This is a genomic window from uncultured Algibacter sp. (genome assembly GCF_947495925.1).
In the GTDB taxonomy this organism is placed as follows: Bacteria; Bacteroidota; Bacteroidia; order Flavobacteriales; family Flavobacteriaceae; genus Algibacter_E.
The window spans coordinates 57,672-115,342 of record NZ_CANMAU010000003.1; the positions used below are offsets into that span (position 1 = coordinate 57,672).

Genomic DNA, 57,671 nt, shown 5'->3' on the forward strand with positions numbered 1-57,671 from the left:
TAATTCCACAAGCGCTATCGGTTTCTAAAGAAGAAAGAAAAAAGATGAATAAGCATAATTCTTTTTTGATTCTTTTAACAGGGTTTTCTGGTTCGGGGAAATCGACTATAGCTGATGCTCTTGATGTACATTTTTGTGAACAAGGTATTAGGTCGGTTGTCTTGGATGGTGATAATTTGCGTAACGGTCTCAATAGAGATTTGAATTTTTCTCCTGCAAGTAGATCTGAAAATTTGAGACGTGTTGGTGAAGTATCTAAATTGTTTGTTGATACAGGAATCATTACCATAGCGTCGTTTGTTGCGCCTTATGTTAAAGACAGAGATCATATTAAAAATATTATGGGAAGTGAGAATTACTTCGAAATTTTTGTTTCAACATCGATTGAAGAATGTGAACGTAGAGATGTAAAAGGATTATATGCCAAGGTAAGAAAAGGTGAGATTAAAAATTTTACTGGTATTGATGCGCCTTATGAAAAACCTACGAACCCAGATATGGAAATTAATACGGAGAATAAAGAAATATCTCGCATTGTTGAAGCGATAGTCTTGAAACTTAATGACAAAATTAAGTTGTAAAAATGAACATAAAGCGTATTCTAAATGATTTAATATTATTAACTGAAGAAGCAGGGAAAGCTGTTTTGGAGATTTATAATTCTGATGCCTTAGAGGTTGAAAATAAAGCTGATTTATCACCACTTACAAACGCAGATAAGGATTCTCATCAAATTTTAATGAATGGACTAAGCAAATATGGTTTGCCTGTTTTGTCGGAAGAAGGAAAGGATATTGCCTATGATGAAAGAAAAAATTGGGAGTTATATTGGTGTATTGATCCTATTGATGGTACTAAAGAGTTTATTCGTAAAACAGGTGAGTTTACTATAAATATAGGATTAATTAGTGGTTCAATACCCGTTTTTGGGATTGTTTATGCGCCTGTGTTAAACAAGATGTATATTGGAGGAGATGACGTTAGTCCGTTTTGCTTAAATGGAGATGTGAAAACAGAGTTGAAGCATAAAGTACCTAGGTTGGTTGAAGCCGAAACTGTGGTTGTTGCTTCCAGGTCGCACTCTAATAATGAAACGCAAGAGTATATCAATGCTATTAAAGGACAAATTAAATTGATTTCGATGGGAAGTTCATTGAAATTTATGCTTATGGCGGAAGGTTTGGCAAATATATATCCTAGATTTGTTCCTACAATGGAATGGGATACTGCAGCGTCGCATAGTATATTAAAAGCATTAGGATATTGTATAAAAACAGTGGAAGAAGAAGAATTAGAATATAATAAGGAAGGTTTGTTAAACCCTTCATTTGTCGCTCAATAATATTAAAGGGATTCGCTCATTAACTTATTGATTGGTCGATTTCCCATTTATATCATGAATTTAAAAAGACCAATATTTTTATTAAGACATGGTTTAAAAAAAATAATCTTGTATTTTTTTTTCAAAAACCATGTTATGTCCAATGAGAGTATTATCTCAGATATACACCATACTTATAAAATTCGTGGTTGTAAAACAAAGTATTCAAGTGTTCAAAAAAAATTTGAGCACCTCATGATTCATTACCCTGCATATGCCTTTATTTTCTTTTGGAGGACAAAAAAGAAAACAACCTATTTCAATCGACTATTTACTTCAGGCTACGCATGTAAAATTTTTGGAAGCACTAAAATAGGAGGTGGTTTAGTTTGCTTTCACCCATTTTCAACAGTAATAAATGCAAAGTCAATAGGTCGAAACTTTGAGTTTAGAAATGGACTCACCATAGGTAATAAGTTTAATGATAATAATTATTTGCCGGTTATAGGAAACAATGTTACCGTAGGTGCAAACGTATGTATTATTGGAGATATAAAAATTGGGGATAATGTGATAATTGGAGCGGGTTCAGTAGTTGTGAAGTCTGTGCCTTCAAATACTATAATAGCTGGTAATCCAGCCAAAATAATTAAATCTATAGAACTTTAAATAGGTATGTCTCGCAAGATTAAAATATTATACACCATTCCAAATTTTGATACAGCCGGAAGCGGGAAAGTTGTTTACGACCTGGTAAAGGGTTTGGATAAATCCATTTTTGCACCTGAAATATGTGTTTTTCATTCCAAAGGCGCTTTTTTTAAAGAAATAGAAAAATTAAATATTCCTATTCATGTTTTTCAGTTTACAACAGAATATAAGCCATACAGAACATTTTTTTTTAGAGTTTGGAAGATAAGTCGTTTTTTTAAAAAGCATGAGTTTCATTTAATACATTCATGGCATTGGAGTTCTGATTTTTCTGAACCCATGGCTGCAAAACTAGCAGGAATTCCTTTTGTTTATACGAAAAAGGCTATGAGTTGGGGTAATAAGCCATGGATATGGCGTTCTCAACTAAGTTCAAAAGTTATTTATATAAATAACGATATGGGAACTCAGTTTTTTTCAAAAATGAAAACGAAGGCTTTACAAATAGCTTTAGGTGTAGATACCCAAGAATATAAACCCCGAAACAAAGAAGTTCCAGAAGGTTTAAATATTAAAAAAGGCGATTTTGTTATTGTGTCTATTGCTAATTTAGTCCCAGTAAAGGGAATTGAAGATTTATTATTAGCTGTGAAGCAGCTAAATGATGAAAACATAAAAACCTTTATTGTTGGTAATAATGAGAATGATTATGGTCAAGATCTAATACAGAATTATCAGGATCAAAATATTTGTTTTTTAGGTAAGCGAACAGATATACGCCCATATTTAGCCATGGCTGATTTATTTGTAATACCTACGAAAAATGAAGGAAGAAAAGAGGGTATGCCTGTAGCGCCTTTGGAAGCTATGGCAATGGGAATTCCTGTTATTGGTTCTAGAATATCAGGGATAACCGATATTTTAAGTCATTACCCAAACAACTTGTTTGAAGCTGGAAATAGTGATGAAATAAAATCGAAAATACTTGAAATAAGGAGTTTAAACAGTAATGAGAGGTTATCGTTAAAAAAGAGTATTCGTAAAAATGTGGAAGATCATTTTTCGTTGAATCTATTTATAGCTGCACATGAAAAGTTTTATTTAAACTTAAAAACAAAGCCAAGTGTTGAATAATTTTTTGTTTACGTACTATTTTAAAAATTAATGAGAAATTTTAATAAGCATATTATAATAATGGGTTCTGCAAGAAGTGGCACCAGCTGGCTAAGTGAAAGTATGGCAAAGGCCTTTAGGTATCGCTTGTTGTTTGAACCAGATCATCCCATTCAAGTACCCCAGGCAACAATTTTCGCTGATAAGAAGTTGAACAAAGCAGAAGACGCTCCTAGAATAAATAAATTTCTTAAACGTGTTTTTTCTAATAGAATAGATAGCGACTGGATTGGTCAAAATAGTAATCGCAAATTTAAAATGCATTTATGGCCATTTTTACCAAAGAAGTATATTATTAAATTTATACGGGCTAACCTCGCACTAGCCTATTTAATAGAAAAATTTAATATTCCAATTATTTTTTTGATAAGAAATCCATACGATGTAATAGCTTCCCAAAATCGAGTAAAATTCCCTTGGCTATATGATTTATCAATATTTCAAAACCAAAAGGAACTTGTAGATTTGATTTTTGAAAAAACAGGAATAGATATTTGTACTAATTCGTTTAGTGATATTGAAATTTTGGCGGTTCGATGGTGTATTGAAAATGTGGTGCCTTTAAAGTATCAGAAATTAGAATTAGAAAGACTTAAGATTGTAAAATATGAAGATTTAAAGGGGAATTTTAATCTTTTCGAAGAGATTTGTAATGACTTTTCAATAGATATTGCACCAAATATGGAAGCCTTATATACACGCCCTTCAAGTAAAACACACCCTAAAAGTAGCATAAGAAGTGGTAAATCTTTAGGTAATTTATTATCAGAGAGTGATAGAGCGAAAGCAAAGCGTATTTTAGAACGTTTTAAATTAGATTTTTATACCGCATAAATAATGTACCCCATGATATTATCATTCTTCCAAAAGAGTTCTAGTTTTAAAAAATACCATAGAAAGTTAAAGGTATATTTGGCGGCAAATTTTTATAATAACAAAAAATATTTGCCAAAAGGTATTGATAGGGTGTATCATTTACATATTAGGAAATCTGCAGGTACATCAATTAATAGTGCGTTTTGGGGATTGGACGGTTTTTCATTAAATTCAATAAAAGCAGAACCCATTTTTATTGGAAGAAGACACTCTTATGTTAGAAAAAGTAAAACCTTAATTGATAAAGGCGATTACTTATATGCAAGTTCACACTTTCCACAATGGCAGTTAAATTTAAAGCCTAATACGTTTACATTCACCATGTTTAGAGATCCATATAAAAGGTTAGTGTCCTTATACAAGTATTATTGTTGGGTTACTCAAGTAGATGAGGTTTTGGGGCGCCAACTAGATCCGTCCTACCTTTTACTAAAGAAGCAAGAGCAGTTACTTAATAAATCCTTCAAGGATTTTATTGATAACTTAAGTGATAAATACTTATACAATCAATTATTCACTTTTAGTAAGTCTCTGCAGATTGATGAAGCCGTTCAGAACTTGCAAAAAGTAAATAAAGTTTATTTTCAAGATAATTTTGATGCCTCGGTAACAGATTTAAGTAAGACTTTAAACTTAAATTTAAATGTTAAAAACGAACGTAGCTTTCAAAATGTAGCATTTCAAATAAGTGAAGAGGAAAGGGAATATGCATTGGAGAAATTAAGCCCTGAATTAGAATTTTATAAAGTGGTAAGGGATAATTACTATTCAGAATTATGAAGATAGGTCTTATTCTTACTAATACTCCTAGCTATTCTGAAACTTTTTTTAGGTCAAAAATAGAGGGGCTTCAAGCTCATGGGCACCAAGTAATTCTGGTCACAGCAAAAAAAGATTCACACTTTAGTTTATGTGAACAGTTAGCACATCCAAAGATTTATAAGAATAAAGCACTACAATTGGTAATGATGCTAAAAGTGTTTTTGGGTATGGTTTTTTATTATAAGTCGGTTGCAGCATTTTACCAATTAGAGAAAAAAGAGCAAACACCTGTTAAGCGAATAATTGAGAAAATATATATAAACGCAACACTGCTGAAGCTAAAAGTGAATTGGTTGCACTTCGGCTTTGCAACGGTAACTAAAGATAGAGAATTGGTGGCAAGAGCTATAAACACGAGAATGGCTGTTAGTTTTAGGGGGTACGATATTAATGTCTATCCTTTGAAACACCCAGGATGTTACGAGAAGTTATGGAAATATACGGATGCCGTACATAGTATTTCAAAAGATTTAAGGCAAAAGGCATGTGCGTTAGGTTTGCCTAAATCTACATCTTACCAAATAATACCTCCAGCTGTACATGATAAGATTATCGTTGAACATATTCAGGTTAAAGAAGAAAATATGCCCTTTGAAATTTTAACGATAGCCAGACTACATTACATGAAAGGAATTGATATGTTAATAGACACGGCAAAGTTGTTAAAGGACGAAGGCCTTAATTTTATATGGCGTATTGTGGGGACTGGTGATTCTCAGAGTTTGAAAAGGTATAAGTATCATATTTTTAGTTTGGGTTTGGAGGATGTTGTTATTCTGGAAGGAAAAAAAACACATGAAATGAGTTTAAAACTTTTGGATGAAACGGATTTTTACGTTCAAACCAGTTATACTGAAGGTTTTTGTAATGCCTTATTAGAAGCTCAAGCTAAGGGAAAACTTTGTTTAGCATTTAATTCTGGGGGCATTTCTGAGAATATATTACGAGATCGTACAGGGGTTTTAATAGATGAAGTTTGCAGAAACGCATTAACCAAAGGAATCATAGAGACTCTCAAATTACCAGAAGAAGATAAAATAAATTTAAGGACAGAAGCTATTAAAAGAGTAAAAAAAGAATTTACTTTAGAACAACAACAACAAGCCTTTTTAAAGTTTTATAGAACCTTAAGCTAAACCATATGTTAAAGATATATTTTGATAATTCGCATTATGATAAAAGGTTTAGAACACAATTATTTCCTCTTCTAAGACCATTCATTAAAGGTGAAAATTACACAGATACAGAACGGATTAAAGATTATGGTGTTTCTGAGAAAGATTTTGATTTGGTTGATGATATTGATTATGCCGATGTGACCATACTAACTATGTCTTGGGATTATTACATTAAGCAAGATCAGTTAGATTTGGCAAGAAGTTTTATTTCTGAGACATTAGCAAATAAAAAAATGGTTTGGGCAGTTAGCTTAGGAGACATAGGTTTTAAATTGCCACCGTATAAAAATGTTATAGTGTTTAGGGCTAGTGGGTTTAAATCAAAATTACCACAGATGCATTTAGGAATGCCCGTTTTTAAAAAAGATCCATTATGGGCATATTTTAAAACCAAAACGATAAGCATTCCGGAGTTTACCTTAAGACCTAACATTGGGTTTTGCGGTTATGCAAATGGAAGTGTTTCTGAGATGTTAAAACTGTCATTAAAAGCATTAATTAAGATACCAATTAATGCAATAAAGTCTAATCCTTATGAATTCGATCCAGTTTTTGTAGCTTCTTATGAGCGCTTTCTGTTATTGAAGCGTATAGAGAAAGATACATCTATAGATACAAATTTCATCTACAGGAGTCAATATAGAGCAGGAGCAAATACAGACGTATTAAGACATCAAACTGCATTAGAATATTTTGAAAATATGGAGCATTCGCAATATGTACTTTGTGTTCGAGGGGCTGGGAATTTTTCTGTTCGGTTTTATGAAGCCTTAGCAATGGGGCGTATTCCCGTTTTTGTAAATACAGATTGTCTTTTGCCTCTTTCCGATGTTATTGATTGGAAAAAACATGTTGTTTGGGTAGAAGACCATGAAAAATATTTTTTAGGACAAAAAATTTTAGATTTTCACGAAGGTTTATCAAAACATGAATTTGAAAACCTCTGCAGGAGTAATAGGGAATTATGGAAAGAAAAGTTAAGCTTAGGCGGCTTCTTTAAACTCCAGAAAGCAGAAAAAAATAACTCATAATTACTATGCCTTTTAAATTTTTAAAATATTTACAGCCTACGCACTATTTTAGATTAAAGAATCAATATAATAGAACGACTTTTCCAATAACAAAGCGATTACCAAAGATGATGCTTGACAGGTTGGAGTTAGATAATAATTATAAAAGTAAGCTTGCTAAAGATTACGATTTATCTTGGCAAGCCATTCAAAATGGTTATATAGGTCATGTTGAAACCTATAGTGTGTTTGAGAAGGTACCTGTGATTGATGAATATCGATTTATTCGGAAAAACTTTCATATTTTTTGGGTTATTCATGTACTCGTATTGCGCCTTGTTTCTTTTAAAAACCCTTTTGTTGAATTATCCGCATTTTTTAAAACAACAGAAGTTAAAAGAAAAGGGGTATTAAAAGGCGTATTTCCCTATAAAATGTACGATACATTTCAGTCAAAGTTAATTCAGCAAAACCCCTTAGTTAGTGTCGTGATACCAACATTAAATAGGTATAAATACTTAAAAGATGTTTTAAAAGATTTGGAACAACAAACGTATACCAATTTCGAGGTTCTTGTGGTAGATCAATCTGATGCTTTTGATAGTGCATTTTATAAGTCATTTGATTTGGATATTCAATTAATGCATCAAGAAAAAAAGGCCCTTTGGTTAGCTAGAAATACGGCAGTTAAGAAATCAAAAGGAGATTTGCTCTTACTCTTTGATGATGACTCTCGAGTGGCTCCAAATTGGATAAGCGAACACATAAAAACATTAGATTATTTCCAAAGTGATATGTCTTCAGGGGTTTCTATTTCTAAAGTTGGGGCTAAGGTTCCAGATAATTATTCGTTTTTTAGAATAAGTGATCAATTAGATACTGGTAACGTTTTAATAAAAAAAGATGTTTTTAAACAAATAGGGTTATTTGATAGGCAATTTGAAAAACAACGCATGGGCGACGGGGAGTATGGCTTACGTGCCTATTTATACGGGTATTTAAATATTTCTAATCCAAAGGCAGAACGCTTGCATTTAAAAGTAGGTAGTGGCGGTTTAAGAGAAATGGGGAGCTGGGATGCTTTTAGAACAAAAAATATAACTTCTCCAAGACCCATACCTAGTGTGTTATACTTGTATAGGAAATATTTTGGTACCAAACGATCGATGTATGCTTTGTTAAAAACAGTACCTATTTCGTTGGTGCCCTATAAATTTAAAAATAACCAAAAACTGTTAATTTTAGGGTATGTCATAGTAGTACTGCTAAGTCCTTTGATTTTATTTCAAATTCTAAAGTCATGGCGGTTGTCGTCAATTAAGTTAAGAGAAGGCGCAAAAATTGAAAAGCTATAAGGTTATGATCCAATTAAAGTTTTTATCTCAGGATGTTTTAAGACTAATTGGTAAAAGAAAAGTGAGATATCTTTATTTTGTCTTTACTCGAGGTTTTGCTGGTGTTTTATTATACCGCATGGAGCGACTATGTTATCTGATTTTTAAAGATTTGTATCCAGGAATTAGATTATTGTTTCTTCCGCTTATTTTATTATTACAGTCCTATTCAAATATCGATATACATTATAAAGCTAATATTGCCGGAGGATTGTTAGTTTTACACCCTTCGGTTGGGTGCGTTATTTCTGGTCAAGTCAAAATAGGAAGTAATTTGACTATTACAGGAGGAAATGTTATTGGGGTCAACAAGACAAAAAAAGGCGTTTATAGTATAGGGAATCATTGTACGTTAGGGGCAAATGCCACCATAATTGGTCCATTAAGTATTGAGGATAGAGTAACTGTCGGAGCAAATGCTTGCGTGACTAAAAGTTTTAACCAGAGTCATATTATTTTGGCGGGGGTACCAGCTAAAGAATTAAAAAGTTAATGAATACTAAAGACTTAAAGATTTTACACGTTATAGACACCCTAGGGATTGGAGGTGCCGAAAAAATGGCGATTTTAGGTATAAATACCCTATGTAAAAAACATATAAAGGTTGCACTTCTTTTGCTTATTGATAGAGGCGAGCTGTTTACTGAACTGCATCATGAGGTAAAACTTTTTGAACTGAACAGGCCTAAGGTGCTATCATATCAGCATATGAAAAAATGTAGTGAAATCATAAAAACTTATAATATTGTTCATGTACATATGCGCTATAACTATAAATATATTAGATTGGTTAAAGTGCTATTTAATCTTAAAACAAAAATTATACTCCATGATCATTACGGTAGTATAGATAAAGATATTAGTGTTCCTGTTTTTTTTAAAGTGTTTAAACCCAAGTACTACATTGGTGTTAGTGAAAGTTTAACATCTTGGGCAAGCAATAATTTGAATATGTCCCATAAAGCGGTCTTTTTATTAAAGAACTGTATCTTAAAAGAAAAGGTTGGTACTTTAACTCATCACAATAAAAAAGGATTGGTTATTGTTGGAAATATTAAGCCTATAAAGAATCAATTATTTGCCATTCAACTAGCACAGGCATTAAATGAGGAGATAACTATTTATGGCAAGGTTCAAGATGCCGCTTACTTTAAAGTCTTAAAAAATGAAATAAACTTATTAGAGTATGATAATTGCGTTCATTTTAATGATCATACCACGAATATCCAAGGTGAATTATCTAAATATAAGTTAGCACTGCATACGGCAAAATCTGAAAGTGGTCCATTAGTGCTCATTGAATACCTTGCTCAAAATTTAAGATTCATAAGCTTTAGTACAGGTGAGGTGTTTAAGACGATAGGAGAAAAATATTCTGATTTGTTTATGGATAATTTTGATCTATTGGCATGGAAGAAACAAGCTTTAAAAAAAACAATCTCTTATGATTTAAATGAGATATATAATAAGAATTTTAGTGAAGAGAAATATGCGCAAGATTGTATTCATATTTATACAAAAATGATGAAACTATGAAGTTATTAATTATATCGCATACAGAACATTATACAGATGATAATGGTGTTATAGTGGGTTGGGGTCCAACGTTAACTGAAATAAATTATTTAGCTACTATTTTTGACGAAGTATATCATATCGCAACGCACCTTGATAGTATACCTCCTCCAAGTTCATTGCCATACACGTCCAATAATATTCACTTTATTCCAATACCTTATACCGGTGGTAAACGATTAATAGATAAGTTTGATATAGTATGGAACGCGCCATCTACTGTTTTAAAAGTTTTTAAAACTCTAAAAAAGGTTGATGTATTTCAGCTAAGAGCGCCTACGGGTATAGGAGTTTATTTAATTCCCATATTAATGCTTTTTTCTAACAAGAAAGGTTGGTTTAAATATGCAGGCAATTGGAATCAGGATAAACCTCCGTTTGGTTATGCCATTCAGAGGTGGTTTTTAAAACGACAAAAAAGAAAAGTAACCATTAATGGCAAATGGCCAAACCAACCTGAGCAATGTTTAACCTTTGAGAATCCGTGCATAACAGAAAAATATGAAGATGAAGGTATAAAAGTACTGGTTAAAAAAGAATTTAAACCACCCTTTATTTATTGTTTTGCGGGGCGGTTAGAAGATGAGAAAGGGGTGAGGCGAATAATAGAAGCCTTCACTTTGCTTGAGGATAAGACAATGGTTAAAGAAGTTCACTTAATAGGAAATGGTGAAAAAATAGAGGCGTATAAGGACTTAGCAAAAAAAACGGAGATCCCATTTGTTTTTCATGGGTTCTTAAATTTTAATGATGTTTTTAAAATCTTCAAAAAAGCACATTTTTTCTTATTACCCTCCTCGGCATCTGAGGGATTTCCTAAGGTCATTGCGGAAGCCTTGAATTTTGGTTGCGTACCTATAGTATCGAATGTCTCATCTATTGGACAATATATAGAAAATGGTAAAAATGGATTTGTTTTAGACCCAAATACCGTAAATAATTTAAAGGAGGTCCTTGAAGAGATTCACAGATTTAAACCACATGAACTAAAAGAATTGCAAAGTGAACAGGACTTAATTAAGCTATTTACATATCAGTACTACCTTCACAGAATTAAAACTGATATTATCTAATTGCCCGAAATTTTAAAGTTAAGTTATACTAAATAGATAAACCATATTATTAAATATCAAGCATTATATTTGCTCAATAATTTAGTGTTTTAATATTAATTTGAAAAATAAATTCAGTTATACAGCTTTAGTTGGTTTTCACCTTTTTTTAGGAACGCTCATTTTTATCAATAAAGGTTTAGGTAAAATCTATTTTATTGCAGTCTTGATTTATTTTATGCGAAAGATAATTTTAGCATCAAAAAGAGATAAGGATAGATATATCCTCATGGGCTGTGCTTATTTTGTTGGTGCTGAGGTGTTTTTTAGAATGACCAAAAGTGCGCTATCATACGAGGCCTGTAAGTATATTGTTATGTTGTTCTGTTTTATGGGCATTATTTATAAAGGTGCTTCTGGTAGGGCTTACTCATATTTTATATACCTTATTTGTCTCGTGCCTGCCATTTTTGTCGCTTCCATGACCTTGAGTTTTGAGGCTGATTTCAGAAAGAATGTTTTATTTGTTTTGAGTGGACCTATTTGTTTAGGTATTGCGAGTATTTTTTGTTTTGACAGGAAAATTTCAAGACGGCAATTAGAAGATATACTGTTGTATGCTCTGTTACCATTAATTTCCCTAACAACCTATGTTTTCTTGTATAATCCTAGCGTAAAAGATGTGCTTTCAGGAACAAGTTCGAACGCTGCTACGTCTGGTGGTTTTGGAGCAAATCAAGTATCAACAGTTTTGGGTTTAGGTATGTTTATTATTGGGTCTAGAATAATTTCGGGATCTTCAAAATTGTGGGTCACTATACTGAATGTATTAATTTTTGTGGCTATTTCTTTTCGTGCAGTTGTTACTTTTAGTAGGGGTGGGGTAATTGTAGGTGTGCTGTGTATTGTATTTTTTTTACTTACGTATTTTGTAAGCTCGCCAGGACGTATTAAGGGTGCTTTATTAAAAAGATTGGTCTTTTTTTTAAGTATTATTCTAATAACATGGGGTATTAGTTCAAATCAAACCGAAGGCTTGATTGATAAAAGATATGCTAATGAAAATGCTCTTGGTGTAGAAAAGGAAGACGTGACTACGGGTCGTTTTACCCTGTTTATGGATGAGATAGATGGATTTGTGAAAAATCCTTTTTTTGGTCTTGGTGCGAGCAGAACAAAAGATAAAAGAATTGAAGAGCAACGAGAGGCACTGCCTACTCATAATGAAGTGGGACGGGTTTTGGGAGAACATGGTTTTCTAGGTATTGTTATTCTTTTGATATTAATATTTACACCATTAATATATAGGTCTCAAAATAGAAGAAACTATTATTTCTATGCTTTTTTATGCTTTTGGTTTGCTACAATTAATCATTCGTCTATGAGAATTGCAGCGCCAGGATTTATTTATGCTTTAGCTTTATTAAATATTACCAATGAAAAACCTGCTTTACATAGGAAATAATTTATCCGCTGAAAATAAAACACCAACGACGGTGGAAACTTTAGGTCGGCTATTAACTTTAGAAGGTTTTAATGTAAAAGTGGCATCTAGTAAACCCAATAAATTAATGCGATTACTAGACATGTTTGCAGCAGTGTATAAGTCAAGAAAAAATGTAGACTATGTACTTATTGATACGTATAGTACAGTGAATTTTTATTATGCTTTTCTAGTAAGTCAGTTATGCAGAATCCTAAGGTTAAAATATATACCAATTTTACATGGGGGAAAGTTACCTGAAAGGTTAAGTTCTTCCGTAAAATTATCTCAGCTTATTTTTAATAATGCCTATAAAAATGTTGCCCCTTCATTATATACAAAATCAAGATTTGAAGGATTTGGATATACAAATGTAATTTGTATACCAAATTCCATAGAACTAAAAGATTATAGCTTTAAGGCAAGAGTTTTCGATACCGTAAATCTACTATGGGTCCGTTCTTTTTCTAGGCTTTATAATCCGTTATTGGCTATTGATATTTTAAAGTTTCTTAAAGATGAAGGTATAGATTCAAGGCTTTGTATGATTGGTCCTGATAATGATGGAAGTCTGGAGGAGGCAAAAAATCATGCTAGAAAATTAAGTCTAGAGGTTGAATTTACAGGTATTTTAACCAAAAAACAGTGGCATAAAAAAGCAAAAGATTTTAATATATTCATTAACACAACTAATATTGACAATACTCCAGTAAGTGTTATTGAGGCTATGGCCTTAGGCTTACCAGTTGTTTCTACAAATGTTGGAGGACTGCCTTTTTTGATAAGGAATGGAGTTGATGGTGTTTTAGTTGAACCTAATGATATCAATACATTTACAGAGGCAATTAAATATTTGATAGGAAACAGTGAGAATATTCTAAGGATTACAGAAGCCGCCAGACTTAAAGTGGAGGAGTTTGATTGGGAGGTTGTTAAAGGAAAATGGATTTCTCTATTGTCTTAACATATGTTATCTGAATTAACTTACTATCTTTGCAGAAAAAAAGAAAGATATTTTTGCTTAGATGTCCAAACAAGGAATACATTTTAATATATCTGAACGTAAGGTACTACTTCGAGTTTTTGATGTATTAGTGGTTTTACTAATTCTCTATTTATTAGGGAATTCATTTCACTTTGACTATTTTACAATAACTAAGGAGAATTGGACTTGGATATTTGTTTTAGTTCTATACCTATGGATATTTGGAACTATTTTTGAACTTTATGATCTCCAGAAATCTAGTAGGATTGAAAAGATTGCAACGAGTATTGTGTTTACTGTTTCTGTTACAGTACTTTTTTATTTATTAACACCATTTTTTACTCCCTTACTTCCAGAAAATCGATTACAGATTTTGTTTTTTTATTTAGGAATATTGATTGCCTTGTTCTCCTGGAGGTTAGTATATGTTAATTTTATTGTATCGGCTAGGTTTTTTAAAAATGTCTTAGTCATTGGAGAAACGTCAAATATGGAATCCATGATTGATGCTTTGGTCGATTCTGACCCTAATTATAAAATTGTTGGTTTCGTAAATTGTGAAAAAACTAAATTAGGAGAAGTGAAATTCAATACGATTCCCGAGTACGACCCAAAACTTATTGAGGAGGTTATTGAAAAGGAAAATATTTCAGAAATTGTTGTAGCAAGTTTTAATTTGGACTGTATAACATCTGAAATATATTATAAGCTTTTAAAATTATTAGAAAGGGGATTTCCGATAAATGAGTATACTCAGGTTTATGAGGATATGACGCAACGTGTCCCAGTACAGTTTATTGGAAAAGATTTTTATCGTCATTTCCCGTTTAGCAGGAACAATCAAAATAAGTTGTATTTATTTTTTCATAGACTTTTTGATATTATCATTGCATTGGTTGGATTACTAGTGGGAACACTTTTTTTGCCCCTTATATTATTAGGGAATAGTGTTGCAAATAGAGGACCACTTTTTTATACTCAGGAGCGTGTTGGAAAAAATGGTAATTTGTTTAAGATCATAAAGTACCGCACCATGATTAAAAATGCCGAAAAGGATGGAGCTGTTTGGGCGCAAAAGGGAGATGCAAGAATAACTGTATTTGGAAAGTTTATGCGGAATACCAGGCTTGATGAATTTCCTCAGTTCATTAATATTTTAAAAGGAGAAATGAGTTTGATTGGTCCAAGACCAGAACGTGCTGTTTTTGTTAAGGAGTTAGCTCAAATGTTACCGTTTTATGAAACGAGGCATATGGTTAAACCTGGATTAACTGGTTGGGCACAAGTTAAAACAAAGTATGCCGCTTCTATAGATGATACTTTAACCAAACTTCAGTATGATTTATATTACATTAAGCATAGAGGGTTTTTATTAGATATAAATATTATAATAAAAACTTTAAGTACTGTGATTTTCTTCCGAGGACAGTAATTATTTTGAATAAAAAGAGACCAGATATATATATCTTATAAGTAGAGCTAGTAGTAATGGGATTAATCCAATAGCGAATACTTGTACACCAATTATCCAGTGCAGTGTCAGAAGACAAAGCATAATAATTAAAAGCTTCATATATTTTATAAACCAAGAGTTAACTTTAGTTTTAAAGAATTGACCAGTAACAAATAGATTCAAAGCGAAAGCCCATAATAAATTATAGTTTTGGTGTGTACCTTTATGGTTAGTGGCAAACCAAAGTAACAGAATTAAGACACCTACGGCACCTGTTATAGAAAATAAAATAATGTCTAGCCATTTACTTTGCTTGTTTAGTTTATAATCTCTATAAGTTATATAAATAATTAATAACCCAATGATACTCAGCAGGAATAACGGGCTTGTCAAAAAAGAACTTGTTATTACCTTTTCTTTCTGAGAATACAAAACTTGGCTTTGTTGCACTAAAGGAGCACCCTCATTAGATTTATTGGCAACTGCAAAGAATTTGTAAATGTTCTCTGGTAAAAACATATGGTCTTCGGTTGTGGCTTGTCTATCAATTACAGAGCCTAAAGCCATATCAATACCTAAACTCCCCCAAGAATTTCTGTTTAAATTATTCTGAATAAGTGTTCTAAAAGTTGCATCTTCAAAATCTCGTGGTTTATTAAACTGAATAGAGTTGTTTAGAGAAATATTGGTAACATCTTTAATTTTAGTAGCGCAATTATCAAAGAAGAAATCGTATAAATACCGTCTATTTTCAGGTTTGTAATTGTCTGTTAAATAGTTGTATAGCTTTTGTTTTTCTGAGATGGATAGATTTAAAACTTGCTCATTAATAGATCTATTATAATAAGCATAGATTTGATAAAACCTATTAAATTCTGTCTTACTAATTAAATAGTTTAGCTTACCCTGAGCAAATTTCAAATAGAAATTGGGTGCATCAAAGTCATACTCGCCGTAACCATAAACAACATCAATCTTTTTCTGACGGTCTTTTACTCTAAAACCACTATGTCCGAAAGCATCATTCAGAGATTCTCCGGGGCCGACTGTTAGCACACTAATCTCTGCTGTCTCAGAGAGTGTTAATTGCTGTGCATGACTTAATTTTATTGAAAATAAAAGGAGTAGAAAGAGTAACGTTTTTTGCATTATCTAAAGATACTAAAATCAAGTTTTAAAGAAAACACGTTTGAATATAAGGCGACGCTTTGGTCTCCAATATCTGTAAAAGCATAATCAATTTGAATTCCATTATACTTAAAGCCCAAACCGAAACTAGGTTGAAATGTTAATTGGTCTGTATTATCAATTTGAAGTTCATTTTGAAAATTTCCCATTCCACCTCTTAGATAAACCATGTCAATATAGCCAAACTCAAACCCCACTGCCGGATTTATACTTGCAAACGAGGTAGAAATAACATCATTGGTTTCGGCAAAGCGCATATTTAAATTTACAGAAGTAAGAAGTGTGTAATCGTAATTGAAATCTACTAATTTTGATACACCAATTTGCAATTTAGGAATAGTTATTTCTGTCGTTTGAGGTAATTCCTGATTCTGACCTGCTACGGCATTTTGAATTTTAGAAAACTCCTCCTCATCAATTGCCCAAGCATTAAATGTGGTAGTTATATCTCTTGCCATAACTCCAAACTTCCAATTATTTTCCGTTTGAAATTGAAGCCCAAAATCTAGACCAAAACCCCAAGAAGATGCAAAATCGCCAATAATGCGCCTTATCACTTTAGCATTAACACCATAGTTAAGACCTTGAACTGGTAATTTTCTGGCGTAAGAGAAGGTTAACCCATAATCGGCAGTAGAAAATAGACTTATTCTGTCGTAGTTAATATTACCTTGTTCATCAATAAGTTGTGTCGTGTTTAAAATATCATCAACAGCAAAACGAATTAGAGAAAATCCTACGGCACTTCTGTCATCTAGCGGCATTGCAAAAGCCGCATAGTCGTAGTTCGCTATATTGGCAAAATAGCTGGAATGCATTAATGCTAGCTGATTATCTTCCAAATTAACTAGACCAGCGGGGTTCCAATAACCTGAGTTCACATCGTCAGAATGTGCTGTTACAGCATTACTCATACCCAATGCAGCGGCATCTACACCAATATTCATGAACTCGTTAGAATACTTTCTAACAGTTTGACTAAATAAGGACATAGATAAAACACAAAATAATGTGGTTATGTAGGGTCTCAATCGCAATTTTTTTACAAAGATGCACATAATTTATAAACCTATAAACTTCAATTTATAACAGATATTGTTTAATACTTGTAATAGACGCTAATAGTTTGTTATTTTTACAAAAATTAATTTTGAAGAATGTCTTAATGAAGAAACATATTCCGAATATTTTAACACTTTTAAATCTTTTATGTGGTAGTATAGCTGTTCTTTTTGCTGTAAATTCTAATTTTATTAGTGCGGCATTATTTGTTTTTCTGGGTATTTTCTTTGATTTTTTTGATGGTTTTGCAGCGAGAAAATTAGAAGTTCAAAGTGAATTAGGTTTGCAATTAGATTCTCTAGCCGATATGGTAACAAGTGGTCTCGTGCCTGGGATTGTCATGTTTAAACTATTAGAGCTAGTTGTTTCAGACTGGGGCGTGGTAAATTTATCAAGTGGTTATCATTTGCCTTTTGTTCCTGCATTCGGACTTATAATTACACTTGCATCGGCATACAGATTAGCTAAGTTTAATGTAGACAACGAACAGCAAACCTTTTTTAAAGGTCTTCCAACACCTGCAAATGCCTTATTCATACTTTCGCTGCCATTAATACTAGAATTTCAAAATAACGATTTGATTAATAGCATTATTCTTAACAGGTGGTTTTTAATTGGGGTTGCTATTTTAAGCGCTTATTTATTGAATTCAAACATTAAATTGTTTGCTTTAAAGTTTAAAGATTATGGTTTTAAAGGCAATAGCACAAGGTATATTTTTCTCCTGCTTTGCGCGGTATTACTAATTGTTTTAAAATTTGCTGCAATACCGGTAATTATAGTATTATATATTTTAATGTCTGTTTTAGACAATTCAATTTCAAAATAGATGGCATCAGGTTTTTTCGCGCTCTTTGATGATATTGCTGCCCTAATGGATGATGTGGTAGTAATGAGTAAAATTTCTACCAAAAAAACAGCGGGTATTTTAGGCGATGATTTAGCTGTAAATGCAGAAAAGGCCACTGGTTTTGTGGCTTCAAGGGAGCTGCCAGTTCTATGGGCTATTACTAAAGGCTCTGCACTTAATAAATTAATTATACTACCTATAGCATTTTTACTAAGTGCTTTTGCGCCTTGGGGGGTTACCCTTGCTCTAATTCTTGGTGGTGTATATTTGGCTTTTGAAGGCGTAGAAAAAGTATATCATTTCATTTTTCATAGGAGTAGTCATGAACAAGATAGTATTGAGTTAAAGTCTAAAAATGAGTTGAATTTATCAAAAGAAGAACTACTAAGTGTTGAAAAAAAGAAAGTTAAATCCGCTATTTTTACAGACTTTATTTTATCTGTTGAAATAGTCATTATTGCTTTAGGAACGGTAATTGGTAGGCCTATTTTGTTTCAAATCTTGGTCGTTTCGATAGTGGCAATAATTGCTACAATTGGAGTTTATGGTATCGTGGCATTAATTGTTAGAATGGACGACTTTGGCTTAAAATTGGTTAAATTGAATGATAACAAAAAGAGCTTCTCATATATTATTGGAAACGTGCTAATTAATACACTGCCATGGGTGATAAGGAGTTTATCGGTTATTGGGACTATTGCCTTACTGTTAGTTGCAGGAGGAATATTTGTTCATAATATTGAGTTTTTTCATCATTTTTTGGAAACTTTTCCAGGTTTTCTAAGAGACTTTATTGTGGGCATATTGGTAGGTATTGTTGCATTATTAGCTGTAAAACTATTTCAATTTATTAGGAGGCTGTTTTAGTTTTTAATGATTAGCAGTTTTTCAGATGCAGAACTCATATTTTTTTAAGTTTTGCGATTATTTAGATGTTTAAGTTGGCGCATTTTAAGATGTGGAAATTACTGTTTTAATTAGTGTGGCAGTTTCCCCTTTTTATAACTACTTTTTTGATAATTATCCGTAGTTTACAATGGTACTTCTCAAAGAAAAGAGGTTAGTTACGACAAATATTTATGAAGAATATAAGTGAATATCATTATAAACCTATTTTGGATGGGCTGGAATTTTTAAGGGCAAAATCGCATACCATAGATTTTCCTTTTCATACACATGATACGTTTAATATTGCTTTAATTTTAGATACTACATTCAATATAAAACTCACTGATAAATTTTTAAAAGTACCAAGAGGTGTGCTTTCTATTGTAAACCCAGATGAGGTTCATGCTACACCATGCGATAGGGATCAAGGAAATTCATTTTTTACATTTTATGTTTCACCAGATGTTATTAAATCTTTTAATAATAATAGAAACGTTTTTTTTCGGAATAAAGTAATTTATAACACTCAGCTATTCAATGAATTCTATTTCTTATCTGAAAACTTAGAAAATGCATCTGTTAATTTTGAATTTAGATTAACAAAGGCATTAAAACAGTTAGTTGTAAATTATGCCGAAGATGAGATGTTTAGTTATAAAACAACTAAATTATTTCAGACCTTTATAAATGAATCTTCGTTCGAAACATTTTCTTTAGATAAAACAGCTTCCCAATTCGGTATAGATAAGTTTAAGTTTATACGCTTATTCAAACAAGAAACAGGTTTAACACCGAATAATTTTGTACTATTAAAAAAAATAGAAAAAAGTAAACAACTACTTAAAAAAGGTGTCCCAATTTTAAATGTAGCAGTTGATGCTGGTTTTTATGATGCTCCTCACTTTTATAAAAATTTTAAACGCTTTACAGGTGTTACTCCCTTAGTTTTTCAGGATTCTTATTTTGTACAATAAGTGCAATAATGTACAACAGATTCATGATTTATAGTCTTACATTTGATGGTACATAGCCATTATATATATCAAACTAAATATGATTAAACAGTCTATATTCGTATTAATTTATCTGACATTATTAATTAATACAAACCTTATTGCTCAAAATCAGGATTCAAGTAATTTTTGTTCAGTTGAAAAATTAAAAGAAGATTTTAGACTTCTAAGACATAATATGGAAACCATCCAGACAGGGTTGTATACTTATACCAATAAGACTAAAATGGATAGAGCTTTTGATAGTCTAGAAATGACGATAAAACAGCCCTTATCTTCAGTTGAATTTTATAGAAAAGTTATTTTATTAAATCAATTTATTAAAAATGGGCATACAAGTATAAAACCCAGTGTTACATATGAAAAACAAAGAAATGAGTTATTTACACTATTTCCTTTTGAGGTGTATTTGGATAATGATATTTTGTATGTGTTAAAAAATAATTCTTCAAATGATGATATTCAAGATGGGAGTATAATTAAAAGTATTAATGGTGAAGATGCAGTTACACTTTATAAAGAGTTTCGTGCTAAACTACCTCGAGATGGTTTTAATACTACTTTTCCTGATAAGGTACTTAGCTCTTCTTTTAATGATATTTATGCCAACTTAAGAGGTGATTATGAAATTTATAATATTGAATTGATAAGCTTAAAAGGAGAAACTTTAAATATTGAAGTTAATGGATTAACAAAACAAAATATAAAGAAAAATAAGTGGAATAAATATCAAGATGATAGTAAGTGGTGGGGAGAGACTCAGGAGCCTGTTTTAAATCTTAGAACAGATGATAATGTTGCCATTATGGAAATCAAAGTTTTTTCTATTTACTATGCTAAAAGAGTAAAACAGAATTTTAAAGATTTTTTTAATGAGTCATTTTCACAATTAATAAAAGAAGATATAGAACATCTTGTAATAGATTTAAGAAATAATGGTGGTGGAGATGAAAAACCAACATTAGAATTGCTTTCCCATTTAAACGAAACCCCATTTGTTTTTTATGAGGATATGTATGTGAAAACTAATAAAACTCCTAATCCAAAATTTTATAATCAAAGTGGGTTTAGTATTAATTTTTTGTATCCATTATTTAAATTGAAAAAGAAAGGAGAAGTTTATGGTATAAAAGGAATACCTGGTTTGAAAGAATTTAAACCCGCAAAGTCAGTTTTTAAAGGAGACGTGTATGTGTTAACAAATGGATTTTCATTTTCTGCCACGGGAGAAATAGCTTCTCATATTAAAAATATAAATAAAGCTTTGTTTGTAGGAGAAGAGGTTGGTGGTAATACAAACCAACATGTAAGTGGAACTAGTAGACTTTTAACATTACCAAATTCTAAGATTAGAGTAAGAATCCCAATAGAGTTGTTTAAATTAAATGTGAAATCTGAAAATACTGGACATGGCGTTATTCCAGATTATTATGTAAGACCAACTATTACGGATAAATTATTAGATAAAGACCCAGAAATGGAGTTTGTGTTTAAGTTAATAGAAGACAAATAGGGGTTACTCTGATTTTTTTTTAGGAGCCCGTTTAGCCTTTTTTATACTTTCATTAAGCATCCACTCAATCTGGCCGTTGGTACTGCGAAACTCATCTGCAGCCCACTTTTCAATAGCCTTGAGCATATCCTCGTTAATGCGTAGCGCAAAAGCCTTTTTCTTTGCCATAATTAAATTTCATATAAATATCTCTCTATAACACTATCAGCATCATGTTTCTTTTGAGTACCAATTAATACTTTTTTGCCATTTTTTAATTCTAATTGAATACCAATATTGCCTTTAACGTTAATAGCGATTCCATTATTCTTTTTCCAAAGCCAACCACCTTTTAATCCCCATCCTCCAAATTCAGAAATGGCATCATATTTTCTAGTTTTAGCTTTTTTTATATGTTTCCAAAGTATGGTTTTCATCTTCAAATGAAAAGGAAAAAATTGATAATGTATACCACTTTCGTCTATTCTGGTTTTTAGTTTAAAAATGAATATAAGTCCCATGGATATTAAAACGATAGTCATGGTACCAATATATTGATTTAAACTCATTTGATTTTCATAAAAAAGCTTTGTAATTAGAAATATGGGAATCATACTTGAGATACTCAATAATATAATTAGCCAAGTTTGAGTAAACCGTTGTTCTTCTTTAAAGACTCTCATTATTTATTGGTTCAATGTCCCCGTGTTTAATACCGGTGATGCATCTTTATCACCACAAAGAATAACCATTAGGTTACTTACCATGGCAGCTTTACGTTCTTCATCCAGTTCAACTATTTCTTTTTTTCCAAGTTCCTCAAGAGCCATTTCTACCATACTTACGGCACCTTGAACAATTTTATGTCGCGCCGCAACAATTGCTGTTGCTTGTTGTCTTTTTAACATGGCATTGGCTATTTCTTGAGCGTAAGCTAAGTAACCTATTCTTGCCTCTAAAACTTCAATACCGGCAATAGACAGGCGTTCATGAATTTCTTTTTCTAAGGCTTCGCTTACTTCGTTCACACTAGACCTTAATGTGATATCTTCGGTATGGCCCTCATCTGCAAAATTATCATAAGGGTACATACTAGCCAATTTACGTACAGCGGCATCGGTTTGAACTCGAACAAAATTTTCATAATTATCCACATCAAAAGCGGCTTTGTAAGTGTCCAGTACTCGCCAAACAAGAATCGTGCTAATCATAATTGGGTTGCCCAGTTTATCATTTACTTTTAGTCTTTCGCTATCAAAATTACGGGCACGAAGGGAAATTTTCTTTCTAGTATAAAAAGGAATGACCCAATAAAAACCATTCGTGTTAATAGTTCCAACATATTTTCCAAATAAAAGAAGGACTCTTGAGTTGTTAGGTTGGACCATAATGAATCCTTTAAAAATGAAAATGGCTATGATGAAAGGTATTATAAATAACAAACTTCTTGATAGAATGACTATGGAAATACTTCCGAAAAGTATAATTAAAAAAATGAACAGCATTGAATAGCCATTTGTGGGTGTGATTATTTTTTCTTCTCTCATAATATGTAGGATTATTTAAAATGATATTAAAATGATATCATAAAGATATGAATAAATTTTTAATGTTTCCTAAATAATTACAATATTTGTTTTGCTCTTGACAGATTGTAAGTTTTGGATGCGTTAATTAAATTGGAGTATGAAAATAGATATTGACTGTTGAGAGTAAATCTATTTAGAAGATCCTAAAATTTGGGTTGGCGCAAAAAAAAAGATATAAGGCGGTAGAAAGTCATAACATTCCTTTTTTTAAAGGAAGACAAAGAAATGAGACAAGTAAAAAAGTTTAGCTTTTAGTTCCGTATTTTCTTTTTACGAAGTTCGAAGTTTTGGCCTAGATACACTTTTCTAACCATTTCATCGTCAGCTAGTTCTTCTGGTTTACCTGCTTTAAGAATACTACCTTCAAACATTAAATAAGTTCTGTCGGTAATAGCTAAGGTTTCTTGAACGTTATGATCGGTTATCAGAATACCAATGTTCTTTTTGGTAAGTTGTGCTACAATACGCTGAATGTCTTCAACAGCTACAGGGTCGACACCAGCAAAAGGTTCGTCTAAAAGTATAAAGTTAGGGTCTGTGGCTAAGGCTCTTGCAATTTCAGTTCGTCTGCGTTCCCCTCCAGATAATAAATCGCCCCGATTTTTTCTAATATGTCCTAAGCTGAATTCATCAATAAGAGATTCCATTTTATATTCCTGTTCCTTCTTACTTAGTTTAGTAAGTTGTAAAACACTTAAAATGTTATCTTCAATACTTAATTTTCTGAATACTGAGGCCTCTTGTGCTAAATACCCAATGCCATTTTGAGCACGTTTATACATGGGATATTTAGTGATTTCAGTGTTGTCTAAATAAATATGACCGCCATTCGGTTTTATTAAGCCAACAATCATATAAAATGATGTAGTTTTTCCAGCTCCATTTGGGCCTAAAAGCCCTACAATTTCCCCCTGATGTACCTCTAGAGATACATCTTTTACTACTTTTCGTCCGCTGTAGGACTTCATTAAATTGTCTGCCTTTAAAATCATAATTGCAATAACGTAAAAAAAAATTAATTATTGGGCTTCTAGAGCATCCCAATATTCATAGGCACGGCGTAAATGTGGAATAACAATCGTGCCACCAACCAAAGTAGCAATGCTTAAAGCTTCAACAACTTCTTCCTTTTTTAAACCAATTTTATAACTGGTTTCTAAATGGTATTTCACACAATCATCACAACGCAAAACCGCAGAAGCGACTAAGCCAAGAAGTTCTTTTGTTTTAGTGTCTAAAGCGCCTTGAGTATAAGCGTTGGTGTCTAAATTAAAAATACGCTTTATAATTTTGTTGTTGTCTCCTAAGATTTTATCGTTCATTTTAGAGCGATAATCATTGAATTCTTTAATACTATCAGACATTTTTGTTTTCTTCTCTTTTTTGATTTCTAACTACAATTTTAGAAATGTAAATACTTACTTGATATAATATTAAAATAGGTATCGCAACAATAACTTGGCTTGCTATATCTGGCGGTGTAATAATAGCAGACAAAATAAGAACAATTACCAAGGCGTATTTTCTGTATTTTCTCAATATTTCTGGCGTAACCAAACCTATTTTGGTTAAGAAATAAATTATAATTGGTAATTCAAAAATTAAACCTGAAGCCAAGGCTGAAGATCTTACAAGGGCTATGTAGGAGCTGATATCGATTTGATTATCCACTTGTGTAGAGATACTATAATTAGCCAAGAAGTTTAATGATAAAGGTGTTACAATATAATATCCAAATAATACACCAATGAAAAATAAAATGGACGAAATAATAATAAAGCCTCGAGAGTGTTTACGTTCATTACTATGTAAGCCAGGGCTTATAAACTTCCATAATTGATAAATCACATAAGGAAATGAAATAATAAAGCCGCCTAAAATGGCTGTCCAAATATCAGCAGAAAACTGACCTGCCATAGTTCTATTTTGTAATATCATAGGCATTTCTTCAGCACAGAATGTAGTGTCTAAGCCTATTAAATTGGCCGTTTTACACAACATGTCATAAGTTGGGAAACTCATATCTAGTGGTGCAAAAATTATTTGGTCAAAAATAAATCTACTAAAAATAAAGGCGAAAGTAGCAACGATTACTACGGCTAAGCAAATTCGAATTAGATGCCAGCGCAAATCTTCCAGATGGTCTAAAAAAGACATCTCATTAATATCTTTTTTTGTCATTATAGTATACCTTCTTTAATTAAATGATGTAAATGAACAACTCCGGTATATTTGCCATTATCCTCTACTAATAATTGGGAAATATCATTATTTTCCATAGTCTCTAAAGCATCTACAGCCATGGCATCTGCATGAATACAATGTGGATTTTTGCCCATAATATCTTTGGCTGTTAGTTTTGAAAAATCGTCAACAGAACTAAGCATTCTTCTCAGGTCACCATCCGTAATAATCCCAACAATCTGGTCATTATCAACAACCGCTGTAACACCCAACATTTTTTTTGATATTTCAACTATAACATCTTTAATACTAGCAGTAGGGTGTACACTTGGTTTTTCATTTGCTGAAGACATATCTTGAACCCTTAAGTATAGTTTTTTACCTAAAGCCCCCCCTGGATGATATTTAGCGAAATCTTTACTTGAGAAACCTCTCAAGTTTAGGAGGCAGACTGCCAAAGCATCACCAATCACCAATTGAGCCGTTGTACTTGTGGTTGGTGCTAGATTATTTGGGCAAGCTTCTTTCTCGACAAAAGCATTTAAAACGAAATCTGCATTTTTGCCTAAAAATGATTCTGTATTTCCAGTAATAGCAATCATGCTATTTTTGGCACTCTTTATTAATGGAACAAGTACCTTAATTTCAGGTGTATTACCACTTTTAGAAATGCATATAACAACATCATCTTCAAGGATAAGCCCTAAATCACCATGAATAGCGTCAGCCGCATGCATAAAAACCGAGGGAGTTCCAGTTGAGTTTAAGGTGGCTACAATTTTGCTAGCAATAATAGCACTTTTACCAATACCTGTAATAATAACGCGCCCTTTTGAATTGAATATGAGTTTTACAGATTCTGCAAAATCATTGGTTACCAAATTGGATAAATTTAAAATGGTTTTACTTTCCATTTTAATAGTGTCCCTTGCCATTTCAATAATAGAATTATTGTCTCTCAAAATTTACTATTTTTGGTTTAATATTTAAAGAATTTCTTATCTTTAGAGATAATGAAATTGAATTATGTTGTAATTTCGTTACAAAACTAACGAAAAAAAAATGAGGGGTCTTTAAATACGTTGTTAATTTGACTCATGTGTTAACAATGGTATTTGGGAGTTTTAAATAAGTAATTAATTTTCTTAAAATTGATGACAATAGCAAAAAGCGAATTACATGCAGCTCTTAAAAAATATTTTGGTTTTAATAAATTCAAAGGACTTCAAGAAGCAGTTGTAGAAAGTATATTAGCAGGAAAACATACGTTTGTAATTATGCCAACTGGAGGAGGGAAATCTCTTTGTTACCAGCTACCTGCATTAATGCAAGAAGGGACGGCCATAGTCGTATCTCCGTTAATAGCATTAATGAAGAATCAAGTAGATGCTATTCGAGGAGTTTCGAAAGAAGATGGTGTTGCGCATGTACTAAATTCTTCGCTAAATAAAACAGAAATAAAACAGGTTAAAGAAGATATTGTTAATGGTGTTACCAAGCTACTCTATGTGGCTCCAGAATCGTTAACTAAAGAAGAAAATGTTGAGTTTTTAAGAACGGTAAAAATTTCATTTTTAGCCATTGATGAAGCGCACTGTATTAGTGAATGGGGGCATGATTTTAGACCGGAATATCGAAATTTAAGACATATTATTAAGCGAATAGGGGATAATATTCCCATTATTGGTTTAACAGCTACGGCGACACCAAAAGTTCAGGAAGACATTATTAAAAATTTGGGAATTGGAGATGCTATGACATTTAAAGCTTCATTCAACAGACCTAATTTATACTATGAGGTAAGACCAAAGACTAAAAATGTAGATGCTGATATTATTAGGTTTATAAAACAGAACGAAGGGAAATCGGGTATTGTGTATTGCTTAAGTCGAAAACGTGTTGAAGAATTGGCTCAGGTCCTACAGGTAAATGGTATAAATGCCGTACCATACCACGCTGGTCTAGATGCCAAAACCAGATCCAGTCATCAAGATAAATTTTTGATGGAAGATGTGGATGTGGTTGTAGCTACTATTGCCTTTGGAATGGGTATAGATAAACCAGATGTTAGGTATGTTATTCATCATGACATACCAAAAAGCATAGAAAGTTATTATCAAGAAACAGGGCGAGCGGGACGAGATGGAGGAGAAGGACATTGTTTAGCCTATTATACCTACAAGGACATTGAAAAGCTAGAAAAATTCATGTCTGGTAAACCTGTTGCAGAGCAAGAAATAGGGCAAGCTTTGTTGCAAGAAGTTGTGGCTTTTGCTGAAACGTCTATTTCAAGAAGGAAATTCATTTTGCACTATTTCGGGGAAGATTTTGATAATGAAACAGGGGAAGGTGGAGACATGGATGATAATGTTAAGCACCCTAAAAAGAAAACGGAAGCAAAGGATAATGTAAAAATATTGTTAGAAACCATTCGAGATACCAACGAGAAATATAAGTCTAAGGATCTTGTAAATGTTATTATAGGAAAAGAAAATGCTTTAATCAATTCGCATAAGACGAATGAACAGCCATTCTTTGGGAATGGAAAAGGAAAAGATAATAAGTATTGGATGGCCTTATTAAGACAAGTTTTAGTAGCTGGTTATTTAAGAAAGGATATAGAAACCTATGGTGTGATAAAATTGACAAATTCTGGTAAGGATTTCATTAAGAAACCGGAGTCTTTTATGATGACAGAGGATCATATTTTTGAAGGTGAGCAAGAAGATGGAAGTATTATAACAGCTGCGAAATCTGGACCTGCAGTTGCCGATAGTGTTTTAATGGCAATGCTAAAAGATTTGCGAAAAAAGAATGCTAAGAAATTAGGGGTGCCTCCATTTGTGATTTTTCAAGACCCCTCGTTGGAGGATATGGCGCTTAAATATCCTATAAATTTAACCGAACTTGGTAATGTTCATGGTGTTGGAGATGGAAAAGCAAAAAAGTACGGAAAAGATTTTGTTAATCTTATTGCAGCCTATGTGGAAGAGCATGATATTATGCGTCCAGACGATTTGGTAGTAAAATCGACTGGGAGTAACTCTGCAAATAAATTATATATCATTCAGAATGTAGATAGAAAATTACCACTTGATGATATCGCTTCTTCTAAAGGTATGACTATGGAAGAATTCATAAAGGAAATGGAGGTTATCGTTTATTCGGGTACAAAATTAAATATTGATTATTGGCTTCATGATATTTTAGACGAGGATCAACAAGAAGAGATTCATGATTATTTTATGGAATCAGAATCTGACGATATTGATGCAGCCATTGATGAGTTTGATGGAGACTACGATGACGAAGAACTACGTTTATATCGTATTAAATTTATTAGTGAGGTCGCCAATTAATTTAATACGATATAAATAAATCAAAGGTTAATATTTGTTTTCCTTCAAGAGTAATAAATCATTACCTGATAGATGATATGCCTCTTTTTTAATATAAATACTTCTATTCCAGTCTTATATAGTTTTCAGCAAAAATAGGGTGACCTTCCTCATCAATTTGTATTTGGCTGTATTTATCTTTGGAAATTGTAAATTTAAAAACGAATTCGGGGTTTTGGCTAATAAAAGCGGTCATTGTTTTTGAACCATATTCTAATGTTTCACTTAAAAGATCGTCATGTATATTATAAGTGCCATAGCCAAACCATTCGGTTGAATCCGATGCCACATTTCTACACCACATTACTTTAGAGTCAGTATAAATTTTTATATGTCTATTCGCAGAAGATGAAGAAAAACTATCTGTCACTTTTCCATTTTCATCATAATTATAATAGCTCACACGCTCCCAAGTACCCTTAAAGTTTTTCTTGGTATTTTCAATTGAATTGTCGTAAGGTTCTTTCTCTCCATTTACTGCGGTAAAAGCAACTAGGATAATGAAAAGCACCATAAATAAGGTAAGTTTAGTTTTCATGGTTTTAGTTTTATGATTCACTACAATTTACAAAAAAAAACAACAACTATTTACATGGTTATTAGATTATTATAGAATATCTTCTATTGCATTATGAGTTAAAAAAAGAACTGTTTAATGTCGAAGCTTTAACTGAAACAGTGAAAGTGAAATGACGGGCGGAGTAATAAAGTCTAAAAAACATCTAAATTTTAAAAGAAATGCTCAAAGACTTTGTAAACTCCTGTTCGAGATAATACCTGTTGATTTAACATGGTTGTGTGTGGCTCTCCTACTTTATAAATTCTTATGTTTAAAGATATTTACTTTTTAAGAAATACTTGACAAATCAATAATTGTACTTATAACTTGATTTCCTATCTTTGCACTTTCTTAAAAATTAGAACAATGAAAGACGGATTATACGCAAAATTTAATACGACAAAAGGAGACATTCTTGTTGCTTTAGAATATAAAAAAACACCAGGAACTGTAGGTAACTTTGTGGCCTTAGCCGAGGGAAATTTGGAAAACAATGTAAAACCGCAAGGAACACCTTATTATGATGGTTTAAAATTTCATCGAGTAATTCCTGATTTTATGATTCAAGGAGGTTGCCCACAAGGTTCTGGAGCAGGTAACCCTGGTTATCAGTTTGATGACGAATTTCATTCAGATTTAAAACACGACGGCCCAGGGGTTTTGTCTATGGCAAATGCGGGACCAGGAACAAATGGCAGTCAGTTTTTTATAACTCATATTGAAACACCGTGGTTAGATAATAAGCATACGGTATTCGGTAAAGTTGAACAGGGGCAAGAAGTTGTTGACGCTATAGCTCAAGGCGATGAAATTGAAAGTTTAGAGATTATAAGAGTAGGTGAAGATGCGGAAGCTTATAGCGCTATTGAAGCGTTTAGAACTTTTGAAGGTTCTAGAGAAAAAAGATTAGCCGAAGCAAAAGCGACTGCAGATGCAGAACTAGATAAAATTGCTACTGGATTTAATAAAACAGAAAGTGGATTACGTTACCAGATTCTTCAAGAAGGAAATGGAGCGAAAGCTGAAAAGGGGCAAACAGTTTCAGTACATTATAAAGGTCAGCTTTCTGATGGAACTGTTTTTGATTCATCGTATAAAAGAAACGAACCAATTGATTTCCCTATAGGTGTTGGACAAGTAATTCCTGGTTGGGATGAAGGTATTCAACTATTAAGTGTTGGTGATAAAGCTCGTTTGGTAATACCAAGTCATTTAGGTTATGGTAGTGCGGGAGCTGGAGGCGTTATTCCTCCTGATGCCACTTTGGTTTTTGATGTTGAGTTAATGGATATAAAATAATTTCAGATTACATAGATTTAAAAAGCACCTTTTATAGGTGCTTTTTGTTTTACAGACCATTTTATTGCTTTTTGTACATCTAAATGAGTTAATCAGCTTAAATCTTTGTTATAGCTTTTTTCATATTATAATTTTAACCAAAATATAAGTTTATGGTTTTAAGATATAATGTATTAGTGCTTTTTTTTCTTGTTTCTTTTTTAGGAAACGCGCAAGTTTGGAAAACGTATCCTTATAACCCAACCACAAATCCTACCAGCGAAATAGCTTTTCCTTTAGATGAGGGAAGACATTCAAGTGAAGAGCTTGAATGGTGGTACGTTTCTGGTCATATTACCACGAATTCCGATAAGGAATACAGTTTTATGCTTACTTATTTTTTTAGACCTACCTCAGTTTCAATTTTTAATTTTGATGGTTTTAGAATTTTAAATATTACCGATGAGTCTGACGGAACATTTTATCAAGACACAAAAGCTCTGAATTATACAACTCTATCTGAGACGGGTTTGAATATTGAGGCAAGTATATTTCCTAGTGGATCTGAGTTTTGGAGAAATAAGAAAGATAATGGAGACATGTCTATTCCTTTTGAATATGAGATAAGTGCCTCTAGTGCCGAAGTAAGTATAGCTTTTGATTTGGAAACCGTAAAGCGCCCATTGATTGTTGGGGGAGATGGTAAATTTAATCAAGGCGCATCTTCTTATACATACTATTATTCTCAAACAGAAAATAATGTTACTGGAAGTCTAACTTTGAATGGCTTAACTGAAACCATAACAGGAAAAGCTTGGATAGATAGACAATATGGAGATTTTAACCCTTTTACAGGTGAAGATTACGAATGGTTTAGTATAAAATTAGATAACGGAACAGATTTGAATTTGTGGAATATTTTTAATGCCAATAGAGAAATTCCAAACAATCTTAATTATAAAATATTGTCTGCCTATGTTGATGAAAATCAAAATACCCAGTATACAGTTTCTGATTTTGAAATTGAAAGGTTAGAATACTTTTTCACTCCTGATAATTTGAAGAGTTACTCCAAAAAATGGAGGTTAACATCAACTTCAAAGAATATTGATTTGTTGATTACAAGTAATTATGAAGCTTCAGAAGTAAATATTTCAGAACTGTCGTTTCGTTTCTTTGAAGGTGCAACAACAGTTACCGGTACTATTAATGGCGCATCTGTTAATGGTGTGGGATTCGCTGAATTATTACATAATTATGAACATCCAGATGTTAGTTTAGTTGAACCTTCAGAAGGTGTTTATGATACAACAGCACCAATTACATGGACATTAAATAATCCAGACGACGGAAGACCTATAAAATATGATTTAGAATACAGCATTGACAATAAAGCAACATTTTTGCCTATAAGTACTGGATTAACAAATACGTCGTATACATGGGATGGAGCGGCACTAAGCAATGGAGACAAAGTTTGGTTTAAAGTAAAAGCTTATTCTATTGATAATACTTTTAACAGTGAAATAGTGAGCTCATCTTCTTTTGATACCACTCTAGGTTTAGCTAAATCGGTCCATTCTAATTTTAAAGTTTATCCAAACCCTGTAAAAAACAGGTTTACTCTAAGTTTTAACCAGCCAATTAATAATCGGGTTATGGAGATAATTTCATTAACAGGGCGAAAAGTTTATACGGAGGTATTGTCAAATTCACTTAAACAGGATGTTGATATTAATTTTCTGTCTAATGGTATTTATTTCTTAAGATTAAATGGTCAAGGAATCAGTCAGACCATAAAATTAATAAAAGAGTAAATATTGAATTTTATTTGACCTGAAAATACGTTAATTAATAATGGTTTAGATTAAAAATATATTTAATTTAGAGGAATAACTTTAAATTAAAATATGTGAATACTGTTAATTTAGAACAACTAAAGTACCCCATAGGGCAATTTGAATGTCCTACTACTATTACTAAGCAACATATTGAAGAATGGATTACAGTTTTAGAACAGTTTCCCATCCGTTTTGAAGCTTTGGTTAAACATCTTGGTAAAGAGCAATTGGATACGCCTTACAGACCAGGCGGTTGGACCATACGTCAAGTAGTGCATCATGTTTCAGATAGTCATCATCATAGTTATACTAGATTTAAGTGGGCATTAACCGAGGATAATCCACTTATTAAAGCTTATGACGAAAAACTGTGGGCAGAATTAAGTGATAGTAAATCGGCTCCAATTCAAATGTCAATAGAGCATTTAAAAGCTATTCACTATAAATTGGTTAATTTACTAAAGACCTTGTCTGCTGAAGATTTGAAAAAAAGTTTTATTCATCCCGAAACCAATAATGAGGTATTATTAAGTTACAATGTTGGAAATTACGCTTGGCATAGTAATCATCACTACGCACATATTGAAAATTTAATGAAAAGAAAAGGTTGGCTCTAAATGATTAGATTGGTAGAAGTAAATGATGCCGAGGCTTTATTAGATATTTATAATTATTATGTACTATATACTACAGCTACTTTTGATATTGAAGCACTATCCATTGAAACCTTTAAGAATAAATTAAATCGGATAAATAAAGATTACCCTTTTATAGTATTTGAAGAAGATAATGAGATTTTAGGGTATGCTTACGGGAGTCGATTTAGACCAAAACCGGCATACAATTATGTTGCCGAATCCACAGTTTATGTAAAGCATAATGCTCACGGTAAAGGTATAGGATCTAAACTATATGTTGAATTGATACGACTTCTAAAAAAGACTGATTTGCATACGGTATTGGGGGTATTAACCATTCCTAACGATGCTAGTATTAGACTGCATGAAAAATTGGGTTTTGAGCAGGTGGCTAATCTAAAAGAAGTGGGAATGAAGTTTGGTAAATGGCAAAATGTTGGCATTTGGCAACTGAAACTTCATTAGTTTTTCCATTTTATGTTACAACCTATACTTGGTTTTTGAGTGTTTTTATTAGTTCTTTCTTCAACCAAACAATCTAAAGCGTGTCTTAAATCTGATCCACTTAGAGGTATACTATTTCCAGGTCGGGAATCATCAAGCTGTCCTCGGTAAGTTAATTTCAAATTTTTATCGAATACATAAAAATCTGGTGTACATGCCGCGTCATATGCCACTGCCACGTCTTGATTTTTATCAAATAAATAGGGAAAAGGATATCCTTCCTTTTTGGCATGAATTTTCATGTTTCCTGGTGAATCTTGTGGATAATTTATTTCGTCATTACTAGAAATCGCAATGAAGGAAATTCCTTTTTTCTTGTAGGTATTGCCAATTGAAATAATTTCGGAATTTACATGAATTACAAACGGACAGTGATTACAAATAAACATGATAACAGTACCTATCTCGCCTTTCAAATTAGTCAAGGTTAATAAATTATCACTTACCGTGTCTTTTAATTCAAAATAAGAAGCTTTTGTTCCTAGCGGAAGCATATTTGAAGGTGTTCTAGCCATAATTGATTGTTTCCTCAAAGTTCGTGATAATTTGTATTTTTAGAAAATGAAAGATATAATTACTTTTGATGATTTTGTTAAGGTTGATCTGAGAGTGGGAACAATCATTGCCGTAGATGATTTTCCTGAAGCTAGAAGACCTGCTTATCAACTAACCATTGACTTCGGAGATTTAGGAGTTAGGAAATCATCAGCACAAATTACAACATTATACAAGAAAGGAGATTTACTGGAAAGGCAGATCATAGCGGTAGTAAATTTTCCTAAAAAACAAATCGCAAAGTATATGAGTGAATGCTTAATTTTAGGAGCTGTTCATGGAAACGATGTTGTGCTTTTAAATCTGGACAATAAGGTGATTAATGGAACTCCTGTAAATTAATTTATGCAAGAACTAGATAGAGTTAAAATTAACTTTGATAGTAATGGTCTGTGGGTTTTAAACATTGCACTTGCGGTGGTTATGTTTGGAGTTGCACTGGGGATTACTCTTGATGACTTTAAGGTCTTGGTTAAACAACCTAAACTTTTATTAATAGGAGTTTTAAGTCAGTTTATTTTACTGCCCTTAGTTACTTTTGTATTCGTTATTTTGGTTAATCCTCAACCCAGTATAGCTTTAGGTATGTTTATGGTGGCTGCATGTCCTGGAGGAAATATTTCTAATTTCATGTCGCATTTAGCCAAGGGAAATACGGCATTATCTGTGAGTTTAACTGCCTTTGCTACATTTTTAGCTATATTTATGACACCTTTTAACTTTCGTTTGTATAGCGGTCTATATCAGCCAACAAATCAAATTTTAAAAGCTGTAGAGTTAGATTCCTTGGCTTTAATTAAGCTCGTAATTTTAATATTAGGTGTGCCATTGGTATTAGGGATGTTATTTAGGTTTAAATTCCCGGAGTTAGCACAAAGGCTATCCAAGGTATTAAAGCCGCTATCAATTTTGGTGTTTGCCATTATTATAGTTATTGCGTTTTCAAAGAATATAGACGTTTTTAATAATTATATTCATCATGTCCTATTTTTAGGAGTATCTCATAATATTATAGCGATTTTGCTAGGTCTCTTTATTGCAAAACTCTTTCGATTATCTTTTATAAATCAAAAGACATTGGCTTTGGAGACTGGTATTCAGAATTCTGGATTAGGTCTTCTGCTTATATTTACTTTTTTTAATGGTTTAGGAGGTATGGCTTTATTGGCCGCTTTTTGGGGTATCTGGCATATTATATCAGGCTTATTGCTAGCTCTGTTTTGGTCTAAACAAAAATCGACTCAAGTTTGAAAATTATTTGGTTAACATTTATGCGTTTGTATTTAAATACAGGTCTATTTTTTTACTTTAAAAAGATTCAGGTTCATAATTTTGAGAATATTCCAAAGAACAAACCTTTATTGTTTTTAAGCAACCACCAAAACGCTCTGTTGGATGCGTTGGTAATAGCCACTAAATGTGGACGGTTTTCATATTTTTTAACTAGAGCTGCTGTTTTTAATAAAAATATAATTGCTCGGTTTTTAAGGAGTATGCAAATGCTACCTGTCTATAGAATTCGTGATGGCTATAGCAATTTAAGTAATAATACTGCCATTTTTAATGAGTGTGCAAAATTGTTACATAATAATAACGCTATAGTCATATTTCCCGAAGGAAATCATAATTTGAAACGAACTGTAAGACCTTTAAGCAAAGGATTTACCCGAATTATTTTTCAAACATTAGAAGAGCAACCTAAAACAGATTTACAACTACAACCAGTGGGTTTAAATTTTGCAAATGCTACCAATTTTCCAGACTCTGCTGCAATTTATTTTGGTACTCCATTTTCTGCCAAAGATTTAGTTTTAAAAGATAAAAACGAAAGTGTTGTTGGCTTGAAAACTAAAGTACAGTCTGAAATTTCGATGCTAACAGCGGATGTACCATCATTGAATTATGATGACAATATTGAAAAGTTAAAGAATCTCAATGCTGATTTTTTAAATCCAAAGGCGGTAAATTCATGTATAGCTTCTAATTATACGCATTGTTCTTCACAGAAGAAACCAAAAAAGAATGGGATACAAAAGGTTTTTAAAGCTCTGTTTTTTTTTAATATGATACTACCTTATGTCGTTTGGAAATTTATACTTGCGCCTAAAGTTAAGGAGTTAGAGTTTTTGTCAACTTTTAGGTTTGCCGTGGCTATAACCTTATTTCCTCTTTATTTAGGAATATTAAGCACTATAATCATGTTATTTATCAGTCTTAAATTTGCGATGTTATATGTTCTGTTTGTTTCATTACTGGCGTTGGGGACCACCAAATTTTAGGAAATTTTTCCGGTTTATTATTAAGAGTTTATTTGCATTAACAAGATATAGTTTCTAAATCGGGATAATTTGAAATAAAAAAACCGCTACATCTTAATGCAGCGGCCTTTATATAAAATACAGTTTTATTTAAATATCATCAAAATCAATATCAGTAAAACTTTCTGGAGTTTTTATTTCTTCTTCTGTATTTTCAGAAGGTTTATCATTGTATTCCTTTTTAAAATCTTTTTGGTGACGCTCGCTAATCACTTCATCTCCTTTTTCGCGAATAATATAGTCTGTCATTTCAGCTAAAATTTCTCTAAATTCAGAAAAATCTTCTTTATAAATGTAAATTTTATGTTTTTTGTAATGAAATGAACCATCATCATTCGTGAATTTTTTACTCTCAGTAATGGTTAAGTAATAATCTTCCGCTTTAGTTGCTCTAACATCAAAAAAATAAGTGCGTCGTCCTGCTCTTAACACTTTTGAAAAAATTTCCTCTTTCTCCATCATACCGTTATTGTTCATAGTTCAGTTTAGATTTATACAATTTGATTTGTGTACCAAAAATCCAAAAAAAACCGTAACTAAACAACAATTTACAAGGTTTCTTTTTGAAATATTGAGTTTTATTTAATCTTTAGCTTTCTAAAGCGGTATTTTGTAGAATGTTATATCTATACCTCGCCAGAAGTAGATGCGCTTAATTGTTTTAAGTAAAGATGTTTGTAATAACCTTCAACATTAATCAAGCTGTCATGCGTCCCTTCTTGAACAATTTTACCGTCATCAAGAACAATTATTCTGTCTGCGTTTTTAGCAGAAGAGACTCTGTGACTTACAATAATGGATGTTCGTCCTGCAGAAAGCTTATTGAGGTTTTTTAGTATTTTTTCCTCAGTTTCAGTGTCTACTGCAGATAAGCAGTCATCAAAAAGGAGGATTTTTGGAGATTTAATAATGGCTCGAGCAATAGATACACGTTGCTTTTGTCCACCAGAAAGTGTTATGCCCCGTTCTCCTAAAACCGTATCGTAGCCTTTATTAAACTTCATAATGTTTTTATGTACCTGGGCGTTCTTCGCAGCATTAATCACATCTTCATCCGTAGCATCTTGATTCCCAAATTTGATATTTGTTTTTATGGAGTCAGAAAACAAAAAAGCATCTTGCGGTACGTAACCAATACTGTTTCTTAGTTCGGATAAATTAAGTTGATTGATTTCCGTGTTGTTTACTAGAATGGAGCCTTTATCAATATCATAAAGTCTGCCTATTAAGTCTAAAATCGTTGATTTTCCTGATCCCGTTTTACCTAAAATGGCTAAAGTTTCTCCTTGTTTAATTTGAAAACTAACGCCATGCAGCGCTTGAATATTGGTGTCATCATAAGTAAAGTAGACATCTTTAAAGGTAATATCGCCAGTTATTTCAGTATGCGTATTTACATTGTTTTTAATTTCGGGTTCAATTTTTAAAAACTCATTAATGCGTTTTTGTGAAGCTTCTGCTTGCTGTACAATAGACGTAACCCAACCAACTGTCGCTACAGGCCATGTTAGCATATTTACATAAATAATAAACTCTGCAATGGTTCCAATACTTTCAATTTCACCATTTATATACTGCATACCACCTACATAAATAACTAATAGATTACTAGCTCCAATAAGTAATATCATCATTGGAAAAAACCATGCTTGTACTTTTGTAAGGTCTATTTGTTTCTCTTTACTTTCTGCAGCTAGGGTTTTAAAGTTAGCAGAGGTTTGAGGTTCAATACCATAGGCTTTTATAACTGAAATACCACTAAAAGATTCTTGCGTAAAGGTAGAAAGTTTAGATAAGTACTCCTGCACAATAGTACTGCGCTTATGTATTTCTTTACTTAATTTATAAATGATTACTGATAAAATGGGTAAAGGTAAAATAGTATAAAGGGTTAACTTAGGCGAAGCATTAATCATGTAGATAATAACAATAACAAAAAGGGCAATTGTATTAATACTATACATTATAGCCGGACCTGCATACATTCGAACTCTACCCACATCTTCTGTGATTCTATTCATCAAATCACCGGTTCTATTTTTCTTATAGAAATTTAAACTAAGTTGTTGGTATTGCTCGTAAATCTCATTCTTTAAATCGAACTCTATGTAGCGCGAAACGTTAATGATAGTTTGGCGCATAAAAAAGGTTAAAATACCTCCAATTACCGCAGCGCCTATAATATATAAAATAACCTCTGTAAGTTCAGATTTAATAACAGCCTCAGAAACACCTCCTTTTAAATACTTTTCAATAACAACAAATATTTGTTTCACATATCTTGGCGTGTAAAGCAAAAAAATTCTAGCAACAATCGTAATGATTATACCTAGGATAAGATGTGTTTTATACTTAAAGAAATATTTATTTAAATGTTGTAATTCTTTCATTAATAGGCTTACAAATAGAAGAGCAAATATAGGGTTTAAATGATAATAATATGAACCGAGATCTACAGCTATTTGTTAAATATAGCTTAAAAAAATAGTGGATAATAAATTGTAATAATACTGCATGTTATTTTAAATATAGTATTATTTTTGCGCCAATAAAAACATTGAAAATCTTCAATTTTTAATTAAAGTTCTTTGTAATGATGTTAAGCAGACGACATATTCGCGTAAAAGTAATGCAAACTTTGTACGCTTTTAAAGGCAGTGAAAGTGATGATTTGGGTAAGGATCAAAAGTTTTTACTTTTTAGTATTGATAATATGTATAATTTGTATCTTTTATTAATTTCTTTATTGATAGAGGTTCAGAAAAGAGCTGAAAACGATTTACAAAAAAAACAAAAGAAACATCTTGCCACTAAAGAAGATAAAGATCCAAACAGAAAGTTTGTAAGTAATCAATTATTAAAACTTTTAAAGGAAAACATTCAGTTACAAGATCAATTTAAATCTCATAATATTGCGAATTGGGAATTAGATAGTGAGTACGTTGATGTTATTTTTAAGGCCATCATATCAAGTGATTTGTATAAGGATTACATGAATACTCGAGTGTCTGATTTCAAGGAGGATAAAGATTTTATAGTTGATATTTTTAAGGAAATTATAGCTCCAAATGATAAGCTTTATGATTATTTGGAAGATAAGAACTTAACTTGGTTAGACGATTTACCAACAGTTAATACAACCATTTTAAAGTTACTAAGAAAAGTAAAAACCACATCGCCAGAAAATTATTTTACTCCAAAATTATACAAGGATTCTGAAGATAAACAGTTCGCTATTGATTTATTTAGAAAAACGCTTTTAAATAGAACAGCGATAAATAGAGAGATAGAAGAAAAGACTAAAAATTGGGATGCAGATCGAATCGCTAATGTAGATTATGTGCTTTTACAAATGGCTATTTGTGAAGTTAAAAACTTCTCGTCAATTCCTGTTAAGGTAACAATTAATGAGTATTTAGAAATATCTAAAGAGTACTCAACACCTAAGAGTAGCATTTTTATCAATGGAATATTGGATAAATTGGTTAAGGAATATGAAGCATCAGGTGAACTAAATAAGATTGGACGCGGGTTAATGTAAATTTCTGTTAAGAACAACACAAAAATTTTAAGTACACTAAATAATTGTTATTTTTACGAACCAAAAAATAAAATTTACTATCATGAAAAAAATAGTTTTAGGATTAAGTGCATTGTGTCTAGTAGCTTTTACTTCTTGCAAAGAGGAGAATGCTGCTAAAAAAATTGAAGAGAGTAATGTAGCAGCGGCAGCAGAAAGAGATGCCACTGCTTCTAAATTTCCTGTTATTGAGTTTGATAAAAAAGAACATGATTTTGGAGAAATAGAATCTAGAGCGGCAGTTGAAACTACTTTTAGTTATAAAAACACAGGCGATGCACCTTTAGTAATTACAGATATTAAAAGTTCGTGCGGTTGTACAGTACCTCAGGATTGGAGCAGAGAACCTTTAGCTCCTGGAGATTCTGGAGACTTTACGGTAAAATTTAATGGTAGTGGATCTAATAAAATTACCAAAACGATAACTGTAACGGCAAATACCGAAAAAGGATCAGAGGTTGTTAAAATCACTGCATTTGTAAAGCCAGATCCAAACAAAGTAAAACCAACAGCTAAAAGCTAAATTTATATAAAATGGGAGAAGGAGGAATTGCTAGTTTATTGCCATTCGTATTAATGTTCGTAGTTGTGTATTTCTTTATGATTGCACCTCAAATGAAACGAGCAAAAAAAGAAAAGAAATTTGCGGCAGAGTTAAAACGTGGTGATAAAATAGTTACTAAAAGTGGCTTGCATGGTAAGGTAGCCGAGTTAAATGATAAGGATAATAGTTGTGTGATTGAAACTATGGCTGGAAAGCTTAAATTTGACAGGTCTTCAATTTCAATGGAGTTGAGTGCCAAACTTAATGCATCTGCAAAATAAAGTTTAAATTATTTTAAGAACAAAAAAGGCTTGTAAATATTTGCAAGCCTTTTTGTTTGAATAGATTTAAGATAGTAAGCCGTCTATAGAAATATAGCGTTCGCCAGTATCATAGTTCATGGTGAGTACAATATCACTAGAATTTATGTCTTTTAGTTGTTTCCTAACCGCAGCTAATGAAGCACCAGAGGAAATACCTACTAAAATCCCTTCTAATTTGGCAATATTTTTAACTTCAGCAAATGCCTCTTCTTTGGTTATTCTAATAGCACCATCTAATATATTTCTATTTAGAACATCTGGAAAAAAACCTGGACCAATACCCTGTAGAGGATGGGGGCCCGGTTCTCCTCCCGAAAGTACAGGAGAATCGTCAGGCTCCACGGCAAAAACTTTAAGGTTACTAAATTTTTCTTTTAAAACCTCAGACATTCCTGTAATGTGCCCACCAGTACCAACTCCTGTAATTAAAAAATCAATACCATTTGGAAAGTCTTGAATTATTTCTAGGGCAGTAGTTTGTCTGTGAATTTCGGGGTTCGCGGGATTCTTAAACTGAGAGGGCATCCAAGCATTTTTATTGTTTGCAACTAACTCATCTGCTTTCGAAATAGTGCCACCAAGTCCTAATTCTTTTGGTGTTAGAACCAGATTAGCACCATAGGCTGCCATTAAAGCACGTCGTTCAACAGACATAGATTCTGGCATTACTAATGTGAGTTTGTAGCCTTTTATAGCACATACCATAGCAAGCCCTATTCCCGTATTTCCAGATGTAGGCTCTACAATATCTGTATCTTTTGTAATAAGTCCTTTGCTTTCGGCATCTTCTATCATCGATAAGGCAATACGGTCTTTAATACTTCCTCCTGGGTTGGCTTTTTCAAGCTTCATCCATACGTTGGCATTAGGGAAGAGATTACTTAGTTTAACAACTGGAGTATTACCAATGCCTTCTAATATATTATTAATCTTCATAATTAAGTGGTTGTTATTATTTAACAGTTTCGATATTTATCGTTTAAACCCATACCTTCTAAAATCATAGGTATTATTGTATCTAATCTTGTTTGCTTAGTTACTTCTCTTTTTGCAGAATTAATATGCTCGCAATACTCACGCTGTTTTGAGTTAGATAGTTTATTAAATGCTAACTTCGAGGTGTTGTTCGAGTTTAGTACTTTTTTTAGTTCTTCAGGAATAATAACTATTTTTTTTGACCGATCAGCCTTGATTTCTATTCCTTGTTTTTGATTCTCAATGGCCTCTTTTACATAGGCTAAAACAACATGGCTATTAATATCGTTAATATTTTTAAAACGCATTTGCCGCATGGCCTTGGTTTTTCCTTCTTGTGCGTTTTGTAATACGTTTAGATGATCTTTCAGAAACACACCATTAAAAAACCAAATACAAAAATGGTTCTTGAATGCTCCAAGGCTTAGTACATTTTTATTTTTTAGTGTATAAACAGGATAATTCCATTTGATAGTTTCTTCAAGTTCTGTTGAAAGTATTATAGCTCGCAATATCTTTAGTGCTTCATTAAATTGAAGATTTTCTTCTATATACTCATCAACCGAAAGCACTTTTTTCATTTTGAATGAATTAAATAATGAATAATAAAAATAGCCAATAAATTAAGATTTATTGGCTATTACATGAGTTTTTTAGCTAGGTTCCTTAGTCTAGCTAATTTTTACCTTACCAGAGCATAATATTTACGTTAGCACCAAATGAATAAGAATCGTAGTTCGTGGTCTTACTCTCTTTAGGAAAATAAGTAGGAGCACCATTATTGAAATCGTCCATATAGGTTACATCATATTTTAAATCGGCCCAGTTATAATCAAAGAAAGCACCTAAAGATAAATTTTTGCTTATAACCCTTTTGTAGTATAAGCCAGAAGTCCAGCTAAAGGATGTTTTAGGATCGTAATCGGCATAAACAAACTCTTGAGGCGGATCTTCCTTTAAATCAAATGAATTTTGTTTTTCTCTAACAAAAATCTTTGTGTTTGGACCAGAAATAACCCCTGCTTGCAATTTAGCTCCTAAAATATTTTTACCAAAAGGCATTTGATAGTGAGGTCCAAAATAATACAAGCGATTACCTGCAGATTGCGCTAGTACCTCAAATCCTTCAGCATCAAATTCAGCCTTTAAGGCATCGCTTATAGTATTGGGAAAACTTTGAAATCCTATTTCGCCACCTAACCCTAAGTTTCTGTTAAAAAAGTAAGCGCCTTCAAAGGAAATTTTAAATCCTTCTTTCGCTTCTAGACCTGGTTCATTTCCGTCTGTAGAATTAACCAAACTTGCATACCCGACTTTAACTCCAAGAAAAGATGGTTTTGATTCATTAATCTTTCGTTCAGTAATTTCAATTTCATTAATTCCTTTTTCTTTCCACCAACCGTCATTTAAAAAATAGGCGAGTTCTGTAGTTCCAATACCAATACCGGCACCAGCAAATACGTCAGAAATCCAGTGTCTATCATTTAACTGTCTCATAACGCCAGTAAAAGTTGCTAATGTATAAGCTGCTATACTATAAAAAGGACTTCTATGCTTATATTCTTTATGAAAGATATGTGCCCCCATAAAGGCCGTAGCGGTATGTCCTGACGGGAAAGAATTATTACTTGACCCATCGGGTCTTGGTTCTGCAATGCTATATTTTAAGCCTTGAACCACAATCAAGTTTATTCCAATGGCTGTACCGATGGTTGATATTTTTCTGTATGTACTATGTTTACTTTTTATGCCTGCTGCGTCTAATGCAAATACTGCAGCATAAGGAACATACTGCGTATAATCATCAATGTCATCATGAAAATTAGGTAGATACCTATTAATTTCATCTTTAACTCCAACTTTAAAATCGGTATTAAAATGCATAATTGTTCCTGCCGTAATTAAACCTCCCGCAACAAGCAAAGAAACACCTGTATCTGTTTTGTACCATTTTTCTTTAACTACTGTAGAATCTTGGAAAAAACTATAGCTGAGTTTTGATTGATTAATACTAATGGAAGACGATGAACCAAGGTTATTTTCTAGATAATCACCATTTTCGTTAAGATATAATTGAGAAAAATTTAAGGTTTTAATGGGTTGTAATCTATTACTAGATTTATTAAAATTTGATGCGTAGCTGTTAGTCCTGCTCTGGCTTACTGAATATTGAGCAAACCCCATGTTTATGGTTAAAACAAATAAAAAAGTTAATGAAATTTTCATAGTTTGAGTTTATTGATTTCGTTATCTGTACAAAAAATTGGTCTAAACATTTAAAATAAATTAAAAAGAATAGCCTAATGTGATACCATATCTAAAAGATGGTAAAATTAAACTATCGCTTTTTTTGTCAGGAGAAAAATCAAAATCAGCATTGATTAAGTCAAAAATTGAAATAAGCTCCAGAGCGTCATTAAGATCAAACCAAAATTCTTCGGGTGCAGCCACAATTTCTGTAAATTTGAAATTATAGTTTCCAGCTCCTGGTCCGGCAATTGTGAAATCTAAATAAAACCGTTTTCCTAGCAAGAGCTTGTAACCTACCATTAACCCAATACTATTGGTGTTTATTTTTACATCATATTGAAAAGGGAATTCACCATTTTCGTTTGTATATAAACCTTTGAATTCAGATGTCATATTTACAAAAGTGATATAGGCTCCAAAATAAAATCCATGGAGCATGTTTTTATTATGTTCATTAAGATAGTATCTAAACTCTGGTACTACCCTGAAGCCGCTATAAGTCAAATCTCCCGTTTTAAATTGATCGGTATCCAACCCTGAAAGCCTTAATAAGCCTTCTTTAGATTTATAGCCAAAGCTTGTGGAAATACCAATATGATTTCCTACGGCACGTTCATAACCAAAAGTATATCTCCCATTTAGCAAATCAGTTAGATGAAGTTTAGCCTCGTTTTTATGAAGAGGTATCTCCGAATCTACCTGACCAAAAATGGGGAAATAGGTGATTAAGAAAATAAGCATTATTATATGTGATTTCATTTTTATCTAAGAATACGTTAATTATTACTTATGCTTGAAAATTTCCCTACCAAAATGGCAACAATAACCGCCACATAAAACTGTCCTGTTACAGCTATAAGCATTGATAATGATTGAGAAATAGGTGATTGCGGGGTGATATCGCCATATCCAGCAGTGGTTAGCGTTATCATGGTATAATACACTAATTCCATAGGAGATTCGCTTGTTGAATTATACGACCCAGGAATATACAAATCAACAAACGCTACAAGACTACAAAACATTAATCCTAATAATAAATAGCCATTAATAGCATCTATTAAAGCATATATATCAACAATTTTTCGTTTCAATAAACCTTTTATAACATGGCTCACGATATAAATAAAAAATAAATTAGAAATAATTTCAGCGAGATAGTTTAAGTAAATAAAATCAGTAGCTCTTGTTATTAGTTCAACAAGGATTGCTCCAATGCCGAAAAGCGTAACTTTTGTACTTATTGAGTAACCCGCTAAAAGTATAATTGTAGAAAGTAAGATGAATGATACAATATTACCTTCAAAATCAATAAGAGGGAGAATAAATATAAAAACTAAAGATGCTACGAGAAGTAGCACCGATGACACCGGTTTATTGTTTAAAATATGTTCTACTTTTTTTCTCATTTTGAATAACTATTAAAACTTTTCACTATAAATATCACATTGAAATTATTTTTTTCTTTTTTTAAGAATCCACATAAAGAATGGCGGTAAAACAAACCACGCTAGGGTCCAAACCATAGGTCCTACAAAGGCTAAGCCAATATTAACGACCGCTGTTGCCGGTTCCATAAAATTACTACGTGTTATTTGGTTGATATCATCCTCAGATAAAGAGGCGTTTATCATATTGTTTTTTGAGGCATAAACCCAAGACCAAACACTTAGAAATCCAGCTAATGCTAAACTTCCTGCTTGCAGTGCGGGCGATGATTTAGTTACCAAGCCGGGATCTGCAATGGCAAAAAACACGTATAGACAAACTAAAAAAAGTTGAATTAGAGACATGGCTACATGGGCGCCGTTAGTTTTAATTAAATTTTTAAATAATCCATTGTTTTGATTCCAATACATGAGTGTTAATCCCGCCCCAATAAATATTCTGAGGAGTTCATCTTTACTGTCAATCATATGGCTTAAAAGCCCATATGGTTTGTGGGACCATTCCATATCCTCAATTAGGGGGAGGTAATTATTAACGAGATGAAAAAAAATTAGTGCATAAACAATATCAATAAATCGTCTTAATCGATTTAAGTAAATGCTGTCTGGTAATTCTTGTAGCTGGTTAACCATAATATTTATTATTATAATTTCTATTCTATATATCTAAAACACAAATTCCACTAAAAAGCGCAGATCGTAAACCGTTCCTTTTGTTGGTCTTATCACATTCTTAAAAAATTGGACGCCCGTATTAAGGGTAGTTGTTTTTCCTAAAGGAAATTGGTACTGACCACCACCACCTAGAGGTAGATAAACAGCTTCACTGGAAGGTTTGTTCCAATACACAGAAACCCCGTAAGGCATATAAATCAAGTCAAATCGTTTCGCTATGTTATAAACTATAAAAGGTTTAATCATGAGCATATTAACGTCTTTGCGCTCTGAGGAGCCTGCAATAGACCATAGTTGTAGTGCAATGGCACCAGCAAATAATCGCCCATTTTCATATTCGTAATCAAAGCTAGGCCCAATAGACCATTGCCCACTTCCAAGTGATGGGTCGGCAGCGGTTGGTAATTGTGCTGCAAAACCTAAGGTTAAATGGTGCTTGCCATGATGAGCGCTGCGTTTAGCAAACCAAAATCCCATCAATAAATCATTAATACCATCAACAGCTTTAATATTGCCGCCTTCAATAGGGTTACCAACAGGTTGCCCAGGAATGGGTCTTGGGTATTGGTTTACCTCAAAGTAAGAAATGTTTTTAATATTATATTGACCTAGTTTAATGGTACTTTCAAATTCTAAGCCTAATGTACTTGCATCATCACCGGGGTCATTTAAAAAGCTAAAAAATGGCCAGGTTCTTTGAGAATCTAATTTATAGATTGGTCTATTACTTTCATGGGCTTCATGTGCTGCCTCATGTGCTTCTTCTTGCGCGTGTAAAAAGGAACTTGATAACAGTAGCAAAAAAAAGAGTCTGAGAGCTGTTTTGAATAGTTTCATTTGTGTTCGGTTTTTATAATGCTTTAATTTATAATTGGGATTTATGATTTAAAGCTTAGTTCTTCCCACTATTAAATGGCATGGTGTAAGTAAAGTTTAAACGAAATGAGTTTTGAACCGCAGGACCTTCCCAACTATTATATATGGCACTTGTTTGATATTCAGCATAGGCATTAATAGAGCCTTTATCTAAAACCCAAACCTTACCAAAACGTAACCCTATGGGTAAATAGAAGCTTTTGCTACTCCAGTCATATTGGGCTACCATATCTCCGTTTCCAGCATACAACCCAGAATCTCCAATTCTATAGTTCAAAAAGGGCGCTATGCCTAAAGGATTGGTAGTAGACGAGCCTGCTGGTAAAGTACGTGGATCAATAGACCGCCATGATTGTGTTAATAATACCCCGTAAAACCAACGTCCAGAACTATTAACCAAGGCACCTGAAAGCCCATATCCCCATTCATCTCTGGCAACTTTTTTATTACCAGGTAAGGTAACCATGGGACCAATACCGGTACGTCCTGTGCCCCAATCAAAGCTTTTTGGTATGATTAAAGCAAATATTTCTGTGTTTCCAAAACCATTATCACCCGTGTTTACATTTTCATAATGTCTTAGCGTCACTCGAGGTAAAATGGTAAGATTTTTTAATGGAATTGGTGCTACAATACGCAATTGGACATAATTATCTAAGCCCGCTGTTCTAGGAGCACCATTTACTATATCACTATGATAATCGGGCATGGATTGGTAAGCAAATTGAAAGCTCCATTGTGTGGCGGTAGCATCTAAAGCTTTGGTCGTGTCATCTTGTCCAGCTTCTTCGGTATTTTCTTCCTGCGAAAATGATACTAGAGATGAACAAAGTAGGAAAGTTAGTAAAAAATGTTTCATAATTATAAGCGTTAATTTTTAAGTTGTTTTGTAGATTTATTCCATCGGTATTGATAGGTTAGTGTCAAGGCGTCAAAATCACTGCCTCTTTCAAATCGTATTCCAGATACATAACCTATTTTAAAGGCATGCTGATTAAATGGTACAGCATAGTGTAAGCCAAAGCGCATGGCTGATATTTTTGAATCGCGATCTATATCGTTTACTATAACACGCCCGCCTATACCATAACCTATATTCGCCGATATCCACATATTATTGGGTAGGTCTCTAATGAGGTGAAATTTAAATGTGTATAATGGTTTTTGTCCTAATTTGTTCCCATTTACATAGTTGTTATTGTTGGTAAATAGCCATATGCTGGCATAGGTTTCTATATTCCATTGGTCAAGTGATTTTGCAAAACCCCACTGTGGTTTAAAGGCAAATCTATTGGAGCCTAAGTTTACCAATTCATTAGGGTTATATTTTCCTGTTGGTATAATCACTTGTACACTAAACCCAGAAACCGCGTTAGGTTTATAATTCGCAAATTCTTTTACTGACATGGCTGGCGAATTCAAAAAGTTAAAGGATAAACGAATTCTTAAATCACCAAAGCCGTCTTGAGAAAACCGATCTGGTAATCCAACCACTTCACCATTCCAATCCCCAAATACATAGGGCAGTACAGCATCAATTTTAGCCGATTGACCAAAAAACTTAATAGATCTTATATAGGCAAAAACAAAGCTGTTTAGCCTAGCGTCTAAGCCATCAATGGGTAGGGAAGGGTCTAATAGGATATTACCGCTCGTGTATGCATAACTACCTAAAAGAAAATTAGTCCCTACAGGTAAATTAGTAATCGCTCGGGGTTCTAAATCTTGCCCAAGCAGTGGTGTCCAAACAAAAAGGAAACAGAAAACAGAAATAAATAACTTAAAGCCTTTCATAACTTCTGTATTTTTAATGCTATAAAATTTTGTTTCTACACCGTTGTTATTGAAACAAAAACCGAATAAGAGAATATCCGGTTTTTGTTATATTCTTGATTAGAATTCTAGCAATGTGACTTATTTATCTCCTGCGCCTCTTGATACGGCTTCCATCACCTTGTCTAGACTAAAACTTCCAGGTTTTTGCCGAGGTGGATATTCTTTGAAACTTTGAAGCCACTGTCCCACATAAGCAGCCGATGGTGCAATCATAAACATATGATCTACCCACCATTGCTCATAGCCAATAGATTCTTCATGTGCTTTTTCAAAAGGATCCATTCTTAAATTGGCTACCATTGGTGCTCTAAGTGCCGTATAAGGGTTTCTCCAAACATCAATACCATCAGCATCTTGTTGTAAGAATGTAATTTTCCAGTTATTGTATCTAAATGCAGCACAGCTACCATCATCTGTCCAATATAAGAACTCTTTTCGTGGCCATTCAGCTTCACCTTTAAATGCAGGTAATAAGTTATAGCCGTCTAAGTGTACTTTATAGTTTCTTCCATTCACTGTTCTACCTTTTAAAAGGTCTTCTTTCACAGTAGTATCTCCAGCAGCCGCTAATAATGTAGCCAGCATATCTTCATGTGCTCCAATCTCATTAATTACTGTGCCAGGTTCAATCACCCCAGGCCAACGAATAACCGTTGGTACACGGAAACCACCTTCCCATTGTGTTGCTTTTTCACTTTTAAACATGGTTGTTCCTCCATCAGGCCATGTAAAAACTTCAGCACCATTATCTGTAGAATACATCACAATCGTGTTATCCTCAACACCTAATTCTTTCAGTTTGTCCAATAATTGACCAACCATACCGTCATGTTCTACCATACCATCAGCATAGACACCTAAGCCCGTTTTTCCTTCAGATTCTGGTCTTAAATGCGTGTTTACGTGCATACGTGTACTGTTCCACCACACAAAAAATGGTTTGTCAGCTTTTGCCGCGTCATCCATAAAACGCAAAGCAGCATCAGTAACTTCCGTATCCACAGTTTCCATACGCTTTTTAGTTAATGGTCCTGTATCTTCTATTTTACCATCAGCGTAAGAGTGAATAACACCTCGTGGTCCAAATTTTTCTTTAAATGGTGTGCCATCAGGAAAAACAAAATCATTAGGGTAATCTGGGTGTTCTGGCTCCTCTTCAGCATTTAAATGGTAAAGGTTTCCAAAAAACTCGTCAAAACCGTGATTGGTTGGAAGCATTTCATCTAGATCACCTAAATGATTTTTTCCAAATTGCCCAGTTGTATACCCTCTAGCTTTTAATAATGTGGCAATAGTAGGGTCTTCTTTTTGCATCCCTTCTGGCGCTCCTGGTAAACCTACCTTGGTAAGTCCTGTTCTAATAGGAGATTGCCCTGTAATAAAAGCAGCACGACCAGCGGTACAACTCTGTTGGCCATACCAATCGGTAAATACAGCGCCTTCTTTTCCTATGCGGTCAATATTAGGCGTTCTATAGCCCATCATACCCATATTATAGGCACTTACATTAAACTGCCCAATATCATCACCCCATATCACTAAGATATTAGGTTTTTTGTTTTTTTGAGCAAAAGATCCAAAAACCATACAAAGGAGTATGGCCATAGATAAACTAGTTTTTTTCATAAAATTGATTTTTAATTGTTAATGTAATTCAAGATAAATTATTAAAGTGATTTGTTGCTATTAATCTTAATATTTTTTGATGAAATAATAAATTTTAACCACCATGCTGAAGCATATGCTTGAGTAGCTCTTGTGATGGCCTGCCCGTTTCTAGTAAGCTGTACTTATTTTCATAGAGGCGTATGGCATTTTCTGTGGCGGGTTGCATTTTACCATTAATGTCGCCAGGATCAAACCCCATGCGCATTAATGATTTTTGTATTTCTAGTACCGTGCCAGATTCGAAATTTTCTTGCTGTTCTTCTTGTTTTTTTAAACGTTCCATTTCGGCTTTTTGCTGGACTTTTTGGAGTCTTTCACGTTCAGCTTGTTGTCGCGCATAAGCCGCCTGTTGTGCTTCACGTTGTTTTTTCTCTTTAGCACCTTGTGCAAGCCCCACCACGCCACCAATAATAGCGCCGGTTTGAGCACCATCACGCCCTCCAACTAGTGAGCCAAGTGCGGCACCACCTAAGGCGCCTCCAAAAGCTCTACCTAATGCCTGAGCTTGTACTGCTGATTGAAATATAACCCCACAAAGCAGGAAGGTTAATGTAACAATGATTCTTTTTTGTTTTGTTTTCATGGTGCTACCTTTTTACCGTTTTTCCATGTTTCTTCTTTTGTTTTTCCATTCTTAAGATTAAAAACAATGATGCCGTCTGGCTCTCCGTTAACAAACTGACCTGTAGCAACGTCACCATCAAATGCAGTAAAAACACCTTTTCCATTAGGTTTTCCGGCCTTAAATGCACCTTCATATTGATCACCTTGAACAGTTTTTAACGTTCCAATACCTTCCGCCAGTTCATTTTTAAATTGGCCTATATAAGTATCGCCATTAGGAACTAACAGTGTGCCTTTTCCTTGACGCTTGCCATTTTGAAAATCACCATAGTACTCTTCGCCTTCAGGCGTTATTTGATGACCTTCGCCATGAGGCAGGTTGTTTTTTACTTCGCCTTCATAGCTACTACTATCGGCAAGGGTTGCTTTAATATAGCCATTCATATGGTCGTTTTTGAAGTCGCCTTCAGTACGACTCCCGTCAGGGAAAATGAGTAATCCGCGACCATGCATTTCACTATTTTTAAAATCACCGTTGTATTGAGCAAAACCATCTTCTACTTCAAAATAAAGTTTACCCATACCTTCTGCTTTGCCATTAGCCATAGTTCCTGTAAAGCGTCCTACTATTTTGCCGTTTTCAAGCCAAACAAGTACACCGTTCCCAGAAGCTTTTCCTTTGTCATCGCAGGTTCCAGACCAGCTGATGCTTTCGTTTTCTGTTGGTGAAGAATTCCAAATACTACAGCCGGTAATGGGGTCTTTAAGCCAGACACCTTCTTCACTAGATTTGTCCTTTTCCTGAGCATCAATTTTGCTAAAAATTAAAAGCCCAGTAATAAGAAGAAATAGTTTAAATGATTTCATACTTTAGTTGTTTATTGTTTGATTTTAATAGCTTGTTCCTGTTTTAAGTGTTTAGGGTGTCTAATGGTTTGGTTTCATAAATAACAGCCTCATTTAAATGGCCTAATACTTCTACAGCCCCAATGAGATTCTCATAAATAGGACTTTCTAGGTCTTGCTGCATGTCGGTTTTATTAGACCACTGCTTGACGAACTCAAAAGATTTGGTGGGTGATTCTATGCGCGAACCGTAAAGTGTAAACATGGGCCATTTAACCAACCTGCCCATGGCAATATCAAACTCATAAAGTTTGTCTTTGTGGATTTCGAACTGTAATAACAGCATGTACATCTTGGTTGATTATTTGGTTGTGCCCATTTTAAGGCAAGTTGTATGCCAAGACGAAATGTTAAAGAATGTTAATTTTTAATTGATTGATAATCAGTGTGTAAAATTTGAAATTTATTTTTTTATCTATTTCAGTGACTTGTTGCATACCGTTTAGCACGAAATATCGCGACTTTATATCGTGTTATTTCGATGATAATGGTATTGAACACTAAGGCGAATTATTTTTAGTATTGAAGCACTAAATGGACCTAAAAAGCAGGATAATAGATGAATTGGTATTTGATAAAAGCGGATTAACTTTGTTTCATAATCTCTAACTTTTTCATTTTAGATCGCAATGTACTGGCTGGAAGATTTAGTATTTGAGCAGCGCCATTTTTACCTGCAATTTGCCAATTGCAGTGTTCTAAGACATGAATGATATGCTTGCGTTCGCAATCTGCTAGAGTTTCCAGCGTTGCATTTTCATTAGAGCTGCTGTTGGCAACATGGTCCTTATGTTTTGGCAGGGCTTCTGCTAGCTTTAACTTGCTGCCATCGGAAGTGATAATTGCGCGTTCAATAATGTTTTTTAATTGCCTGATGTTCCCCGGCCAACTATGGTTGGTCAAGTCGTCCATTAATGTTTGTGATATTTGTTTAACCTGCCTTGTATATTTTCTATTAAACAAATTAATAAACGCGTCAATGAGCAATGGAATATCTGCTTTTCTATTTCTTAGTGGCGGAATAGTAACAGGGAATACATTAATACGATAGTATAAATCTGATCTAAATTGTCCTTTTTCAACAAGCGCTGTTAAATTCAAATTAGTGGCGGCAATGATACGGGTATCAATTTTAATAATTTTCTCGGCGCCTAGACGTTGTATTTCACCTTCTTGTAAAACCCTTAAAAGCTTGGGCTGAAGTGCCAGTGGTAATTCTCCAAATTCATCCAGAAATAAGGTGCCTGTATCAGCCAGCTCAAACATGCCGCGTTTTAATTTGTCTGCCCCAGTGAATGCGCCTTTCTCATAGCCAAATAATTCACTTTCAATTAAATCTTTGGGAATGGCAGAACAATTTATTTTTATAAAGGGTTTGTCACTACGTTTACTTTTTTTATGAATTTCATTGGCAAAGAGTTCTTTTCCAACACCAGTTTCGCCCTCCAGAAGTACAGGGACATCTAATGGAGCGACATCTTCTATACGGTTCATGACATAATTAAAATTGGGGCTTTCTCCAATAAGTTGATTTGAATCGTTTAAGAAGGTTGACTCATTTTTGAGTTGAATGTTTTCCTCTTGTATTTTGTTTTTAAGTAATTCTAATTCCTTGTAGGCCATTCGAAGATTATTCTCTGACTCTACTAAGGTTGTTATATTATGTCCAAATAAATAGATGAAATCATATTGTTTTGAAGTTTCCGAGGCCTTTACTTTTACAAACGACCAGGCTATTGAAATATCTTCATTTTTAAACTTAAATTTTGAGATCACATTGCCCTTATCGTTATCTTCATTAAAAACAACATCTTTAAACTCTGGTAGAGTATCGCTTGATAATAATTCACAAAAAGTTGAGGTTAATGCGCGCTCATTCGTAAATAAGGAACTTTTAAAAAAACTATTTGAATATAGTATTTTGCCATCTAAATCGATGGACGCCACTAACGTGTTTTTATGATTTAATATAGCTTTTAGGTTGTTTTTATAAAAGCTAATGGATTGCGCTAGTTTTACTTTTTCTAATCGGTCCGAAACTAAGATGATAAGTTGAGTGCCAATAATAATAATGGGAAACAAATCTAAATACGTTAAGCTAAAGAGTCGTCGCCATGGTAAAGTGTTGCCAAAATAGTTAAAAGCAATCTCCTCGGTAACAAACAGGGTGTAGTATATGGTCACAAAGGTTAGCGGTCGCCTCACAATATTTTTTGTTTTTGATAGACCTTTTAACCCTTTGATACAGAAAAGAACGGTGAGAAAATAGGCTGTATAGCTAAATATATATTGCAACCTAAACCAATGGTATCTAATATTGAAAAATGTAGAAATATAGTAGGCTATACCAAGACCTACAATGGTCCATAAAACAGGTTTGTTTATATACTTTGATTCATAGCCAAAATACCATGGAAAGAGCACAAACATCCCTACCGCAAAGAACAGCGCTAATTTAAACGACTCAAGCTGGATAGATGACAGAATGAAGTATATTCCAGATGCAATCGCAAAAAGCCCGAAGAAAAGTGTAGATCTATAGTTACGTTCAATAATACCTAACCAAACATATGCAATCCCTGTTGTAACAGCAATCCCCGCAAAAAAGATAAAAAGTTGGTCTGAAAACATGATTAAATTACAAATTATTCATTTTTAGTTAAAAAGGTGTTGTTAATTCAAATTAGAAATACCATATGTTTTCCGCTTTCCTAAATACTTAAAAAAGTAGGTGAGTGGAATAATTACCAAAAATGAAATGGTCCAAACGGTTGGACTTATAGAAGCAAAAGGTAAAGAAATTAAGGCAGCGGTTGGTTCTGGTAATGATGAAAGTAAGAAGGCTTTCTCTTCGTTTTCGTCAATTTGATTAGATGTTAATTCTTTCTTTGTAGCATATAACCAGTTGTACGCTCCCAGAAAGCCAGCTAATGCTAGAAATACACTTTGCATTTGTAAGGCTAATTTTAGACCATCCATTTCCATATCAATTCTAACAAAATAAAGGTAAATCATCAAGCAAAACATTTGAAGAATGGTAAGTGTAGCATGCATTGGTGTGCTTCTTACTAGATTACCTAACTGTCTGTTAAATTGTATCCAATATATAATAATCATAATAAGCCCTATAACAATTACAATTAAGGAAGATACATGTTCTTCATAAATCTGGGTAAGTGTGCTAAATTTTAATGCAGGATCATCAGGACGCGGAAGGATTAGAAACGTTTGAAATATCATTAAAGCATATAATACGTTAATGACAAGAGTTAAACTCTTTAGTGTACCTATTCCACGCTCTATTTGTGCTTTAGTTCGCAGTTTTTTCATGGTTGGTTGGTTGGTTGGTATTAATAGCAATTTACAAAATTGAAACGTTTTAAAGTTATTGATTGCTTATATTTTAATAAAGCAAAAGGAGCATAAATCAAATTATGCTCCTTTAATTATTAGGTTGATGTTTGTAAATTTTTTACTGACTCATCATAATACGTTTAGCTTCGGCTTCTAAATCTATATAGGGTTTACCTTCAACAGTAACTCCTACTCCTTGAATAGTACCACCTTCAAACTCTCCTGGAGATTGGTATAATTCACTTACAGCATCACCGCTATCATAACCTACGCATAAACCATCGCCTGACAATGTGAACTTAGCAGGTTGTGTTTTCATAGGGCCTTCTGCAACTACGGTTTCATTAATATATAGTTTAGTATTTCCCATCGATTCTCCGTATTCGCCGGCCGAAACTCTGTTAAATTCCATGCCTAAAGTGTATTTACCAGGTTTAAGTTTTGTGTTTGAGACAAATACTTGTTCTGGTTTTATCCCTAAGAAGTTATAAACATAATGCAATTTTTGATCTTTGATAAAAAGCGAATGACCTCCAAAACGAGAACCATGTGCAAAAATAACTCCTTCAGCTTTTGTGTCATCAATTTCAACATTAGCTAAAATTTTATAGTTTCTACCGCGTACATTTACAGCAACCCCTTCAGGTACAGGAGCTGTGTTTGGATAATACACATAGCGATCTTTTTTAACTTCTTGTGATGGTCGTTCAGTTCCTAAAATTTCAGCAGCACTTCTATCATCTAAAGGTAACACTTTATTAATCTCAGCTTGTTTAAACCATTCATCAATTAGTTCTTTTAGTTTTTCTGGGTATTGTTCAGCTAGATTATTGTTTTCAGAACGATCTTCTGCAACATGATACAATTCCCAAACATCTTCGTCAAATCCACTTTTTCCAGATAATGGCGAGTGGACAGCGGCCGCTTTCCAACCATCTTTCCAAATGCCTCTAGTACCTAACATACAGTAATATTGTACCTCTTTTTGCGTTTTTGCATTTGGATCTGCATCAAAAGAATATTTCATAGATACTCCTGAAAGTGGTGTTTGTTTTACTCCATTATACACTTCTGGCATCTCTACGCCACAAGCTTCCAAAAGGGTAGGAACTATATCTGTCGAGTGATGGTACTGATGTCTTATTTCACCTTTAGCTTTAATTCCTTTTGGCCAAGAAATAACTAGTGGGTCATTAGTTCCTCCAGCATATTGAGAGTAGCGTTTAAACATTTTAAAGGGTGCAGAAAATGCTGCAGCCCAACCTGTGGGGAAGTGGTTGTACGTATCTGGTCCACCTAAAACATCAATATATTTTAAGTTCTCTTCTAGACTATCTGGGTAACCGTTAAAAAATTTATTTTCATTAACAGATCCATTTGGACTTCCTTCTCCAGATGCACCATTATCGGCTGCATATAGTACGATAGTGTTTTCAAGCTGTCCTGTTTTTTCAAGATAGTCAATAATACGACCTACTTGAGCATCGGTATACTCAGAAAAACCTGCGTAAACTTCAGCCATTCTTGAAAACAGACGTTTTTCATCTTTATTCAATTCATCCCATGGACGAACGTAATCTGCAGGGTTAGCCATATTCTCTGGCATAGGGTTAAAGTCTGCCATTCCCGTATCTTCTGGTAAAATACCTTTTGATTTCATGTTATTAACAACCCAATCTCTGTAGGCATCATAACCATCATCAAATTTACCTTTATACTTGGCAGTATATTCTGCAGGCGAATGGTGAGGTGCATGATTTGCACCTGGATTAAACCACATGTAGAATGGTTTAGAAGGGTTTGTTGCATTTTTATTTCTAAGCATAGAAATAGCTTTATCTGCTAAATCTTTAGATAGATGATAACCTTCTTCGGGTGTGGCTGGTGCTTCAATAAAATGATTGTCTTCTACTAAGTCGGGATACCAGTTATTAGTTTCACCTCCTAAAAAGCCATAAAAGCGATCAAAACCAATTTGTGTTGGCCACTCGCTTCTGCTACCTCCCGGAGCTACATCTTGTTCAGGTACATTATGATTCTTTCCAATCCAAAATGTACTCCACCCATTGTCACGCAAAATTTGTGCAAATGGAGCACAATCATCAGGCACACGGCCGTTTGACCCTGGATAGCCATCGGCTGTTTCAGTTATGGAAGCCATACCATTTAAATGGTGATTTCTGCCTGTTAAAATAGTAGATCTTGTTGGTGAACATAACGCTGTTGTATGCCATTGCGTATAGGTTAATCCGTTTTCTGCTAACCTTTCCATAGTTGGCATATTAATACGACCACCGTATGGAGACCAAGCACCTAAACCTGTATCGTCATAAAGTACGAAA

59 protein-coding genes (2 of these 59 cut by a window edge) are annotated in these 57,671 nt (G+C 33.2%); 30 read left to right on the forward strand and 29 right to left on the reverse strand.

The genetic code is table 11. From position 1 onward, the window contains the following. The 15 genes from cysC to Q0857_RS06600 all read left to right on the forward strand — a co-directional run. Nucleotides 1-581 carry the 3' portion of an adenylyl-sulfate kinase gene (gene cysC, locus Q0857_RS06530; RefSeq protein ID WP_298533198.1) on the forward strand. 13 nt of this gene lie to the left of the window's left edge, so 581 of the gene's 594 nt are visible here — the last part of the coding sequence; its start codon lies off the left edge, out of view; it ends in the stop codon at nt 579-581. 2 nt (nt 582-583) lie between these two features. Further along, nucleotides 584-1,342: a 3'(2'),5'-bisphosphate nucleotidase CysQ gene (gene cysQ, locus Q0857_RS06535; protein WP_298533199.1), complete on the forward strand. Its 759-nt coding sequence runs from the start codon at nt 584-586 to the stop codon at nt 1,340-1,342. 135 nt (nt 1,343-1,477) lie between these two features. Beyond that, entirely contained in the window at nt 1,478-1,990 is a 513-nt protein-coding gene (locus Q0857_RS06540) for a serine acetyltransferase (protein WP_298533201.1), read from the forward strand. A gap of 6 nt (nt 1,991-1,996) precedes the next feature. After that, entirely contained in the window at nt 1,997-3,106 is a 1,110-nt protein-coding gene (locus Q0857_RS06545) for a glycosyltransferase (RefSeq protein ID WP_298533202.1), read from the forward strand. Between the two features lie 30 nt (nt 3,107-3,136). Beyond that, complete coding sequence (locus tag Q0857_RS06550) at nt 3,137-3,979, forward strand: sulfotransferase domain-containing protein (protein ID WP_298533203.1); 843 nt, start codon at nt 3,137-3,139, stop codon at nt 3,977-3,979. Nucleotides 3,980-3,991: 12 nt separating this feature from the next. After that, complete coding sequence (locus Q0857_RS06555) at nt 3,992-4,801, forward strand: sulfotransferase family 2 domain-containing protein (RefSeq protein ID WP_298533205.1); 810 nt, start codon at nt 3,992-3,994, stop codon at nt 4,799-4,801. After that, nucleotides 4,798-5,979: a glycosyltransferase family 4 protein gene (locus tag Q0857_RS06560; RefSeq protein ID WP_298533206.1), complete on the forward strand. Its 1,182-nt coding sequence runs from the start codon at nt 4,798-4,800 to the stop codon at nt 5,977-5,979. Before Q0857_RS06555 ends, Q0857_RS06560 begins: the two co-directional genes overlap by 4 nt. A gap of 5 nt (nt 5,980-5,984) precedes the next feature. Beyond that, nucleotides 5,985-7,052: an exostosin family protein gene (locus Q0857_RS06565; protein ID WP_298533207.1), complete on the forward strand. Its 1,068-nt coding sequence runs from the start codon at nt 5,985-5,987 to the stop codon at nt 7,050-7,052. Between the two features lie 5 nt (nt 7,053-7,057). Next, nucleotides 7,058-8,386 carry a glycosyltransferase family 2 protein gene (locus Q0857_RS06570; RefSeq protein ID WP_298533208.1) on the forward strand — a complete coding sequence of 443 codons (1,329 nt, stop codon included), beginning with the start codon at nt 7,058-7,060 and terminating at the stop codon, nt 8,384-8,386. A gap of 4 nt (nt 8,387-8,390) precedes the next feature. Next, nucleotides 8,391-8,918: a DapH/DapD/GlmU-related protein gene (locus Q0857_RS06575; protein WP_298533210.1), complete on the forward strand. Its 528-nt coding sequence runs from the start codon at nt 8,391-8,393 to the stop codon at nt 8,916-8,918. Beyond that, nucleotides 8,918-9,961 carry a glycosyltransferase gene (locus Q0857_RS06580; RefSeq protein ID WP_298533211.1) on the forward strand — a complete coding sequence of 348 codons (1,044 nt, stop codon included), beginning with the start codon at nt 8,918-8,920 and terminating at the stop codon, nt 9,959-9,961. The genes Q0857_RS06575 and Q0857_RS06580 overlap by 1 nt, the downstream gene beginning before the upstream one ends. After that, complete coding sequence (locus Q0857_RS06585) at nt 9,958-11,073, forward strand: glycosyltransferase (protein ID WP_298533212.1); 1,116 nt, start codon at nt 9,958-9,960, stop codon at nt 11,071-11,073. The genes Q0857_RS06580 and Q0857_RS06585 overlap by 4 nt, the downstream gene beginning before the upstream one ends. A gap of 217 nt (nt 11,074-11,290) precedes the next feature. Further along, entirely contained in the window at nt 11,291-12,517 is a 1,227-nt protein-coding gene (locus Q0857_RS06590; protein WP_298533213.1) for an O-antigen ligase family protein, read from the forward strand. Next, nucleotides 12,489-13,499 carry a glycosyltransferase family 4 protein gene (locus tag Q0857_RS06595; RefSeq protein ID WP_298533214.1) on the forward strand — a complete coding sequence of 337 codons (1,011 nt, stop codon included), beginning with the start codon at nt 12,489-12,491 and terminating at the stop codon, nt 13,497-13,499. Before Q0857_RS06590 ends, Q0857_RS06595 begins: the two co-directional genes overlap by 29 nt. 61 nt (nt 13,500-13,560) lie before the next feature. Further along, nucleotides 13,561-14,952 carry a sugar transferase gene (locus tag Q0857_RS06600; RefSeq protein WP_298533215.1) on the forward strand — a complete coding sequence of 464 codons (1,392 nt, stop codon included), beginning with the start codon at nt 13,561-13,563 and terminating at the stop codon, nt 14,950-14,952. On the opposite strand, the gene Q0857_RS06605 is transcribed toward Q0857_RS06600, so the two are convergent. Together Q0857_RS06605 and Q0857_RS06610 are read right to left on the reverse strand one after the other, a co-directional pair. Next, nucleotides 14,953-16,122: a DUF4105 domain-containing protein gene (locus Q0857_RS06605; RefSeq protein WP_298533217.1), complete on the reverse strand. Its 1,170-nt coding sequence runs from the start codon at nt 16,120-16,122 to the stop codon at nt 14,953-14,955. Next, a complete protein-coding gene (locus tag Q0857_RS06610) occupies nt 16,122-17,153 on the reverse strand; it encodes a PorV/PorQ family protein (protein WP_298534085.1) in 1,032 nt (343 codons plus the stop codon). Before Q0857_RS06610 ends, Q0857_RS06605 begins: the two co-directional genes overlap by 1 nt. Before the next feature lie 173 nt (nt 17,154-17,326). On the opposite strand from Q0857_RS06610, the gene Q0857_RS06615 reads away from it, so the two are divergent. The 4 genes from Q0857_RS06615 (at nt 17,327) to Q0857_RS06630 (ending at nt 21,487) form a co-directional block, all read left to right on the forward strand. Then, entirely contained in the window at nt 17,327-18,052 is a 726-nt protein-coding gene (locus tag Q0857_RS06615; protein WP_298533218.1) for a CDP-alcohol phosphatidyltransferase family protein, read from the forward strand. Beyond that, nucleotides 18,053-18,940 carry a DUF808 domain-containing protein gene (locus Q0857_RS06620; RefSeq protein WP_298533220.1) on the forward strand — a complete coding sequence of 296 codons (888 nt, stop codon included), beginning with the start codon at nt 18,053-18,055 and terminating at the stop codon, nt 18,938-18,940. 212 nt (nt 18,941-19,152) lie between these two features. Continuing rightward, nucleotides 19,153-19,935 carry an AraC family transcriptional regulator gene (locus Q0857_RS06625; protein ID WP_298533222.1) on the forward strand — a complete coding sequence of 261 codons (783 nt, stop codon included), beginning with the start codon at nt 19,153-19,155 and terminating at the stop codon, nt 19,933-19,935. 79 nt (nt 19,936-20,014) lie between these two features. Beyond that, the gene (locus Q0857_RS06630) at nt 20,015-21,487 is read left to right on the forward strand and encodes a S41 family peptidase (RefSeq protein WP_298533223.1); all 1,473 of its coding nucleotides are present in this window, start codon (nt 20,015-20,017) and stop codon (nt 21,485-21,487) included. 3 nt (nt 21,488-21,490) lie between these two features. Here Q0857_RS06630 and Q0857_RS06635 read toward each other — a convergent pair whose 3' ends face one another. The 7 genes from Q0857_RS06635 to Q0857_RS06665 form a co-directional block, all read right to left on the reverse strand. After that, nucleotides 21,491-21,655 (reverse strand): Arc family DNA binding domain-containing protein, encoded by a 165-nt coding sequence (locus Q0857_RS06635; RefSeq protein WP_298533225.1) that lies wholly within the window; start codon nt 21,653-21,655, stop codon nt 21,491-21,493. A gap of 2 nt (nt 21,656-21,657) precedes the next feature. After that, the gene (locus Q0857_RS06640; protein WP_298533227.1) at nt 21,658-22,149 is read right to left on the reverse strand and encodes a hypothetical protein; all 492 of its coding nucleotides are present in this window, start codon (nt 22,147-22,149) and stop codon (nt 21,658-21,660) included. Between the two features lie 3 nt (nt 22,150-22,152). Beyond that, nucleotides 22,153-23,013 (reverse strand): SPFH domain-containing protein, encoded by an 861-nt coding sequence (locus Q0857_RS06645; protein ID WP_298533229.1) that lies wholly within the window; start codon nt 23,011-23,013, stop codon nt 22,153-22,155. Between the two features lie 293 nt (nt 23,014-23,306). Beyond that, complete coding sequence (lptB, locus tag Q0857_RS06650; RefSeq protein WP_298533231.1) at nt 23,307-24,047, reverse strand: LPS export ABC transporter ATP-binding protein; 741 nt, start codon at nt 24,045-24,047, stop codon at nt 23,307-23,309. 27 nt (nt 24,048-24,074) lie between these two features. Continuing rightward, nucleotides 24,075-24,419 carry a carboxymuconolactone decarboxylase family protein gene (locus tag Q0857_RS06655; protein ID WP_298533232.1) on the reverse strand — a complete coding sequence of 115 codons (345 nt, stop codon included), beginning with the start codon at nt 24,417-24,419 and terminating at the stop codon, nt 24,075-24,077. After that, nucleotides 24,412-25,236, reverse strand: a complete 825-nt coding sequence (gene tatC / locus Q0857_RS06660) for a twin-arginine translocase subunit TatC (RefSeq protein ID WP_298533233.1) — start codon at nt 25,234-25,236, stop codon at nt 24,412-24,414. The genes Q0857_RS06655 and tatC overlap by 8 nt, the downstream gene beginning before the upstream one ends. After that, nucleotides 25,236-26,153 (reverse strand): SIS domain-containing protein, encoded by a 918-nt coding sequence (locus Q0857_RS06665; RefSeq protein WP_298534087.1) that lies wholly within the window; start codon nt 26,151-26,153, stop codon nt 25,236-25,238. Before Q0857_RS06665 ends, tatC begins: the two co-directional genes overlap by 1 nt. Nucleotides 26,154-26,393: 240 nt before the next feature. On the opposite strand from Q0857_RS06665, the gene Q0857_RS06670 reads away from it, so the two are divergent. Next, nucleotides 26,394-28,598 (forward strand): ATP-dependent DNA helicase RecQ, encoded by a 2,205-nt coding sequence (locus Q0857_RS06670; RefSeq protein WP_298533234.1) that lies wholly within the window; start codon nt 26,394-26,396, stop codon nt 28,596-28,598. Nucleotides 28,599-28,701: 103 nt separating this feature from the next. Here the strand turns inward: Q0857_RS06670 and Q0857_RS06675 are convergent, their stop codons facing one another. Beyond that, nucleotides 28,702-29,175: a hypothetical protein gene (locus tag Q0857_RS06675; protein ID WP_298533235.1), complete on the reverse strand. Its 474-nt coding sequence runs from the start codon at nt 29,173-29,175 to the stop codon at nt 28,702-28,704. A gap of 387 nt (nt 29,176-29,562) precedes the next feature. On the opposite strand from Q0857_RS06675, the gene Q0857_RS06680 reads away from it, so the two are divergent. The 4 genes from Q0857_RS06680 to Q0857_RS06695 all read left to right on the forward strand — a co-directional run bounded on the left by Q0857_RS06680 (nt 29,563) and on the right by Q0857_RS06695 (nt 33,418). Next, nucleotides 29,563-30,495 carry a peptidylprolyl isomerase gene (locus Q0857_RS06680; RefSeq protein ID WP_298533237.1) on the forward strand — a complete coding sequence of 311 codons (933 nt, stop codon included), beginning with the start codon at nt 29,563-29,565 and terminating at the stop codon, nt 30,493-30,495. A gap of 152 nt (nt 30,496-30,647) precedes the next feature. Continuing rightward, a complete protein-coding gene (locus Q0857_RS06685; RefSeq protein WP_298533238.1) occupies nt 30,648-32,291 on the forward strand; it encodes a lipocalin-like domain-containing protein in 1,644 nt (547 codons plus the stop codon). Nucleotides 32,292-32,386: 95 nt separating this feature from the next. Further along, complete coding sequence (locus Q0857_RS06690; RefSeq protein ID WP_298533240.1) at nt 32,387-32,932, forward strand: YfiT family bacillithiol transferase; 546 nt, start codon at nt 32,387-32,389, stop codon at nt 32,930-32,932. Continuing rightward, the gene (locus tag Q0857_RS06695; RefSeq protein WP_298533241.1) at nt 32,933-33,418 is read left to right on the forward strand and encodes a GNAT family N-acetyltransferase; all 486 of its coding nucleotides are present in this window, start codon (nt 32,933-32,935) and stop codon (nt 33,416-33,418) included. Here Q0857_RS06695 and Q0857_RS06700 read toward each other — a convergent pair. Further along, nucleotides 33,415-33,972 carry a thioredoxin family protein gene (locus Q0857_RS06700; RefSeq protein ID WP_298534089.1) on the reverse strand — a complete coding sequence of 186 codons (558 nt, stop codon included), beginning with the start codon at nt 33,970-33,972 and terminating at the stop codon, nt 33,415-33,417. The genes Q0857_RS06695 and Q0857_RS06700 overlap by 4 nt on opposite strands. Nucleotides 33,973-34,018: 46 nt before the next feature. Between Q0857_RS06700 and Q0857_RS06705 the strand changes: the two genes are divergently transcribed. The 3 genes from Q0857_RS06705 to Q0857_RS06715 are packed head-to-tail and all read left to right on the forward strand — an operon-like array spanning nt 34,019 to nt 36,291. Continuing rightward, on the forward strand, nt 34,019-34,354 hold the full coding sequence (locus Q0857_RS06705; protein WP_298533243.1) for a tRNA-binding protein: 336 nt from the start codon (nt 34,019-34,021) through the stop codon (nt 34,352-34,354). 3 nt (nt 34,355-34,357) lie between these two features. Then, complete coding sequence (locus Q0857_RS06710; protein ID WP_298533244.1) at nt 34,358-35,263, forward strand: bile acid:sodium symporter family protein; 906 nt, start codon at nt 34,358-34,360, stop codon at nt 35,261-35,263. Next, on the forward strand, nt 35,260-36,291 hold the full coding sequence (locus Q0857_RS06715) for a lysophospholipid acyltransferase family protein (protein WP_298533245.1): 1,032 nt from the start codon (nt 35,260-35,262) through the stop codon (nt 36,289-36,291). The genes Q0857_RS06710 and Q0857_RS06715 overlap by 4 nt, the downstream gene beginning before the upstream one ends. Before the next feature lie 129 nt (nt 36,292-36,420). Here the strand turns inward: Q0857_RS06715 and Q0857_RS06720 are convergent, their stop codons facing one another. Continuing rightward, a complete protein-coding gene (locus Q0857_RS06720; protein WP_298533246.1) occupies nt 36,421-36,807 on the reverse strand; it encodes a PUR family DNA/RNA-binding protein in 387 nt (128 codons plus the stop codon). 149 nt (nt 36,808-36,956) lie between these two features. Continuing rightward, complete coding sequence (locus Q0857_RS06725; protein WP_298533247.1) at nt 36,957-38,720, reverse strand: ABC transporter ATP-binding protein; 1,764 nt, start codon at nt 38,718-38,720, stop codon at nt 36,957-36,959. Between the two features lie 203 nt (nt 38,721-38,923). On the opposite strand from Q0857_RS06725, the gene nusB reads away from it, so the two are divergent. From nusB to yajC, 3 genes are all read left to right on the forward strand, one after another. Then, on the forward strand, nt 38,924-39,871 hold the full coding sequence (gene nusB / locus Q0857_RS06730) for a transcription antitermination factor NusB (protein ID WP_298533249.1): 948 nt from the start codon (nt 38,924-38,926) through the stop codon (nt 39,869-39,871). Between the two features lie 82 nt (nt 39,872-39,953). Beyond that, entirely contained in the window at nt 39,954-40,433 is a 480-nt protein-coding gene (locus Q0857_RS06735) for a DUF1573 domain-containing protein (protein WP_298533250.1), read from the forward strand. An 11-nt stretch (nt 40,434-40,444) separates the two neighbouring features. Continuing rightward, on the forward strand, nt 40,445-40,735 hold the full coding sequence (gene yajC, locus Q0857_RS06740; RefSeq protein ID WP_298533252.1) for a preprotein translocase subunit YajC: 291 nt from the start codon (nt 40,445-40,447) through the stop codon (nt 40,733-40,735). Between the two features lie 66 nt (nt 40,736-40,801). On the opposite strand, the gene cysK is transcribed toward yajC, so the two are convergent. The 16 genes from cysK to Q0857_RS06820 form a co-directional block, all read right to left on the reverse strand. Continuing rightward, nucleotides 40,802-41,713 carry a cysteine synthase A gene (gene cysK, locus Q0857_RS06745; RefSeq protein ID WP_298533253.1) on the reverse strand — a complete coding sequence of 304 codons (912 nt, stop codon included), beginning with the start codon at nt 41,711-41,713 and terminating at the stop codon, nt 40,802-40,804. A 20-nt stretch (nt 41,714-41,733) separates the two neighbouring features. After that, nucleotides 41,734-42,333, reverse strand: a complete 600-nt coding sequence (locus tag Q0857_RS06750; protein WP_298533254.1) for a DUF1801 domain-containing protein — start codon at nt 42,331-42,333, stop codon at nt 41,734-41,736. Nucleotides 42,334-42,439: 106 nt separating this feature from the next. Continuing rightward, complete coding sequence (locus Q0857_RS06755) at nt 42,440-43,978, reverse strand: phosphatase PAP2 family protein (protein ID WP_298533255.1); 1,539 nt, start codon at nt 43,976-43,978, stop codon at nt 42,440-42,442. 60 nt (nt 43,979-44,038) lie between these two features. After that, the gene (locus tag Q0857_RS06760) at nt 44,039-44,761 is read right to left on the reverse strand and encodes a DUF3575 domain-containing protein (RefSeq protein ID WP_298533256.1); all 723 of its coding nucleotides are present in this window, start codon (nt 44,759-44,761) and stop codon (nt 44,039-44,041) included. Nucleotides 44,762-44,778: 17 nt separating this feature from the next. Beyond that, nucleotides 44,779-45,411: a potassium channel family protein gene (locus tag Q0857_RS06765; RefSeq protein ID WP_298533258.1), complete on the reverse strand. Its 633-nt coding sequence runs from the start codon at nt 45,409-45,411 to the stop codon at nt 44,779-44,781. Between the two features lie 45 nt (nt 45,412-45,456). Next, nucleotides 45,457-46,083: a hypothetical protein gene (locus Q0857_RS06770; RefSeq protein WP_298533259.1), complete on the reverse strand. Its 627-nt coding sequence runs from the start codon at nt 46,081-46,083 to the stop codon at nt 45,457-45,459. 33 nt (nt 46,084-46,116) lie between these two features. Next, nucleotides 46,117-46,962, reverse strand: a complete 846-nt coding sequence (locus Q0857_RS06775) for a hypothetical protein (RefSeq protein WP_298533260.1) — start codon at nt 46,960-46,962, stop codon at nt 46,117-46,119. Nucleotides 46,963-47,017: 55 nt separating this feature from the next. Then, nucleotides 47,018-47,860, reverse strand: coding sequence for a hypothetical protein (locus Q0857_RS06780; protein ID WP_298533262.1), 843 nt, complete (start codon nt 47,858-47,860; stop codon nt 47,018-47,020). 11 nt (nt 47,861-47,871) lie between these two features. Then, complete coding sequence (locus tag Q0857_RS06785; protein WP_298533263.1) at nt 47,872-48,795, reverse strand: transporter; 924 nt, start codon at nt 48,793-48,795, stop codon at nt 47,872-47,874. Between the two features lie 120 nt (nt 48,796-48,915). Then, nucleotides 48,916-50,463, reverse strand: coding sequence for an arylsulfatase (locus tag Q0857_RS06790; protein ID WP_298533264.1), 1,548 nt, complete (start codon nt 50,461-50,463; stop codon nt 48,916-48,918). A gap of 94 nt (nt 50,464-50,557) precedes the next feature. Next, on the reverse strand, nt 50,558-51,088 hold the full coding sequence (locus Q0857_RS06795; RefSeq protein ID WP_298533265.1) for a peptidoglycan-binding domain-containing protein: 531 nt from the start codon (nt 51,086-51,088) through the stop codon (nt 50,558-50,560). Then, nucleotides 51,085-51,936: a hypothetical protein gene (locus Q0857_RS06800; RefSeq protein WP_298533266.1), complete on the reverse strand. Its 852-nt coding sequence runs from the start codon at nt 51,934-51,936 to the stop codon at nt 51,085-51,087. The genes Q0857_RS06795 and Q0857_RS06800 overlap by 4 nt, the downstream gene beginning before the upstream one ends. A 43-nt stretch (nt 51,937-51,979) precedes the next feature. Beyond that, nucleotides 51,980-52,261 carry a hypothetical protein gene (locus Q0857_RS06805; protein WP_298533268.1) on the reverse strand — a complete coding sequence of 94 codons (282 nt, stop codon included), beginning with the start codon at nt 52,259-52,261 and terminating at the stop codon, nt 51,980-51,982. A 299-nt stretch (nt 52,262-52,560) separates the two neighbouring features. Beyond that, on the reverse strand, nt 52,561-54,606 hold the full coding sequence (locus Q0857_RS06810) for a sigma 54-interacting transcriptional regulator (RefSeq protein WP_298533270.1): 2,046 nt from the start codon (nt 54,604-54,606) through the stop codon (nt 52,561-52,563). Between the two features lie 42 nt (nt 54,607-54,648). Beyond that, nucleotides 54,649-55,305, reverse strand: a complete 657-nt coding sequence (locus Q0857_RS06815) for a hypothetical protein (RefSeq protein WP_298533272.1) — start codon at nt 55,303-55,305, stop codon at nt 54,649-54,651. Nucleotides 55,306-55,447: 142 nt separating this feature from the next. Next, nucleotides 55,448-57,671, reverse strand: the 3' portion of a protein-coding gene (locus Q0857_RS06820) for an arylsulfatase (RefSeq protein ID WP_298533274.1). The gene runs 221 nt beyond the window's last position; 2,224 of the gene's 2,445 nt are visible here — the last part of the coding sequence; the start codon falls outside the window, past its right edge; it ends in the stop codon at nt 55,448-55,450.

Coding starts and splice junctions, on each gene's coding strand:
- Q0857_RS06545 (WP_298533202.1), top strand. CDS start 1,997: ATGTCTCGCAAGATTAAAATATTATACACCATTCCAAATTTTGATACA.
- Q0857_RS06570 (WP_298533208.1), top strand. CDS start 7,058: ATGCCTTTTAAATTTTTAAAATATTTACAGCCTACGCACTATTTTAGA.
- Q0857_RS06790 (WP_298533264.1), bottom strand. CDS start 50,463: ATGAAAAAAACTAGTTTATCTATGGCCATACTCCTTTGTATGGTTTTT.
- Q0857_RS06725 (WP_298533247.1), bottom strand. CDS start 38,720: ATGAAAGAATTACAACATTTAAATAAATATTTCTTTAAGTATAAAACA.
- Q0857_RS06765 (WP_298533258.1), bottom strand. CDS start 45,411: ATGAGAAAAAAAGTAGAACATATTTTAAACAATAAACCGGTGTCATCG.
- Q0857_RS06620 (WP_298533220.1), top strand. CDS start 18,053: ATGGCATCAGGTTTTTTCGCGCTCTTTGATGATATTGCTGCCCTAATG.
- Q0857_RS06555 (WP_298533205.1), top strand. CDS start 3,992: ATGATATTATCATTCTTCCAAAAGAGTTCTAGTTTTAAAAAATACCAT.
- Q0857_RS06685 (WP_298533238.1), top strand. CDS start 30,648: ATGGTTTTAAGATATAATGTATTAGTGCTTTTTTTTCTTGTTTCTTTT.
- Q0857_RS06605 (WP_298533217.1), bottom strand. CDS start 16,122: ATGCAAAAAACGTTACTCTTTCTACTCCTTTTATTTTCAATAAAATTA.
- Q0857_RS06600 (WP_298533215.1), top strand. CDS start 13,561: ATGTCCAAACAAGGAATACATTTTAATATATCTGAACGTAAGGTACTA.
- tatC (WP_298533233.1), bottom strand. CDS start 25,236: ATGACAAAAAAAGATATTAATGAGATGTCTTTTTTAGACCATCTGGAA.
- Q0857_RS06585 (WP_298533212.1), top strand. CDS start 9,958: ATGAAGTTATTAATTATATCGCATACAGAACATTATACAGATGATAAT.
- cysQ (WP_298533199.1), top strand. CDS start 584: ATGAACATAAAGCGTATTCTAAATGATTTAATATTATTAACTGAAGAA.
- Q0857_RS06800 (WP_298533266.1), bottom strand. CDS start 51,936: ATGAAATCATTTAAACTATTTCTTCTTATTACTGGGCTTTTAATTTTT.
- Q0857_RS06720 (WP_298533246.1), bottom strand. CDS start 36,807: ATGAACAATAACGGTATGATGGAGAAAGAGGAAATTTTTTCAAAAGTG.
- Q0857_RS06735 (WP_298533250.1), top strand. CDS start 39,954: ATGAAAAAAATAGTTTTAGGATTAAGTGCATTGTGTCTAGTAGCTTTT.
- Q0857_RS06635 (WP_298533225.1), bottom strand. CDS start 21,655: ATGGCAAAGAAAAAGGCTTTTGCGCTACGCATTAACGAGGATATGCTC.
- Q0857_RS06785 (WP_298533263.1), bottom strand. CDS start 48,795: ATGAAAGGCTTTAAGTTATTTATTTCTGTTTTCTGTTTCCTTTTTGTT.
- Q0857_RS06750 (WP_298533254.1), bottom strand. CDS start 42,333: ATGAAAAAAGTGCTTTCGGTTGATGAGTATATAGAAGAAAATCTTCAA.
- Q0857_RS06810 (WP_298533270.1), bottom strand. CDS start 54,606: ATGTTTTCAGACCAACTTTTTATCTTTTTTGCGGGGATTGCTGTTACA.
- Q0857_RS06695 (WP_298533241.1), top strand. CDS start 32,933: ATGATTAGATTGGTAGAAGTAAATGATGCCGAGGCTTTATTAGATATT.
- Q0857_RS06710 (WP_298533244.1), top strand. CDS start 34,358: ATGCAAGAACTAGATAGAGTTAAAATTAACTTTGATAGTAATGGTCTG.
- Q0857_RS06760 (WP_298533256.1), bottom strand. CDS start 44,761: ATGAAATCACATATAATAATGCTTATTTTCTTAATCACCTATTTCCCC.
- Q0857_RS06595 (WP_298533214.1), top strand. CDS start 12,489: ATGAAAAACCTGCTTTACATAGGAAATAATTTATCCGCTGAAAATAAA.
- nusB (WP_298533249.1), top strand. CDS start 38,924: ATGATGTTAAGCAGACGACATATTCGCGTAAAAGTAATGCAAACTTTG.
- Q0857_RS06550 (WP_298533203.1), top strand. CDS start 3,137: ATGAGAAATTTTAATAAGCATATTATAATAATGGGTTCTGCAAGAAGT.
- Q0857_RS06560 (WP_298533206.1), top strand. CDS start 4,798: ATGAAGATAGGTCTTATTCTTACTAATACTCCTAGCTATTCTGAAACT.
- Q0857_RS06640 (WP_298533227.1), bottom strand. CDS start 22,149: ATGAGAGTCTTTAAAGAAGAACAACGGTTTACTCAAACTTGGCTAATT.
- Q0857_RS06770 (WP_298533259.1), bottom strand. CDS start 46,083: ATGGTTAACCAGCTACAAGAATTACCAGACAGCATTTACTTAAATCGA.
- Q0857_RS06590 (WP_298533213.1), top strand. CDS start 11,291: ATGCGAAAGATAATTTTAGCATCAAAAAGAGATAAGGATAGATATATC.
- Q0857_RS06775 (WP_298533260.1), bottom strand. CDS start 46,962: ATGAAACTATTCAAAACAGCTCTCAGACTCTTTTTTTTGCTACTGTTA.
- Q0857_RS06815 (WP_298533272.1), bottom strand. CDS start 55,305: ATGAAAAAACTGCGAACTAAAGCACAAATAGAGCGTGGAATAGGTACA.
- Q0857_RS06655 (WP_298533232.1), bottom strand. CDS start 24,419: ATGTCTGATAGTATTAAAGAATTCAATGATTATCGCTCTAAAATGAAC.
- Q0857_RS06625 (WP_298533222.1), top strand. CDS start 19,153: ATGAAGAATATAAGTGAATATCATTATAAACCTATTTTGGATGGGCTG.
- Q0857_RS06630 (WP_298533223.1), top strand. CDS start 20,015: ATGATTAAACAGTCTATATTCGTATTAATTTATCTGACATTATTAATT.
- Q0857_RS06575 (WP_298533210.1), top strand. CDS start 8,391: ATGATCCAATTAAAGTTTTTATCTCAGGATGTTTTAAGACTAATTGGT.
- Q0857_RS06580 (WP_298533211.1), top strand. CDS start 8,918: ATGAATACTAAAGACTTAAAGATTTTACACGTTATAGACACCCTAGGG.
- Q0857_RS06700 (WP_298534089.1), bottom strand. CDS start 33,972: ATGGCTAGAACACCTTCAAATATGCTTCCGCTAGGAACAAAAGCTTCT.
- yajC (WP_298533252.1), top strand. CDS start 40,445: ATGGGAGAAGGAGGAATTGCTAGTTTATTGCCATTCGTATTAATGTTC.
- Q0857_RS06540 (WP_298533201.1), top strand. CDS start 1,478: ATGTCCAATGAGAGTATTATCTCAGATATACACCATACTTATAAAATT.
- cysK (WP_298533253.1), bottom strand. CDS start 41,713: ATGAAGATTAATAATATATTAGAAGGCATTGGTAATACTCCAGTTGTT.
- Q0857_RS06665 (WP_298534087.1), bottom strand. CDS start 26,153: ATGGAAAGTAAAACCATTTTAAATTTATCCAATTTGGTAACCAATGAT.
- Q0857_RS06675 (WP_298533235.1), bottom strand. CDS start 29,175: ATGAAAACTAAACTTACCTTATTTATGGTGCTTTTCATTATCCTAGTT.
- Q0857_RS06680 (WP_298533237.1), top strand. CDS start 29,563: ATGAAAGACGGATTATACGCAAAATTTAATACGACAAAAGGAGACATT.
- Q0857_RS06645 (WP_298533229.1), bottom strand. CDS start 23,013: ATGAGAGAAGAAAAAATAATCACACCCACAAATGGCTATTCAATGCTG.
- Q0857_RS06795 (WP_298533265.1), bottom strand. CDS start 51,088: ATGAAAACAAAACAAAAAAGAATCATTGTTACATTAACCTTCCTGCTT.
- Q0857_RS06805 (WP_298533268.1), bottom strand. CDS start 52,261: ATGCTGTTATTACAGTTCGAAATCCACAAAGACAAACTTTATGAGTTT.
- Q0857_RS06755 (WP_298533255.1), bottom strand. CDS start 43,978: ATGAAAATTTCATTAACTTTTTTATTTGTTTTAACCATAAACATGGGG.
- Q0857_RS06705 (WP_298533243.1), top strand. CDS start 34,019: ATGAAAGATATAATTACTTTTGATGATTTTGTTAAGGTTGATCTGAGA.
- Q0857_RS06670 (WP_298533234.1), top strand. CDS start 26,394: ATGACAATAGCAAAAAGCGAATTACATGCAGCTCTTAAAAAATATTTT.
- Q0857_RS06565 (WP_298533207.1), top strand. CDS start 5,985: ATGTTAAAGATATATTTTGATAATTCGCATTATGATAAAAGGTTTAGA.
- Q0857_RS06615 (WP_298533218.1), top strand. CDS start 17,327: ATGAAGAAACATATTCCGAATATTTTAACACTTTTAAATCTTTTATGT.
- Q0857_RS06780 (WP_298533262.1), bottom strand. CDS start 47,860: ATGAAACATTTTTTACTAACTTTCCTACTTTGTTCATCTCTAGTATCA.
- lptB (WP_298533231.1), bottom strand. CDS start 24,047: ATGATTTTAAAGGCAGACAATTTAATGAAGTCCTACAGCGGACGAAAA.
- Q0857_RS06610 (WP_298534085.1), bottom strand. CDS start 17,153: ATGTCCTTATTTAGTCAAACTGTTAGAAAGTATTCTAACGAGTTCATG.